Below are 45,317 nucleotides of genomic sequence, written 5' to 3' on the forward strand. Positions count from 1 at the left end.
GGTCATGACGAGCCGACTCGGCAGGGAATCGGGTCAGAACGAGCCGACTCGCGCGTCGTGGGGGTGGCTGATGTGATGCGTCGCACGCACTGGGTGACAGAATCGGACACATGGCCGATCGCAGCGCTCCCGACCAGCCCGCCAAGGGAAAGGTCCTCGTCGTCGATGATGATGCCTCGCTGAGCGAGATGCTGGCCATCGTGCTGAGACAGGAGGGTTTCGACTCGCAGCTGGTCGCCCGCGGTGACCTGGCGCTGCCTGCGTTCCACGACTACAAGCCCGACGTGGTGCTGCTGGACCTGATGCTTCCCGGCATGGATGGCATCGAGGTGTGCAAGCAGATCCGTAAGGAGTCGGGCGTGCCGATCGTCATGCTCACCGCGAAGGGCGACACCGTCGACGTGGTCGTCGGGCTGGAGTCGGGGGCCGACGACTACGTGGTGAAGCCGTTCAAGCCCAAGGAGCTGATCGCCAGGATCCGAGCCCGGGTCCGTAGGCACGGCGAGTCGCTGCCCGAGGTCCTCGAGATTGGAGACCTCACCATCGACGTCGCCGGCCACCAGGTGACCCGCGAGGGAGAGCAGATCCAGCTCACCCCGCTGGAGTTCGACCTGCTCGAGTGTCTGGCCCGCAAGCCCCACCAGGTCTTCTCCCGTGAGGTGCTGCTGGAGCAGGTGTGGGGCTACCGCCACGCCGCCGACACCCGGCTGGTCAACGTGCACGTCCAGCGACTTCGCTCCAAGGTCGAGCACGACCCGGAGAACCCCGAGATCGTCGTCACCGTGCGCGGCGTCGGCTACAAGGCAGGGCCCGTGTGACACTCCAGCAGGTCGCCCGTGCAACCGCCCGGACGCCCAAGAAGCTCCTGACCACCTGGCGCCGGTCGATCCAGACCCGTGTCGTGGTCTACACCGTGCTGCTCACCGCAGCCGCGGTCAGCCTGGTCGGGATGATCCTGCTCGACCAGATCGGCGACGAGCTCGTCCAGGACCGGGTCGCAGCGGCGAAGGCGGAGGCCTCCGAGGAGCTCTCCGCGGCCCGCTCCAGCATCGCGGAGACCTCGGGCGCCAACGGTGGCACCCCGCTGCAGCGCAACGACCTGGGTGACCCGATCATCCAGCGCAGCCTCTCCCGGGGCTACGGCGTGGTCATGGCCGGACCGGTGACGTCGACCTCCGGCCGGATCAGCGACGACGGGGTCGAGTGGACACCCGGTGTGGACGTACGCAGCGTCCCGCGGGCCCTGGAGGACCGGTTCCAGACGATCCGCGCCGAACCGGCCTGGACCTACACCCGGATCTCCTACGACGACGGCGAGCGGTCCTCGACCCCTGGCATCGTGATCGGGTCGCAGCTGGAGCTCCACGACGACACCTACAACATCTACTTCCTGTTCCCGATGGACCAGGAGCAGGAGACGCTCGGCGTGATCACCCGCGGGCTGCTGGCCGCCGGCGCGATCCTGATCCTGCTGATCGGCTTCGGCAGCTGGATCGTGACCCGCCATGTCGTCACGCCCATCCGGATCGCCCGCCGGACCGCGGAGCGGCTCGCCGCGGGCCGCCTCGAGGAGCGGATGGTCGTGCACGGCGAGGACGACCTCACCGGCCTGGCGATCTCGTTCAACCAGATGGCCAGCGGCCTGCAGAACCAGATCCGGCAGCTCGAGCACCTCTCCCGGGTCCAGCGACGGTTCAGCTCGGACGTCTCCCACGAGCTGCGTACGCCGCTGACCACCGTCCGCATGGCCAGCGACGTCCTCCACGAGGCCAGGGACAGGTTCGACGCGCCGACGGCCCGGGCGGCCGAGCTGCTGCAGACCGAGCTGGACCGGTTCGAGACGCTTCTGAGCGATTTGCTCGAGATCAGCCGCTTCGACGCCGGAGCCGCGGTGCTCGACCTCTACGACACCGACCTGACCGCGCTGGCCCAGGCCGTCGTGGAGGCGCACGAACCGCTGGCCGACAAGCGCGACATCGAGCTGAAGGTGGTCGCCCCGGACCACCCGTGCATCGCCCAGGTCGACCATCGCCGCGTCGAGCGGATCGTACGCAACCTGGTGGCCAACGCCACCGACCACGCGCTCGTGGGGCAGACCGTCACCATCCGGGTCGACAGCGACGAGCACGCAGCCGCGCTGACGGTGCGCGATCACGGTGTCGGGCTCGCCCCGGGGGAGACCGCCCTGGTCTTCAACCGGTTCTGGCGGGCCGACCCCGCCCGTGACCGCTCCAGCGGCGGCACCGGCCTCGGCCTGTCGATCTCGCTCGAGGACGCCCACCTCCACGGCGGCTGGCTGCAGGCCTGGGGTCGCCCGGACCAGGGGGCGCAGTTCCGGCTCACGCTCCCGCGCTACGCCGGGGCCGCGCTGCGACACAGCCCGCTCCCGCTGGTCCCTGCAGATGCCCGCGACACCCTGGAGGCATCGTGAGATCGTTCTTCGCCATCATCCTGACCGCGGTCGCGCTCCTCGCCTCGGCGTGCTCGAGCGTGCCCGACTCCGGTCCCGTGCAGCGCGTCGACCTGGCCGCCCCGGACGCTCAGGAGGAGGTCATCCCCTACAACCCAGGTGCCCCACGCGCGGGCGCGTCCCCGGGCGAGATCGTCGACGGCTTCCTGGACGCCATGAAGGCCACCCCGATGAGCACGGCCTATGCCCGCCGTTATCTCACCAAGGACGCGGCGATGAACTGGGCGCCGGCCGGCCGCACCCTGGTCTACGGCGAGCTCGGCAGCCACGTCGGCTCCTCGCCGCGGGTGTCGGTGGAGCTGGAGGACGCCGGCTGGCTCGACGAGCGTGGTGTGTGGCGCGGTGGGCTGGCCGCCTCGCAGGCGATCCTCGACTTCGAGCTCACCCGCACCGAGGGCGAGTGGCGGATCAGCTCGGCACCGGACGCCCTGGTCGTCGAGGAGGACTGGTTCCTGACCCACTTCGCGCGCAGCAACCTCTACTACGTCGAGCCGACCGGTCACACCCTGGTGCCGGAGCCGATCTTCGCTCCCAAGGGCACCTCCTACGCCACCACCCTTGTCTCCAGCCTGCTGAGCGGCCCGGGAGAGGAGGAGCAGGGCGTGATCCGCAGCGCGCTCCCGGCCGCGGCGGACGAGCCCCGCTCGGTCGACGTACGCGACGGGGTCGCCGAGGTCGACCTGGCCGGTGACCTGGGCGACCTCAGCTCCGAGGACCTCCAGCTCATGGGCGCCCAGCTGGCCTGGACCCTGCGCCAGGACGCCAGCGTGGAACGCATCCGGCTCACGATCGACGGCGAGCCGGTGGTGCTGCCGGGCTACGGGGAGACGTTCAGCGTGGACAGCGGCGGAGGCTACGGCCCCAACGGCACCTCGGCCAGGGTCGATCTCTATGCGCTGCGTGACGGCGCCCTGGTGACCAGCACCGGTGAGAACGGCGACCCGTGGGTGCCGGTCCTCGGCGGTTGGGCGGACTCGCACGGCGTGACCGACGTCGCCGTCGACGCCTCCAACTCGAGCGCTGCCGCGATCACCGCCGACCGCACCGGCGTCCTCGTCGGAAAGCTGGCCAGCGACGGAGAGGTCACCCAGGCTCCGGTGCGTGGCACCCGGTTGCTCAGGCCATCCTGGGACCTCGCCGGCCGGCTGTGGCTGGTCGACAAGGACTCGACCGGCGCCCGGGTGATGTACGTCGACGGCGACCGCCGCGTCCGCGTCGCCATCCCGGGGGTCACCGGTGAGAACGTGACCCGGTTCCTGGTCTCGCGCGACGGCACCCGATTCGTCGCGGTGATCGACGGCGTGTCCTCGGACCGGATCGTCGTCAGTCGGCTGCAGGCGAGCTCCAAGGGGCAGATCACCGCCGGGACGTCGGCGATCCTGCTACCGCATCCGGATTCGGCGACCATGCGGGTCACCGACATCGCCTGGACCTCGCCGACCACGATCGTCGCGGTGCAGCAGATCAGCTCGACCGCGCTCTTCCAGTCGGTCTCGCTCGACGGCGCGCCCAGCGGTGAGCGCTACACGCTCAGCGACCGGGTCACCGGCGTCGTCGGCTCCCCGGTCGCCTCGGCCCGCCTCTACGCCGTCTCCGGCACCACCCTGCTGGACCCGCTCGACCGGTTCGACCTCGGCATGCCGTCGAACATCTCCGACGTCACCTATCAAGGCTGACTCTCCACAGCGTCATCCACAGGTACGCAGCACCCGGTTGCCCCGTGGCAGCCTCCCTGGTCGACTCGCCCCATGAGCCTTCGAGCCGACCTCGCCGACGCCTGGCACGACCTGGTCGTCGGCGGTCGCTGCATCGGCTGCGAACGACCGGGCCGCCTGCTCTGCCGCGACTGCCACGCCGTGCTCCCCGACCGCGCCCGGTCGAGCCCACCGAGCCCGGCGCCGCCGGGCATCGTGCCGGCCTTCGCGGCGGGGCCCTACGAGGGCACCCTCAAGCAGCTCGTCATCGGGCTCAAGGAGCACCAGCTCCTCGGCCTGCGCCGGCCGCTGGCCGGGCTGCTCGCGCTCTCGGTCCTCGAGGCGATGGCGCAGACCGGCGCCGGTCCCACGATCCTGGTGCCGGTCCCGTCGCGACCGGCCTCGGTGCGGGAGCGCGGTCTGGACAGCACCGCGGCGATCACCCGCCGGGCAGCCGCGATGCTGAGGCAGCACGGGGTCGGCGTACGCCACCACCGGCTGCTGCGCACCAGACCAGGAGTCGCGGACCAGGCCGGCCTCGACTCGGGGCAGCGACGGGCCAACCTGGACGGGTCGATCAGCTGCCCGGCGTCCGGCATCCGGACACTTGCCAGGACCTTCCCGCGGGCGAGGTTCATCGTCTGCGACGACGTGATCACCACCGGCGCGACCGCGCGGGAGGCTCAACGAGCGCTGGAATCGGTCGGTCTGGAGGTGTCGGCGATCGCGACCGTCGCGGCCACCCAGCGTCGGTCTCGCGTTCAAATGTAGGAAACCGCCATGTAATTCTGTTGAAGGCCTTTCATGGTGAACATCGGCGAACTACCGTCACTACATGGAGTCCGCCTGGGTCCGTGGTTGCGTCGCAGAGAGGTCCGCATTGCGGGCATCCGAGCGGCAAGCCGATGCCAGTCGCAGGCGAAACGGTCCACGTAACCCTGGAGACAGGGGATCACGGTGCGGCTTAGAGATAAGTCCTGCCCCTGCCCTCCCGTCAGATACGGGAACCAGCAGGGAGAAGGTGGAGTGGCACCAAGCTGCTAAGCCTCTGCAGGCGGTTGTGGGGTCGAAGACCAGGTCGGCCGGGCGGACTCCGTACCCCGGAGGTCACATGCGCTGACCATCCGGGATTCCGCCAACCCCGAAACACCGGGAGGTACCCATGGAAGTTGTCGTCACGGCCCGCAATGCCGAGGTCTCAGACCGCTATCGCGCTCACGTAGCAGAGAAGCTCGCGAAGCTCGAGAAGCACGACCACCGCATCATCAGAATCAACGTGGAGGTCGACAACGAGCCCAACCCGCGCCAGCACAAGGGCGCCGTACACGTCGAGCTCACTGCGTACTCGAAGGGTCCGGTCATCCGGGCCGAGGCGTGTGCCGAGGACAAGATGGGGGCGCTGGACCTGGCTGTCGACAAGATGGCATCCCAGATGCGCCGCGCCGCTGACCGCCGCAGGGTCCACCGCGGCCGTCGTACGCCGGTTTCCGTGGGACAGGCGCTGGCGGGCATCGAGCCCGACGGCCTGGCCACGACGTCCGAGTCGGAGCAGTTCGAGGAGGAGGAGATCCGGGAGCACCAGGTCGGACCGATCACCGTGACGGGGGAGGGGCCCTTGGTGGTCCGGGAGAAGACGCACACCGCGGAGCCGATGACGCTCGACCAGGCCCTCTACGAGATGGAGCTGGTCGGCCACGACTTCTACCTCTACATCGACAAGGACTCGACGAGGCCCTCGGTCGTCTACCGCCGGAGGGGATACGACTACGGGGTGATCGCGCTCAACCGGGCAGACCTCGTCTGAAGGCTGCCCTGAAGGCAGCGCACAAGCACGTCGGCCGGGACTTTTCCATCCCTCAGATGGATGAGTCCCGGCCATTCCCTCATGTGTCATGGGATACGTGCCATGATGCATTCGTGTCATCTACATCTGGTGCCGATCGTGAGCCGGTCCGCGTCTTGGTTGTCGACGACCAGGAACTCTTCCGAAGGGGACTGGTCGCGCTGCTGGCGAGCGAGCCCGGGATCGAGGTCATCGGCGAGGCGACCAACGGCATCGAGGGCACCGAGCGAGCTGCGGCTTCGGCTCCCGACGTCGTGCTCCTCGACGTACGCATGCCCAAGCAGACCGGTCTGGAGGCGTGCGTCGCCATCAAGGAGGCCGTTCCCTCGGCCAACATCATCATGCTGACCGTCTCCGACGAGGAGGCCGACCTCTACGACGCGGTCAAGGCCGGCGCGATGGGCTACCTCCTCAAGGACTCCTCGATCGACCAGGTCGCCCAGGCGATCCGCGTGGTCGCCGACGGCCAGTCCCTGATCAGCCCGTCCATGGCGGTCAAGCTGATGGAGGAGTTCAAGCAGATGTCGCGGCCGGACCGCTCCCCGGTCCCCGGTCCCAAGCTCACCGATCGCGAGCTGGAGGTCCTCGGCCTGGTCGCCAAGGGCCTCAACAACCGCGAGATCGCCAAGCGGCTGTTCATCTCCGAGAACACCGTCAAGAACCACGTACGCAACATCCTGGAGAAGCTCCAGGCCCACTCGCGCATGGAGGCGGTCATGTACGCCGTGCGCCAGAAGCTCCTCAACGTCGACTGAGCTGCTAGGTTGGCGCCAGCGTCGCGTGCCGGTGACAGACCGTGTCAGGCATGGAGGCGCCGGACACGAAGGAGATCGACATGATGTTGTCGTCCCCTTCGCCCTCGCGTGACTGAGGGCGAGAAGACCAGGCTGATCGCCTGGGCAGATGAGATGCGGCGGGTCCACGACCGGCTGCGCACGGCACTGCGAGTGACGCAGGAGGCCAACGCCGCGGGAGATCCCGCCGAACCCGCGGCTCGCGAGCTGATGCTGTTCTGCCATGGGTTCTGTGCGGCCCTGACCGGCCACCACGAGGGTGAGGACCGCTCGCTGTTCCCCGCGATCGCCCGAGCCCATCCCGAGCTGCGCGAGACCATCCGCCAGCTCGAGCAGGACCACTCCATGATCGGGCATCTTCTCGGCGGCCTCCAGGCCGCCGTCGATCGGGCCGCCACCTCCGAGGACCTCCGCAAGCACCTCGACGGCATCTCGGCGATCATGGAGTCCCACTTCCGCTTCGAGGAGCGAAAGCTGTTGAGCGTGCTCCAGGCCCTCGAGCTGGACGCGGACGTGGGCGAGGTCTTCGGCCCGCTGTGACTCGGGATCGGGCGGCGGAGCCGGTTCCGGACGGGAGTTGTCCGGAACCGGCTCTAGAGTCGGACGCGTGCCCCGCTCTCAGACACTCAGCCGCTCCCAGGCCCGCCGGATCGCGCTGGCGGCGCAGGGCTTCGCCGACAAGCCCCACACCACGCCCACGATGCGTACGTTCCAGCGCACCCTGGAGCGCACCGGGGTCCTCCAGGTCGACTCGGTCAACGTCTTGCAGCGCGCGCACTACATGCCGCTCTACAGCCGGATGGGGGCGTACGACACCGGGCTCCTGCACCGTGCCAGCCGGGGCCGTCGGGACCGGCGGATGGTCGAGTACTGGGCTCACGTGCAGGCGTTCATGCCGGTCGAGCTGTGGCCGCACATGCAGTGGCGGATGGACCACTACCGTGCCCAGAAGGGCTCCAAGTGGTGGGGGAGCGTGCCGGACGGGATGAAGGAGAAGGTGCTGGCGCTCGTCGCCGAGCAGGGGTCGCTCACCGCTCGCGAGGCGGCCAAGGCACTCGACGACGCCGGCCCGCAGACCAAGGACCACTGGGGCTGGAACTGGTCCGACTCGCGCAAGACCCTCGACATCCTCTACATGTTCGGCGAGCTGGCGATCTCCCACCGCAACGACCAGTTCGAGGTCGCCTACGACCTGCCCGAGCGCGTCATCCCGCGGGTCCACCTGGACGCGCCGGCGCCGTCGAAGGAGGAGGCCCACCGCGAGCTCGTACGCCGCGCCGCGAGGTCCCACGGGGTCGGCACCGCCAAGGACATCGCCGACTACTTCCGGATGCGCGTGGACGACACGACGCGCGCACTGAACGAGCTCATCGACGCCGGCGAGGTGGAGCCGGTGGTGGTCGAGGGCATCCGCAAGCAGGCGTACCTCTTCGTAGGGTCGCGTCTGCCGCGCCGCATCGACGCCCGCGCCCTGCTGAGCCCGTTCGACCCGCTGGTCTGGGAGCGGGAGCGCACCGAGGCGCTGTTCGACTTCTTCTACCGGATCGAGATCTACACGCCGGCCCCGAAGCGGATCCACGGCTACTACGTGCTGCCGTTCCTCCTCGGCGAGCACATCGTCGGCCGGGTCGACCTCAAGGCCGACCGCAAGAGCGGGATCCTCCAGGTCAAGGGTGCCTTCGCCGAGCCGCACGCCCCGGTGGAGACGGCAGTGGAGCTGGCCGCGGAGCTCGAGCGGCTCGCCGGCTGGCTGGGCCTGGACGCCATCGCGGTCGACTCCAAGGGCGACTTGGCGCCGCTCCTTGCGCCGTTGGTGTGAGCAGGCGACCGGCAGGTGGGTAGAGTGACCGTGCTATCTGTCTGCCGCTAGTAGGAGCCCGCCACCGTGGCAATTCTCGACAAGATCCTTCGCCTCGGCGAGGGCAAGATCCTTCGCGAGCTCGAGGCCATCTCGAAGGCCGTCAACGCGATCGAGGACGAGTTCGTCGCGATGAGCGATGACGAGCTGCGCGGGATGACCGACGAGTTCAAGCAACGCCTGGAGAACGGCGAAGACCTCGACGACATCATGGCCGAGGCGTTCGCCACCGTCCGTGAGGTCACCAGGCGCGTTCTCGGCCAGCGTCACTACGACGTGCAGATCCAGGGCGGCGCGGCCCTCCACCTCGGCAACATCGCCGAGATGAAGACCGGTGAGGGCAAGACCCAGACGGCGGTGCTCCCGGCCTACCTCAACGCGCTGGCCGGCAAGGGCGTCCACGTCGTCACGGTCAACGACTACCTGGCCAGGTACCAGTCCGAGGTCATGGGCCGCATCTACGGCTTCCTCGGCCTCACCGTCGGCGTGATCCTGCCGCAGATGACCCCGGCCCAGCGCCGCGAGGCCTACAACTGCGACATCACCTACGGCACCAACAACGAGCTCGGCTTCGACTACCTGCGCGACAACATGGCCTCCTCGATGGCCGACCTGGTCCAGCGCGGACACTTCTTCGCGATCGTCGACGAGGTCGACTCGATCCTCATCGACGAGGCCCGTACGCCGCTGATCATCTCGGGCCCGACCGAGGACGACGTGAAGTGGTACGACGAGTTCGCCACGATCGCCAAGTCGCTGACCAAGGACGTCGACTACGAGGTCGACGAGAAGAAGCGCACCATCGCGGTTCTCGAGCGGGGCATCACCCGGGTCGAGGACCACCTCGGCATCGAGAACCTCTACGAGGCGGTCAACACGCCGCTGATCTCGTTCATGAACAACTCGATCAAGGCCAAGGAGCTCTTCCGCCGCGACAAGGAGTACGTCGTGGCCAACGACGAGGTCCTGATCGTCGACGAGCACACCGGTCGCATGCTCGCCGGCCGCCGCTACAACGACGGTCTGCACCAGGCGATCGAGGCCAAGGAGGGTGTGAAGGTCCGCGAGGAGTACCAGACCCTCGCGAGCATCACCCTGCAGAACTACTTCCGCCTCTACGAGAAGCTCTCCGGCATGACCGGTACGGCGATGACCGAGGAGTCGGAGTTCGACAAGATCTACAAGCTCGGCGTGGTCCCGATCCCGACCAACAAGCCGATGATCCGCAAGGACCAGCCCGACCTCGTCTACCGGACCGAGGTCGCCAAGTACGAGGCCGTCGCCGACGACCTCGTCGAGCGGCACAAGAAGGGCCAGCCGGTGCTGGTCGGCACCGTCTCGGTGGAGAAGTCCGAATACCTCGGCAACATCCTCAAGAAGCGCGGCGTCCCGCACACCGTCCTCAACGCGAAGTACCACGCCGACGAGGCGAAGATCGTCGCGATGGCCGGCCACAAGGGCGCGGTCACGGTGGCCACCAACATGGCCGGTCGAGGCACCGACATCATGCTCGGTGGCTCCGTCGACTTCCTCGCCGACCAGGAGCTCCGCAAGCAGGGCCTGGAGCCCACCGGCGAGACCGCCGAGGCCTACGAGAAGGCCTGGGCGCCGACGGTCGAGCGGCTCAAGGCGCAGGTCGCAGCCGAGCACGAGGAGGTCACCAAGCTGGGTGGTCTCTACGTCCTCGGCACCGAGCGCCACGAGTCCCGGCGTATCGACAACCAGCTGCGCGGTCGTTCCGGCCGTCAGGGTGACCCGGGCGAGTCCCGCTTCTACCTGTCGCTGGAGGACGACCTGATGCGCCTGTTCAAGGGCGAGTGGGTCGACCGCATCCTGACCACGCTGAAGATCCCTGACGACGTGCCGATCGAGGCCAAGTCGGTGACCAAGTCGATCGCCAACGCGCAGACCCAGGTCGAGGGCCAGAACTTCGAGTCCCGCAAGAACGTCCTCAAGTACGACGACGTCATGGACCGCCAGCGCAAGGTGATCTACGCCGAGCGCCGCGAGGTGCTCGAGGGCGCCGACCTCGAGGAGCAGATCCGCGGCTTCATCGACGACGTCGTCGAAGGCATGGTCACCGGGGCGACCCAGGAGTACGCCGAGGAGTGGGACCTCGACCAGCTGTGGACCGACCTCAAGCAGATCTGGCCGGTCTCGGTCGAGCCGAAGTACCTGATCACGAAGGCCGGCGGCAGCAAGGACGACCTCGACCGCCAGGATCTCATCGAGTTCCTCAAGAAGGACGCCCAGGAGGCCTACGACCGCCGCGAGGAGGAGATCGGCTCCGAGGGCATGCGCGAGGTCGAGCGCCAGGTCGTGCTCTCGGTGCTGGACCGCAAGTGGCGCGAGCACCTCTACGAGATGGACTACCTGCGCGAGGGCATCGGTCTGCGGGCCTACTCGCAGCGTGACCCGCTGGTGGAATACCAGCGCGAGGGCTTCGACATGTTCACCGCGATGATGGATGGCATCAAGGAGGCCGCGGTGGGCTACCTGTTCAACCTGGAGGTCCAGGTCGAGCAGGCGGAGCCGGAGTTCCACTACCACGCCGACGGCACCCGTCATGCCGGTCCGATGCACGAGGGCGCGCTCGCCGAGCCGCCGGTCGGCGTCGGGCAGACCGGTGGCCTCCAGGACATCTCCGCCGCTCTGAAGGCCGAGGCGGCCAAGGCTTCGGCCAGCGCCCCGCAGATCACCGCGAAGGGCCTGCAGAAGCCGTCCGCGCCCAAGCACCTGGCCTTCTCCGGTCCGGACGAGCAGGGTCAGGCCGAGGCGCAGGGTGCCACCGTCACCAACACCGACGACCCCTACGCCAAGGTCGGTCGCAACGAGCAGTGCCCCTGCGGCTCGGGCAAGAAGTTCAAGCAGTGCCACGGCCGCCCCGGCGGCCCGACCGGCCTCACCACCCGCGTGAACGGCTGAGGTTTCCTCGGTCGAGTTCTCGTGGAGCGCTGTACGTACCGGGTACGTACAGCGCTCCACGCGTCTCTCCGGGCTGGTTCCGGACTAGTCGTAGCCCCCGAAGTTGAGCACCGTGCAGATCCAGCTCTCGCCGTTGCGCTCGAAACGGACCGCGAGCGCCCGCAGGCCGGCGCCGAAGCGGATCGTGACGGTGGCCTCGACGATGTCGTCGGAGACCTCGTAGACGTGGCAGCGGTGGACGCGGGGGCGGACCGGCTGGTTACGGCCGGTGCCGGGGTCGTACGCGCCTGAGCGCGCCGTGAGGCTGGCGCGGTACCTCAGCTCCGCGTAGACCTCCTTGGTCGTCCAGCGGACCAGCTGGCTCGCGGGACGGTCGCCGCCGACGACCTCGGCGGCCTTCTGGGCGAACTGCGGGACCCAGCCGCGCAGATGGCCGTTGGCCGGGACGATAGGGATCGGGGGCGAGAGGTCGCCGTCCTCGGCCTCGTCCGCCGGATCGTCGCCCCGTGGACGAGGCGGGTCCAGGCGTGGCTGGAGCTCGAAGCCCAACGTTCCTTGGACGTCGGCCAGGGGCACTGCTTCATGCGGAGGCCGAGGCGGTCTCGGCTCCTCTCCGGGATCGGGTTCCCGAGACGGTAGAGCGCTCATAGGAGCAAACTCCTTTCTTCGCAGTCAACCACCTCTTACCCGAATTGCGCGGCTCTAAACCGGCGGTTAGGGGAATGGGTCTGCTGTGACGAAAGGAGACAGAAGTGACCAGGGCTGCGGAAGCCTAGGTCGCCTGATCGTCGTAGGGCGGCTTCTCGCCGGCCAGGAGGGGCTTGGGCGCCTTGGCGCGGGCCTCTTCCTCCTCGATGTCGGCAAGGGCTTCCTGGATCTGCCTGCTGACGATGCGACGTGGGTCGAGGTCGCGCAGCTCCAGATCCTGATAGGCGGGCCCGAGCTCTCCGCGCAGGTCGTCCCGCGCGTTGTTGGCCAGGTTGCGTACCTGGTGGAGGAGGCGGGCGATCTGCCGTGCCATGTCGGGGATCTTGTCCGGCCCGAAGACCAGGATCGCGATCACGACGATGACGGCGAGCTCCGCGAAGCCGATGCCGAACACGGAGGTGAACCTACAGGCTCAGAGCTTGGAGGTGGGAGTGAGCCCCAGTTGCATGCCCGCGAGCCCGCGTCCGCGGCCCGAGATCGTACGCGCCACCTCGACCAGCACCTTGGCGGACTCCGCCGTCGGGTCGGCCTCCACGATCGGCTTGCCCGCGTCGCCCGCCTCGCGCAGCGTCTGCTCCAGCGGCACCTGGCCGAGCAGCGGCACCTTCGAGCCGAAGCGCTGGGAGAGGGTGTCGGCGACCCGCTGGCCGCCCCCGGAGCCGAAGACCTCCATCTTGGAGCCGTCGGGCAGGACGAGCCAGGACATGTTCTCCACGACGCCGACGACGCGCTGGTGCATCATCTCGGCCATCGTGCCGGCCCGCTCGGCCACCTCGGCGGCGGCCTCCTGCGGGGTGGTGACCACGACGATCTCGGCGTTGGGCAGGTGCTGGCCGAGCGAGATCGCCACGTCACCGGTGCCCGGGGGGAGGTCGAGCAGCAGCGCGTCGAGGTCGCCCCAGTAGACGTCGGAGAGCATCTGGACCAGGGCCCGGTCGAGCATCGGTCCGCGCCAGGCGACGACCTGGTCGCGGCGCGGCTTGAGCATCCCGATGGAGATCACCGAGACGCCCGAGGCGGTCGGGACCGGCATGATCAGGTCGTCGACCTGAGTCGGCCGGGAGTCGGCCACGCCCAGCATCGCCGGCACCGAGTGGCCGTAGATGTCGGCGTCGACGATGCCGACCTTGAGGCCCTGCTGGGCGAGCGCGACGGCCAGGTTGACCGTGACCGACGACTTGCCGACACCGCCCTTGCCCGATGCGATCGCGAAGACCTTGGTCAGCGAGCCCGGCTGGGCGAAGGGGATCTCCCGCTGTGCCTGACCGCCGGTGAGCCCGTTGCGCATCTCGGTGCGCTGCTCGTTGGTCATCACGCCGAGCTCGAGGTCGACGCCGGTGACGCCGTCGACCTTCTCCAGCGCTGCGGTGGTGTCTCGGTTGATCGTGTCCTTGAGCGGACAGCCCGCGACGGTCAGGAGGACCTTGACGCTGACCACACCTGCGTCGTCGATCGATACGGAGTCGACCATCCCCAGCTCGGTGATGGGACGTTTGATCTCCGGGTCCTGAACGGTCGCCAGGGCTGCGTTGACACGGTCGAGAAGCGGGCTACTCACGGTATGAAAGCCTACGTCGTGCGTGGGGACTCTCCAGCATCGCCCGAAGTCTGGTCGATCAGACCACGGTGTCGATCGCGCTCGTCGAGCTCCTCGAGGAGCAGGCGGAGCTCGGAGCGGAGGTAGTCGCGGGTGGCCACCTCGCCGAGGGCCATCCGCAGCGACGCGGTCTCGCGGGCGAGGAACTCCATGTCTGCCTTCGACTGGGCGGCGATGCGGCGGTCCTGCTCGGCGAGGACGCGGTCACGGTCCTCCTGGCGGTTCTGCGCGAGCAGGATCAGTGGCGCGGCGTAGGAGGCCTGCAGGCTCAGCGCCAGGGTCAGGAAGATGAACGGGAACTCGTCGAAGCGCCACTCCAGAGGCGCGAGGGTGTTCCAGGCGACCCAGATGAGCACGACCATCGTCATCCACGCGATGAACCGGGCGGTGCCCATGTAACGCGCGAAGCCTTCTGCGAAGGAGCCGAACACGTCGTCGCGGAGGGTCGGCTTCTTGAAGAGCGGGCGACGAAGCTCGCGGGGGGTGTCGAGGCGGCCGCGAGCGGCGCGTGCGTCAGCCACGGCGCACCATGTCGGGCGTGATCACCTTGTTCGGACGAGTGTCGGGACGGGTGTCCGGACGAGGCTCGGTGGCCGACTCGTGCCGGGCGAGCTTCTCCCGCCAGTTCTCCGGGAGCAGGTGGTCGAGCAGGTCGTCGACCGTCACCGCGCCGGCCAGGTGGCCGTTCTCGTCGACGACAGGCGCCGCCACCAGGTTGTACGTCGCCAGGTGGGCCGCGACCTGCTCGGTGCTGTCCTCGGGGCGCAGCGGCTCCAGGGACTCGTCGAGGGCGCCCGCGACCAGCGTCGACGGTGGCTCGCGCAGCAGCCGCTGGATGTGGGCGATGCCGAGGAACTTGCCGGTCGGCGTCTCCAGAGGAGGACGGCAGACGTAGACCAGGGCCGCCTGGGCCGGGGTGAGGTCGGGGTTGCGTACCAGAGCGAGGGCGTCGGCGATCGTCGCGTCGGGGCCGACGATGACCGGCTCGGGGGTCATCATCGAGCCGGCGGTGTCCTCCTCGTAGGACATCAGTCGGAGGACGTCCTTGGCGTCCTCGGGCTGCATCAGCTCGAGCAGCAGGGTGGCGGTCTCCTCGGGCAGCTCGGCGATGAGGTCGGCGGCGTCGTCGGGCGACATCTCCTCGAGCACGTCTGCGGCACGTTCGGAGTCCAGGGCCCGCACGATGGCGACCTGGTCGTCCTCGGGGAGCTCCTCGAGGACCTCGGCGAGGCGCTCGTCGTCGAGGGCGGCGATGACCTGGCGCTGACGCTCCGGAGGCAGCTCGTGGATCATCGTCGCCGCGTCGGCCGGGCGCATCTCGTGGATCGCCTGGACCAGGTGGGTCGCGGCCTGGGTGGGGGAGCGGCGGGCGAGGCCCTCCACGTCGTCCCACTCGACCACATGGGTCTGGCCGCGGCGGCGCAGCCCCTTGGAGGGCTCCTGCACGGCGACCCTGGAGAGCAGCCAGTCGCGGTTGCGGGCCTGCTCCATGCCGACGTCGTAGACCGTCCCGGACACGCCGGTGGTGCGGATCGTGACCTGGCGGTCGAACATCTGGCCGATGACCAGGGTCTCGGTGGAACGCTGCTGGAAGCGGCGCATGTTGAGCAGGCCCGTGGTGTAGATCTGGCCGGCGTCGATGCTGGTCACCCGGGTCATCGGCACGAAGATGCGCCGTCGTCCGAACACCTCGACGACCAGGCCGAGCACGCGCGGCTGCCGGGCGTCGGATCTGACCGTGACCACGAGATCTCGCACCTTGCCGACCTGCTCACCGAGCGGGTCGAAGATCGGAAGGCCGACCAGGCGTGCCGCGTAGACGCGGTTGGGCGAGGTGCTCACGGACCCACGTTATGGCATAGCCCCCAGCAGATCGCCTCGGCGCTCACGCGGTGGCGCGGAACCTGAATTCGATGATCTATCCGAACTCGCGTCGGAGCGGAGCCGCAGATCTGGCTGAGGCCTGTGTTACAAAAGTTGTCTATGTGGCCAGCGTGATCGGTCGCCACTGCTGAGAGGGGCCCTGACGGATGCGTACACAACCTCATCCCGCGTCTGGCGGCGCTCGGGTGACCAGGGCCCTGCTCTCCGCGGGTCTCGTCGTCGCTCTCCTCGGCGGCGCGCTCGTCGCCGTGCGTGACTCGACCGCTCCGGCCCCGACAGAGCTGGAGACCGTCGCCTATTCGCCGACGCGCTATCGGATGGTGCAGGCGAACATCAAGGCCAGCATGGGCACGGCGAGATTCAAGCGGGACGTACGCACGGTCGTCGGCACCGCTCCCGACTTCATCACCTACAACGAGGTCAATCGCCGCCGGACCGCGGATCTCGAGCCGGGGCGCTACCGGGTGTGGCGCAAGGGCGGAGACTCCTACAGGTCGGCGACGGCGGTCGCCTGGGACAACGACAAGTGGTCCGCGGCCTCGAAGGGCATCCACCAGATCAGCAACAAGCGCGGCAAGCCCGCCGGTCAGCGGCTGCACTGGGGGATCAGGTACGCCAACTGGGTCACGCTCGAGAATCGGGCGAGCGGCCGCAACGTGTCGGTGGTCGCCGTGCACTTCGCGCCCAAGTCGAAGTACTACGGCGATCTGGTCCGTCCTTCTGCCCGCGCGCTGAACGTGCTCGTCAAGGCGCTCGCCCGACGCGGACCGGTGGTGGTCGGCGGCGATCTGAACGTGCAGTACGACGGCTCGCGCTACCCGCGCGACATCTTCGCCGAGCAGCACCTGGTCCCGACCTACGACGTCACCGAGCAGGCGCCGGTCACGCACCGCCGGGCATCGACCATCGACTACGTGCTGGCCCGTGGGATCGCGCGGTTCGCCACCGGCAACCAGCGGGCTTTCGGTCTCGAATCGGACCACAACGCGGTCCGGGTCGACTTCTCGCCGCTTCCGGTCACCTCGACGGAGGGGTCCGCCCGGGTCGGCTTCGGGCCGGGGGTCGTGGTCACCGACCCGGGACTGAGCGTCGCCGAGGAGCAGAGCGTGCTGCGTACGGTGCTGAAGTCGGTCAACAGCGCCAGGCGAGGCCAGGTCGTCCACCTGGCCACCCGTGCCCTGACCAACGCCAGGGTGGTTCGGGCGCTGAAGCGGGCCAAGTCCCGCGGGGTGCGGGTCCAGGTCGTCACCGCGGAGCGGACCACGACCGACGAGATGCGTTCGCTGCAGCGCGTCCTCGGCAAGAACGTGGGCAAGGGCAGCTGGGCCGTCCCGCGCCCGCGCGGCTACGACCGTGCCGGCCTGCGTGCGACCGTGCTGCTGATCAGCCGGACGGGTGCCACCCCGGCGTTCGCGTTCAGCTCCAGCACCCAGATGTCCGCCTTGGCCGGGACCGGGAAGCGGTCGGGCTACGTGAGCGTCAGCAAGACGTCGTACGACAAGCTCTTCAAGCCGTTCTTCTCGTCAGTCGGACGGCGAGTCTGAGCATCGTAGGATCGCGGTGTGGCGGGTGTCACCTGTCGCTGGTGGTTACTGATTGGTAACCTGCCGCAGTGACGTCAGCGTGGTCCAGACGGGTCTGAAAGACCTGCCCCCGACCACCGAGATTAGGAGTAGAGCATGGGTCGCCTTGCCGAGACCGAGGGTCTCACCGACATTCAGGAAGAGATCCTGAAGACCGTTCGTCAGTTCGTGGACGAGAAGGTCATCCCGGTGGCCCAGGAGCTGGAGCACGCCGATGAGTATCCGACCGAGATCGTGGAAGGGCTCAAGGAGCTGGGCATCTTCGGCCTGATGATCCCGGAGGAGTACGGCGGGCTGGGTGAGTCGCTGCTGACGTACGCGCTGTGCGTCGAGGAGATCGCGCGCGGCTGGATGTCCGTCTCGGGTGTGATCAACACGCACTTCATCGTGGCCTACATGCTGATGCAGCACGGCACCGAGGAGCAGAAGCAGAAGTACCTCCCGCGCATGGCGACCGGTGAGGTACGCGGCGCGTTCTCGATGTCCGAGCCGGGCCTCGGCTCCGACGTGTCCGCGGTGTCGACCAAGGCGACCAAGCAGGCCGACGGGTCTTATGAGATCACCGGCCAGAAGATGTGGCTGACCAACGGTGGCTCCTCCACGCTGGTCGCGGTGCTGACCAAGACCGACGAGGGCGCCGAGAGCGTCTACAAGAACATGACCACCTTCCTGGTGGAGAAGACCCCGGGCTTCGGCGAGACCGCCCAGGGCGTCACGGTGCCCGGCAAGATCGACAAGATGGGCTACAAGGGCATCGACACGACCGAGATGATCTTCGAGGGTCACAAGATCTCGGCCGACCAGATCCTCGGTGGCACCCCGGGCAAGGGCTTCTTCCAGATGATGGACGGCGTCGAGGTGGGCCGCGTCAACGTCGCCGCCCGCGCCTGCGGCCTGGCGATCCGTGGCTTCGAGCTCGGCATCGCCTACTCCCAGCAGCGTCAGACCTTCGGCAAGAAGATCGCCGAGCACCAGGCCATCCTGTTCCGCCTCGCGGAGATGGGCACCAAGGTCGAGGTCTCCCACAACATGATGGTCCGCGCCGCCCGGCTCAAGGACACCGGCAAGCGGATGGACGTCGAGGCAGGCATGGCCAAGATGATCGCCTCCGAGTACGCCAACGAGGTCGTGGAGGACTCCTTCCGGATCCACGGTGGCTACGGCTACTCCAAGGAGTACGAGATCGAGCGGCTCATGCGCGAGGTCAAGTTCATGCTCATCGGTGAGGGCACCAGCGACATCCAGAAGATGATCATCGGGCGCAGCCTCCTCAAGGACTACAAGTCCTGACCCGCGAGCTCGACGTCGCCGCGACGACCCTGCCGAAACCCATGGTCTCGGCAGGGTCGTTGTCGTAGGTTGGTCTTTACCCGAGCAACGACTCGGCAACGCCGATGGAGGGGCAGCGATGACCAACGACGATCTCAAGGCCAAGATGCGCGAGGCGCTGGAGAAGAAGAACAACCAGGACCACGCACACGCCGAGAGCGCCGGGGCGAAGGAGAAGGCGCACGGGTCCGAGGTCGTCGGCGGCGCGCCCAAGATGCACCGCCGCAAGGCCGGTGGCGGCGGCTCCTGAGTTCTGGCCCTAGACTGGGCCCAATTTCGTGCACCCGCTGGGGTATCGGGTCGGTCTGGTCGAGAGGTAATGAAGGTGGCGCGCCGGGTAGTGCTCCATGTCGGGGCGATGAAGTCGGGGACGACGTATCTGCAGGGTGCCCTGTACAAGAACAAGGCGCTCCTCGCCGAGCGCGGGTTCCTGGTCCCCGGCGCGCGCTGGCGCAACCAGATCGAGGCCGTCCTCGACGTGAAGGGCCGCCGGACCCACCCTCAAGGTGACTCGGTCGCCGGTGCCTGGGACCGCCTGGTCGACGAGGTCGACGAGTGGGACGGCACCGCGCTGATCTCGGTCGAGCTGCTCGCTCCGGCGACCCCGGAGACGGTCGAACGGGTGGCGACGAGCTTCAAGGGCGTGACGCCTGAGCTGGTCCTCTCCCTGCGCGACATCAACCGACAGATCCCGTCGATGTGGCAGGAGCTCATCCAGAACGGCATGGACTGGACCTGGGCGGAGTTCCTCACCGCGGTCAACAGGAGCCGGCCGGGCTCCTCCGAGCGCCGCCACTCCAAGCCCGGCAAGCGGTTCTGGTCCGAGCAGGACATGGTCGCCATCGCCCGGCGCTGGGGCCAGGCCGGCCCGCTTCACCTGGTCACCGTGCCGCCTCCGGGCAGCCCGGCGACGCTGCTGCTGGAGCGTTTCGGGGCGGCGATGGGCTTCGACCCCGAGGGCATGAAGAGCCCGCCACCGAGGAACACCTCCCTCGGCGCCGCGACCGTCGAGGTCCTGCGGTGCCTCAACGCCGAGCTGGACCGGCGCGGGCTGGCCTACCCGGCTGCGATGGGCCTGCGCAAGCACGTCCTCGGCAAGCGCCTGATGCCGGCGCTCACGGTCGACGACCCGCGCATCGGCCTCGAGCCGCCGCGCTGGACGCAGGCGTTCACCCGCGACCAGGCCGCGGAGCTCCGCGGTCTGGACGCCACCATCCACGGGGATCTCGACGACCTGGCCCCGGTGGACGTACGCGGGACCGACCCGCGCAAGGTCACCGACACGCAGGTCCGAGACGCCGCCGTGGCTTCGTACGCGGCGCTGCGTGCGGATCTCGACAAGAAGCTCGCCGACCCGACCATTCCTGGTGAGGCCATCGACCCGGGGGAGGGCCGCAAGGCCCCGGCGCGCGCCGTCTCCGCCCTGGCCGACCTCGTCGAGTGGTCCGTCCGGCGAGAGGAGCTGGTCCGTACGTAGGGCCTCAACACATCGGGGGAATTCTTTGTCAAGCAGCTGGAGCCTGCGCCGTCGACGCAGGCTCGCCGAGGAGGCGGGCGACACCACGGTCGCGACGCCGCGGATCGCGGTGCTCACGATCGCCCGCGACGAGGGCGAGATGCTCGCCCGCTGGGTCGACCACTACGGCCGTGCGGCGGGCCACGAGAACCTGATCGTCTTCGACGACGGCTCGACCGACGGTTCCACCGACGACCTGGCGTGCACGGTCCAGCGCCTGCCCGGCTTCCGGAAGGGCAGCTTCGAGGTCGGCCGGATGAGCCTGGCCAGCGGGGTCGCCCAGGGCCTCCTGGGCGTCTACGACGTGGTCATCTTCACCGATGTCGACGAGTTCCTGGTCCCCGACCCGGCGAGGTACGCCGACCTGTCGGACTACCTCTCCAGGCGGCCCGAGCGGGTGATCGCTCCGTTCGCCCTCAACGTCGTCCACCACACCGCGGTCGAGGGACCGCTGGTCAACGGCAAGCCGATCCTCGGCCAGCGGGCGTACGCCCAGTTCGCGCCGTTGATGTGCAAACCCTCGGTCAAGCGGGTGCCGGCTGCCTGGACGTCCGCCTCCCACGGGATCAGGGCGCCGTTCGTGCCCGACCCGGGCCTGTTCATGGTCCACATGAAGTTCGCCGACGTGGATCTGCTCCGGCGACAGGCCGACCGTCGCAACGAGCTCGCCAAGTCGGTGGGCCGCGGCAAGGGCAGCTCGTGGGGGCGCTCCGGCGACGACCTGGCGGATCTGCTGACCGCGGCGACCGCGTCGGTGGGAGCCGACGTCGAGGAGTTCGACCCGGCCTCGGTGCTGCCGGCCAGGCTCGTCCGCGAGGGGAACGGGGTGCACCGAGCCGTCGGCGCGGGTCACATCGACAACCTCCGTAACCAGCGTCTGCTACGCATCCCGGAACGCCTCCACGGGATGGTCTGAGCTAGGTTACCCTCCGGTAATCAACGCTTCGCCAGACTCACCGACGAGAGGCCGCAGATGAGCAAGACGAACCCCGGCAACTTCTTCGAGGACTTCCAGGTCGGCCAGGTCATCGAGCACGCGACGCCGCGCACGGTGACCGAGGGCGACCGGGCTGCGTACGGGTCGCTCTACCCGACCCGCTTCGCGGTGCCGTCGAGCGCTGCTTTCGCGGCCTCCGTTGGCCTGGGCGTGCACCCGGTGGAGGAGCTGATCGGCTTCCACATCGCCTTCGGCAAGACCGTCCCGGACGTCTCGCTCAACGCGGTCGCCAACCTCGGCTACGCAGAGTGCCGCTTCCACCAGCCGGTGGTGCCGGGCGACACGCTCTCGACGAAGTCCGAGGTCATCGGCCTCAAGCAGAACTCCAACGGCAAGTCCGGCGTGGTCTACGTGCGTTCCACCGCCACCAACCAGCGCGGCGAGGTCGCCATCGACTGGGCGCGCTGGGTGATGGTGCACAAGCGTGACCAGTCCGTCGAGGCGCCGGAGACCGTGATCCCGGAGCTGGCCGCGGCGGTGGACCCGAAGAACCTGATCGTGCCGAAGGGCCTGGACTTCTCCGGCTACGACTTCACCGCGGCCGGTGAGCCCCACCGGCTCGGCGACTACGAGGTCGGGGAGAAGATCGACCACGTCGACGGTGTGACGCTGACCGCCTCCGAGCACCAGCAGGCCACCCGGCTGTGGCAGAACACCGCGAAGGTGCACTTCAACGTCGAGGCCCGGCCCGACGGCCGCAACCTCGTCTACGGCGGCCACATCATCTCGCTGGCCCGGGCGCTGTCGTTCAACGGCCTCGCCAACGCCCAGCTCATCGCCGCGATCAACGCCGGTGCGCACACCTCCCCGGCCTTCGCGGGGGACACCGTCTACGCCTGGTCGGAGGTGCTCGACCGGGTCGAGACGGACGCCCCGGGCGTCGGCGCGCTGCGGCTGCGGCTGGTCGCCACCAAGGGGCGCGACGAGTCGATGACCCTGCGCGGCGAGGACGGCAAGTACGCCCCCGGTGTGCTGCTCGACCTCGACTACTGGGCGCTCATCCCTGTGTAAGGAGCACGTCATGGCAGGTAAGAAAGCACTTTTCGTCTCCGGCTCCGCCCAGGGGATCGGCAAGGCGATCGTGGAGAAGTTCGCGACCGAGGGCTGGTTCGTCGGCGTCTACGACATCGACGTCGACCTGGCCCGTGACGTCGCCGCGATCCTCGGCTCCGACAACGCCATCGGAGGTGCTCTCGACGTCACCGACCCGGCCTCCTGGAAGGCGGCGTTCGAGGAGTTCGCCACCGCCGCCGGGGGTCGGCTCGACCTGCTGGTCAACAACGCCGGCATCCTGCGCGCCGGTCGCCTGACCGACGTCGACCTGGCCCAGCACCACCAGACCATCGAGATCAACGTCAACGGCGTGATCAACGGCTGCCACACGGCCTACCCCTACCTCCGGGCCACGCCGGGCTCGGGCGTCATCAACGTGTGCAGCGCGAGCGCGATCTACGGCCAGCCGGAGATCGCCTCCTACAGCGCGTCGAAGTACGCCGTGCGGGGCCTCACCGAGGCGCTGGAGCTGGAGTGGCGCAAGGAGGGCATCCGGGTCCAGGCGGTCTGGCCGCTGTGGGTGAGGACCGCGCTGCTCGAGGGCAACGTCGCCTCCTCCCACGAGACCCTGGGCATCCGGCTCACCGTCGAGGACGTCGCCGACCAGGTCTGGGAGATGGCCCAGCCGCGCAAGGGCCTGTTCCGGCTGCCCAAGGTGCACACCACCGTCGGCCTCCCGGCCAGGGCGCTCTCGACCGCCGCCGACCTCGCCCCCAACGTGTTCGTCCGCGAGGTCAACCGGCTCATCACTCGGGCCTGACCCAGCGCCGGAGCGGCGATCACCAATAATGCTGCTCATGGCCCTCTACCTCGTCAGGCACGGCACCACCGAGTGGTCCCTCAACGGCCGGCACACCTCCCGCACCGACCTTCCCCTCCTCCCGGAGGGGGAGGATGCCGCCAAGCTGCTCGCGTCACGGCTCCAGGACCAGAAGTACGCCGCGGTCCTGACCTCCCCGCGACAGCGGGCGCTGCGTACGGCTGAGCTCGCGGGCTTCCCCGACGCCGACGTCACCGACGACCTGGTCGAGTGGGACTACGGCGACTACGAGGGCATCACCACCGACGAGATCCACCGCACCGTTCCCGGCTGGAGCCTGTGGACCGCGGCGACGCCCGGGGGAGAGGCAGCAGCCTCTGTCCAGGAGCGGCTGGGCCGGGTCGTGACCGCCGCCCGCGAGCGTGATGGCGACACCCTGGTCTTCTCCCACGGTCACGCGCTGTGCGCGCTCGCGGCGGTGTGGCTGGGGCTCCCGGTCAGCGACGGGCGGTTCTTCCGGCTCGACACCGCGACCATCTCGATGCTGGACGCCCACCACGGGCAGCCCGTCGTCAAGCAGTGGAACACCTAGCCGGCCGACGGGTCCGCTGAGAACCCAGCGGCCGACGCTCGACCTGATGCTTGACCAGACGGATGGCACGGGTCACCGTTGTGGGGTGGCACTTGCGGTTGGCTGTCCACGCTGCGCGACGCCGGTGGCGAGCATCGGCGCCGGCGGCACCCGGTCCTGCCCCGAGCACGGCGTGGTGACGCCGCTGTGGCGCACGGACGTGGCCTCCTACGAGGATCTGGTGCAGGTCCTCGCGCTGGCCGGTGACGTACCCACCTACGTGCCCTGGCCGGTCGAGTCCGGCTGGTCGATCGCGGACCTCGCCGTGGTCGGTGACGAGGGCAAGGGGGCGGCGACCCTGGTCACGGTGACCGGTGTGACCCCTGACGACGGCCAGGTGGAGATGACCGTGGTCACCGAGGAGGCCGGTGTCGGGCTGGGCGCGCGCTGTGCGCGCACCGAGGGACCGGATCCGGGCATCGATGCCTGCACCGGGCCGCCCACGACGCGGGTCCGCGTCGCCGGGCAGCTGGTGCCGCTGTGGCCGATCACCCAGTGGACCAACGGCGCTGAGGAGTGGGAGCGGTCCGTGGTGGTCGGCGAGGCCGCCGGCCGCTGGCTGTGGCTGGTCTTCCGGCCGGCCACGGCGATGCTGACGCTCCAGGACGGCTGGCACCTGCGTCAGGTCGGCGACCTGGGCGTGCAGATGGTCGAGCTGCCCTTCGGTGGGCACGGTGGATCCTGGTGGAACTCCCCCTAGGATGTGCAGGTGCGCATCGACCTCCACACTCACTCCCGCGTGAGTGACGGGACCGATTCGCCCACCGAGCTCATCCAGGCGGCGAAGGCCGCGGGGCTCGATGTCGTCGCGATCACCGACCACGACACCGCCGCCAGCTGGGACGAGGCGGCCGCCGCGGCCACCGAGTCCGGGATCGAGCTGGTGCGTGGCATGGAGATCAGCGCCAACCACGCCGGGCACGGTGTCCACCTGCTGGCCTATCTTCCCGACCGGACCTATCCGCCGCTGGTCGAGGAGCTCGCCCGCGTGCTCGCCGGCCGCGACGGGCGCCTGCCGCTGATGCTGGACCGGCTGGCCAGCCTCGGCATCGAGGTGTCTCTCGAGGACGTCGCTGCGGTCTCCGGCGATGCCGCCGCCTCGGGGCGCCCGCACCTCGCCGACGCGCTCGTCGCCAAGGGCTACGTGCTCAGTCGTGACGAGGCCTTCAACCGCTATCTCGGGGCCGGCAAACCTGCGTACGTCAATCGCTACGCGGCCCCGCTCGAGCCGATGATCCGCACCGTCGCAGCCGCCGGTGGGGTCACCGTGATCGCCCATCCGTGGGGTCGGTCCGGACGTGAGCAACCCGACGAGGCGGCCCTGTCCGCACTGGTCGACGCGGGCCTGTCCGGGCTGGAGGTCGACCACCAGGATCACAGCCCGGAGACCCGCGAGAAGCTGCGCGTGATCGCCCGCAACCTCGACCTCGTGGTGACCGGATCCAGCGATTACCACGGCACCGGGAAGGTGGGTCACCATCTGGGAGTGAACACCACTGCACCGGCCGAGTACGAGCGGCTCCTGGAGCGGGCCGCCGCAGCCTCGGCAGCCTCCGGACGCACCACCCCAGAGGTCGTACGGTGACCGAGATCTTCGTCTCCACGTTCGTGACGCTCTTCGTGATCATGGACCCCGTCGGCACGATCCCGATCTTCCTGTCGCTGACCGCGGGACAGTCACCGGGCAAGCAGCGCCGCGCGGCACTGCTCGCGGTCGCGGTCTCGTTCCTGGTGATCACGATCTTCGCGCTCTTCGGGCAGGCGATCCTGCACTTCCTGCACATCTCCCTGGAGGCGCTGCAGTGCGCCGGTGGCCTGCTCCTGCTGCTGGTCGCCCTCGAGCTGCTCACCGACAACTTCGACGACCCCGTCGCAGCCGCCGGAGCCAACGTGGCCATGGTGCCGCTCGGCACCCCGCTCCTGGCCGGGCCGGGCGCGATCGTCGCCACCATGGTCTTCACCCAGGAGGTCGACTCCGTCGGGAGCGCCGTCGGGCTCGGCCTCGGCCTCGTCGTCGTCCACATCGCACTCCTGATCGCGATGGTCTTCTCCATCCCGATCCTGAAGGTCCTCAAGGAGTCCGGCGTCCTGCTCATCACCAGGATCGCCGGTCTGCTCCTGTCCGCCATCGCCGTCCAGATGGTCGCCGACGCGGTCACGACGTTCATCGCGAACGCCTGAGGCCGGATCAGCCGAACCACCTGCCGAGCCGGCTACTTCCGGCCGAGCGACTGGAACTTCTGGAGTACGCCGGAGGGGACCGCCCGCGCGACGGTGGCCAGCGCCTTGTAGCGCTTGCTCGGGATCGAGAAGGTCTTGTCGTCCTCGTAGTCGTCGAGGGCCTCGCGGACCAGGTCGTCGACGTCGAGCCACATCCATGCCGGAGCGGAGTCGTAGCCGGAGCCGAGACGCTCGTGGAACTCGGTCTTGGTGAACCCGGGCAGCAGGGCCATCACCTTGATGCCCTTGCCGGCGTACTCGTTGTGGGCCCACTCGGTGAACGAGTTGATCCACGCCTTGGCGGCGGAGTAGGTGCCGCGGGGAAGGTAGGAGGCGACGGAGCCGACGTTGATGATGCCGCCGTGGCCGCGGACGACCTGGGCGCCGAGCGCGGCGTGGGACAGGCGTAGCGGGGCGATGACGAGCACCTCGGCCATCGCGGTCTCCTCGTCGGCGGTGTTGTCGAGGAACCGGTGCTTGAGGCCGTGACCGGCGTTGTTGACGAGCAGGTCGACCGGATGGTCGAGGTCGGCCAGCCGGGCCTCGACCGTGGCCAGGTCGGCGCTGTCGGTCAGGTCGGCGCGGAGCACCTCGACATCGACGCCGTGGGCTTCGGTGAGGTCCTTGGCGACGCCGTTGAGCCGCTCCTCGTCACGGGCGACGAGCACGAGGTGGTGACCTCGCGCGGCGAGCTGCTGGGCGAAGGCGAGTCCGATGCCGGCGGTCGCGCCGGTGATCAGGGCGGTGGGGTTCGACATGGGGCAATCCTGCCACCATCGGGGTGGGGGAGACGGGCGTCGGGCCGCCGGTTCGCCGAGGAATCGCGGTTTCTGTCTGTCGTGTGACAGTTGACTTGCGGTCGTACGAGTTTGGATGATGTTCGACGTGGAACTGGCATGCGGACTCGGGCGCGTGATGGAGCAGTGAGCAGCGGTGGGCGACATCGCATGATGTCGCGGCCCCTCAGGCGCATCAAGATGCTCTTCGCGGCGTCCTTGCTGACCTCGGCCGGCCTCTACGGCGGCATCGAGATCGTCGCCGAGCCCGAGGCCGAGGCCGACGGGCGGACCAGTGTGGCCGACAACGGCATGAAGATGGGTCTCGACGACGAGGCGCGCACCCCGGTCTGGCCGCACGACGCCCAGCGTGAGGCGGGGATCAACCGCCACGTCGACGCGCGGATGGCAGCCCAGGAGAAGGTGCTTCCGGCCGACTCCGGCCGGGGTCGCCGGGCGGTCTTCTCGATCAGCCGCCAGCGGGTCTGGATCGTGTCCGCGGCGGGCAAGGTGCGGCGTACCTATCCGGTCTCGGGCAGTGTCTACGACAACCTCGAGCCCGGCGCCTACAAGGTCTTCTCGCGCTCCAAGAACGCGAGGGGGATCGACGACTCGGGCACGATGCAGTGGTTCGTACGCTTCGCCACAGGCCCCAGGGCCGCGATCGGCTTCCACGACATCCCGGTGGACAAGGGCAAGCGCGTGCAGACCCGCGCCCAGCTCGGCACACCGCTGTCGCACGGGTGCATCCGTCAGGCCGAGCCGGACGCGAAGGCGATGTGGCGCTTCGCGCGGCTCGGCACCAAGGTGATCGTGACGCCGTAGGCGCGACGGCTCAGGCGTCGGCCTTCGGCGCGGAGCTGCCGCCCGAGCCCGACGAGCGGCGGCGACGACGGCGACGGGGAGCGGAGCCCTCGGCGCCGGCCTCGCCCTCGGCGGGCTTCGCCGAGCCGGTGGCCTCGGCGGCCGGAGCGGCGGTCTTCTCGACCACCTGGCCACCGCGGGAGCGGGTGCGCTGGCGGTTTCGGTTGCGGGGAGCGCGCTCGCGCTTCTCACCGTCCGAGCCGGCGTCCTTGTCCTTCGGCTTCGCGGGCGCTGCGGCCTTGATCCGGCCCTTGGTGCCCTTCGGGATGCCCATGTCGTGGAGGAAGTGCTCCGAGGAGGAGTAGGTCTCCTGCGGCTCGTCGAAGGGGAGGTCGAGCGCCTTGTTGATCATCTTCCACTTGTGGAGGTCGGCCCAGTCGACGAACGTGACCGCGACACCGGAGGCCCCGGCGCGGCCGGTGCGGCCGATGCGGTGGACATAGGTCTTCTCGTCGTCGGGGGTCGTGTAGTTGACCACGTGGGAGACGCCGGTGACGTCGATGCCGCGCGCGGCGACGTCGGTGGCCACCAGGACCTCGACCTTGCCGTCACGGAACTTCTGCATCACCCGCTCGCGGGCGGCCTGCTGCATGTCACCGTGCAGGGGAGAGGCCGGGAAGCCGCGCTCGGCGAGGTCGTCGGCGACGCGCTGGGCCTGCCGCTTGGTGCGGGCGAAGACGACTACCTTGTCGTGGTCCTCGCACTGCAGCAGACGGCCGATCATCTCGGGCTTGTCGAGGTCGTGGGCCTGGTAGACGAACTGCGCGGTGGCAGGCACCGTCTCCCGCTCGCTGGCGGACTCGGCCCGGATGTTCATCGGGTGGCGCATGTAGGAGCGCGCCAGCGCCACGATCGCACCCGGCATGGTGGCCGAGAAGAGCAGCGTCTGGCGGGTTTCCGGGGTGAGCGTGACCAGCTTCTCCACGTCGGGCAGGAACCCGAGGTCGAGCATCTCGTCGGCCTCGTCGAGGACCAGCGCGTGCACGTGGGAGAGGTCGAGGACCTTCCGGTTGGCCAGGTCGATCAGGCGCCCCGGGGTGCCGACGACGATGTCGACGCCCTTCTCCAGGGCCTCGATCTGGGGCTCGTAGCCGGCGCCACCGTAGACGGTCAGCACGCGGAGGCCGCGGTCCTCGGAGATCATCGAGATCTCGGCCGAGACCTGCATGGCGAGCTCGCGGGTCGGCGCCACGATCAGTGCCTGCGGCTTGCCCTGCGGAAGGTCGATGTAGTCGCGGTCCTTGGGGGACACACTGCGCTGGACGACCGGGATGCCGAAGGCCAGCGTCTTGCCGGAGCCCGTGCGGGCCTGCCCGATCAGGTCGGTGCCCTGAAGGGCGACCGAGAGCGTCATCTCCTGGATGGCGAACGGGGTGGTGATGCCTTTGCGCTCGAGCGGAGCGCAGATCTCGGGATGAACCCCGAGGTCCTTGAACGTTGTCATGATTTCGTCGCTACTCGCTTGTCTCATCGAATGCGGCGAGCGACTCACGGGTGTCTCGAGCTTGCCAAGCGAGTGCCACGCCGCGCACATACGGGAACCAGACCACTGCGATATCGAGTTGGATATCTGCAGCGCTGGGTCGGTCAAAAGGCATTCTATCGGTAGGGTTCTCCCGTGGTTGCATCGTCAGAGTTCACGGGTCCTCAGAATCCCTTCGATGATCCTGTTTACAAGGCTGCCGTCATCGACCTGCTGGGTGCGGTCGCCTACGGCGAGGTCTCGGCCGTCGAGCGACTGACCGACGACGCGAAGATGGCCCCCTCGTTGGAGGACAAGACGGCCCTGCTCGCGATGGCTGCTGCGCAGCACGCCAAGATCCAGCCGGTCCTGGACCGGCTCGGGGAGCTCGGGGTCGACCCGTACGTGGCGATGGAGCCGCTGCGTGAGGGGTTCGACGAGTTCCACCGCCACACGAAGCCTGCCGACTGGTGGGAGTCCCTGGTCAAGGCGTACGTCGGTGACGGGCTCGCGAACGACTTCTACCGCGAGGTCGCCAGGTATCTGGACGAGGAGACCCACAAGCTCGTGGTCACCACTCTCGAGGACGCCGGCCGGTCCGACTTCGTCGTGGACCGGGTGCGGGCCGGCATCGAGGCCGACCACCTCATCGGCGGGCGGCTCGCGCTGTGGGGCCGCCGCCTGATGGGCGAGGCGATCATCCAGGCGCAGCAGGTCGCGGCCACCCGTGAGGGGCTCAGCGAGCTGATCACCGGCGGTCACCTCCCGGGCCTCGACCTCGGCACCATCGGCGAGATGCTCACCCGCCTGACCCAGCGCCACGTCGAGCGCATGGGCAAGCTCGGGCTCGAGCACTGAGGTTCCTTGAGCCCTGACATCCTCTGGACCGGCTGGTCGGCCGCGCAGATCGCGCCCGAAGCCGGTGTCTGGGTGTCTCCCGAGGTCAGTCCCGGGTTCTCCTTCGACGAGCTGGTCGCCTCCTGGAACGTGGTGACGCCGCCCGGGAGCTGGGTGGAGGTCGCCGCTCAGGTGGTCGCCGAGTCGGGGGAGCGCAGCGGCTGGCTGGTGCTGGCCCGCTGGTCCTCGGACGCCGCGTTCACGTCCACGTCGGTCGCGGGTCAGGAGGATCCGGTCGCGGTCGTGGCCGACGACACCGTCCTGGGCCGGGACGGGCGTGGGTTCACCGCGTTCTCGTTGCGGCTGAGCCTGCACGGTCCCGCCGGGAGCCTGCCGCGGGCCAGCCTGGTCGGGGCGATGGTCTCGGCGGATGCCAGGGGGTCTCGGCCGGCGCCGGGCGCGGTGGCTCGCGGGGCGGTCGTGGATGGCGTACCGGTTTACTCGCAACAGCTCCACCGCGACCGCTATCCGCACTGGGACGGTGGCGGCCAGTCCTGGTGCAGCGCCGCGTCGACGGCGATGATCGCCGACTTCTGGGGTGCCGGCCCCACATCCGCAGAGACTGCCTGGGTCGACTACGACACCCCCGACCCGCAGGTTCCGTTCACCGTGCGAGAGGTCTACGACGAGTCCTTCGGCGGCGCCGGCAACTGGGCCTTCAACACCGCCTATGCGGGCTCCCGCGGCCTGGTCGCGTACGTCACCAGGCTGCGTTCCTTCGCCGAGGCCGCCCGGTTCGTCGAGGCCGGGATCCCGCTGGTGCTGGCCGTCTCGCACCAGGAGGGCGAGCTGACCGGCGCCGGGTACGTCACCAACGGCCATCTGCTCGTGCTGACCGGTTTCGGGGACGACGGCCACCCCGTCGTCCACGACCCCGCCTCCCACAAGATCGCCAGCGATGAAGCGGTGCGGACGACGTACGACCTCGGCGAGCTCGACCGTGCCTGGGCCCGTTCCGGGCGGATCGTCTACGTCATCCGGCCGCCTGACGTGGCGCCGCCGGAACCGCCGGTGCAGCGCAACTGGTGATCGAGTTCGAGGCCCTGCCCGCGTATACGCAGAAGCGGCCCCACCCCACAAGGGGCGGGACCGCTTCGAGATGACCTGGGCCAGGCTCAGGCCTTGGACTTCCCGGTGACTCCGGAGGCGATGACCACCAGTACGGCGGCGGTTACGACCTGCCAGACGTGACGCCACCAGTCAACGCCGTTGGTCGCGTTGTCCCAGGTGGCCTCGTGACCGTCGAACGGCGGGTTGTTCTGGCCGAAGATGAACCAGTAGATGAAGCTGCCGATCAGCATGCCGCCGATGCCGCAGACGATCGTGAGCCAGAACGGGATGTTGTCCTTGTCTCCCGGCGCCAGCCACTTGCCGAGCAGACCGACGATCACGCCACCAATGAGGGTGACGAGGATAAACCCGATGACGTCCATGCCATGTCCCTTTCAGGTTGTGAGAGGGCGCTGAACAGCGCCGATCCCTCGATAGTGCACCTGTTGAGACGGCTTTGCACGGGCAACATGGCCCAAACCAGGAAGTTCTCCGCCGGAATCAGGGTCATCCCGGAGTGATTCAGCCGGCGAAACCGACCTTGCCGACCTTGGCCGGGCCGATCTCGACGTAGGCGAGCTTCTCGGTCGGGACGATGACCTTGCGGCCCTTGCTGTCGGTCAAAGCGAGCACAGCGCCGCCGCCGAGGGCGTCGGCGATGAGCTTCTCCACCGACTCGCTGGACTCCTCGGTCTCTACGACGAGCTCACGGGCGGCCTGCTGGACGCCGATCTTGACCTCCACGGGTCCTCCTTGCGATGAATTGAACGATGCTCAGGAATCCTCTCACAGCACGCCTGAAGGGCCCCGTCGTTGCGCTCTCAGCGGAACCAGGAATCTCCCGCCCGCACTCACTCGCACCCGATGAGCGCTTCAGCGCTCCGCGAATTGCGAAGCAATCGCCAACTAATCCGTCTTCGGGTAGCCGCCGATGCCGCGCCAGGCTAGGCCGGCGACGAGGCGGGCGGCGTCGGCCTGGGAGAGCTCGCCGTTGTTGTGGAGCCAGTAGCGGGCGCTGACCTGGATCTGGCCGACGAGGCCCACCGCGAGCAGATGCGAGGCGGTCGGGGCGAAGCCGGTGTCCTCCGCGATGACCTCCGCGATCACCTCGGCGCACTCGTTGGTGACCCGGTCGACCTGCTCGCGCACGGCGGGGTCGTTGGTCAGGTCGGACTCGAAGACGAGCCGGAAGGCACCGGACTCGGAGGCCACGTAGTCGTAGAAGACCTCGACGGTGCGAGCCACGCGCTCCTTGTTCTCGTCGGTCGACGCCAGGGCCTCCCGGCAGCGATCGATGATCTCGTTCGCGGACTTCTCCAGCAGCGCCAGGTAGAGGTCGAGCTTGCCGGGGAAGTGCTGGTAGAGAACGGGCTTCGAGACCCCGGCTCTCTCCGCGATGTCGTCCATCGCAGCAGCGTGGAAGCCGTAGGCGACGAAGACCTCGAGAGCGGAATCGAGAAGCTGGGCTCGTCGTTCCGTTCGGGGCAGTCGCGCCCCTCGCGGTCGAGTGGGGTCGAGCTCGGATTGGTGCGTGGTCACCCCAGCAGCCTACCCGCTGGTACTCGGATCGCGGGACGCGTCGTTGCCTCGCCCACGGATGAGGGAACATGGAGAAGTGCCTGCGGTGTTCAAGCAGGCATACGTACGTCCTAACTGAGGAGCCGTTGTGTCCCTAGCCCCGCTCGTGGAGCCCGCTGACGAGCTGACGATCGACGAGGTGCGCCGCTACAGCCGCCACCTCATCATCCCCGATGTCGGCATGGACGGGCAGAAGCGCCTGAAGAACGCCAAGGTGCTGGTCATCGGCGCCGGCGGTCTCGGCTCGCCCGCCCTGCTCTACCTGGCCGCGGCCGGCGTCGGCACCCTCGGCATCGTCGAGTTCGACGAGGTCGACGAGTCCAACCTGCAGCGCCAGATCATCCACAAGCAGTCGACCGTGGGTCAGCCGAAGGCCGACTCGGCCGCGGCGGCGATCCGCGAGGTGAACCCGTACGTCGAGATCGTGCTGCACGACGTGCGGCTCGACAACGACAACGTGCGCGAGATCTTCACCGGCTACGACCTCATTGTCGACGGCACCGACAACTTCGCGACCCGCTACATGGTCAACGACGCGGCCTACTTCCTGGGGATCCCCTACGTCTGGGGCTCGATCTACCGCTTCGACGGCCAGGCCTCGGTGTTCGCGCCGACGCTGACCGACGACGCTCCCTGCTACCGCTGCCTCTACCCCGAGCCGCCGCCCCCGGGCATGGTCCCCTCCTGCGCCGAGGGCGGCGTGCTGGGCGTGCTCTGCGCGAGCATCGGCTCGATCCAGGTCAACGAGGCCATCAAGATGCTGACCGGCATGGGTGAGCCGCTCGTCGGCAAGCTGATGATCTACGACGCACTCGAGATGGAGTACCGCAAGCTGAAGGTCCGCAAGGACCCCAACTGCGCGCTGTGCGGCGAGAACCCGACGGTCACCGACCTGATCGACTACGACGCCTTCTGCGGTGCGCTCTCGACCGAGGCGGCCGACGCCGCGGCCGGCTCGACCATCTCGGTCACCCAGCTCTCCGAGATGATCAAGGAGCGCGAGGAGGGCAGCCGCGACTTCGTGCTCGTCGACGTGCGCGAGCCCAACGAGTACGAGATCAACAAGATCCCGGGCGCGGTCCTGATCCCCAAGGGCGAGTTCCTCAACGGCAACGCGATCCCGCAGGTGGCCGAGCTCACCGGTGACGGTGCCAAGCCGCTCGTGTTCCACTGCAAGAGCGGCGTACGCAGTGCCGAGGTGCTCGCGATCGCCAAGGGCGCCGGCTACGCGGACGCGGTCCACGTGGGCGGTGGCGTGGTGGCGTGGGTCAACCAGATCGACCCGTCGCAGCCTTCCTACTGATCAGTCGCTCATCAACGAAGGCGCTTACTGAACTGTTGGCCAGCGGTGGCCCCTCTGGGGCTGCCGCTGGCTTTCTTTGAGCGTGGCGAAACCGATAGTTTTGCGATCGCAGCTGCGGGGGGCGGAGTTGCATCAATGCCCGAACCTCGGAGGATTCGACGTTGTCCACACGCGCTCGTCTCAGCGCGACGCTCGCCGGTGCCACCCTGGCCGGCGGACTGTTTCTCGGTGCCCCTGCCCACGCGAGCGACCAGACCCCGGAGCCGGCCTCCGGCGCGGCGGTCGGCTCTGCGATCGACCCGGAGAGGCTGGAGTCGAACGTCGCGGACCCGACCCGCGGCGTACCGCCGTCCTATGTCTTCGCCGGCGTCGGTGCGCTGTTGATGGGGGCGGGTGCCGGAATGGCCGTACGTCGCAAACGAGCTGAGGCTGTGGCACCCTCGGCCGAGTGAGCAACGGTCAACCCAGCCTGAGGACCTTCGTCGGCGAGATCTTCCTCGTCGTCCTCGTGGTCGCGGTCGGCGTGCTCGGCTACGCCGCGTACGACTACTACACCAAGATCGACGAGGCGCAGAAGAGCAACGCGACCCCGCCGGCGACGACGTCCTCGATCCCGGCCGAGGCGCTCGCCGAGGTGCCGAAGAAGAAGGGCAAGGTACGCGGCGTCTCCATCCCTTCGCTCAACGTGCATGCCGACGTGGTGCCGCTGGCGATGGACGGGGGCACGCTGACGCCGCCCGCCGACGCCTCGCTCATGGGGTGGTGGAAGGGCGGCGCCAAGCCGGGAGCGGACGAGGGCTCCGTGCTGATCGTCGGCCACACCCTGCACAACGGTGGCGGCATCCTCGACCGGCTGGGCGAGGTGAACGAGGGCGACGAGATCGTCGTGCGCACCAAGAGCGACGAGTTCAGCTACACCGTCCGGTCGGTGCGCGACCTCTCCAAGGAGCAGGTCGCCAAACGCAGCTCGAAGCTCTTCGACCCCGACGGCGAGGCGAGGCTGGTCGTGGTGACCTGCGACGACTGGGACGGCACCTCGTTCCAGGGCAACACCGTGGTGGTCGCGGTTCCGCAAGGGTGAGCCGCCGGGTTCGGACGCCCGGAAACCCCGGGTGGTGTAAACGGGTCGTAACCTCAGGCCACCACACCTCGTTGTTCTGTGAGTCACATCACCTACGAACAGAGGCCCCCACATGCTCCGCACCCGTCGCTCCGTACGCCGCGCCGCAGCAATCGCCGCCGGCACTCTGACCGCCGCGCTCGCCCCGGCCCTGGTCCCGAGCCCGGCGCACGCCTGGGCTCCGGCCGACTCGGCCACGATCACCCCGGGCGTGATGATGTACACCGATGGCGCCCAGTGCACCGCCAACTTCGTCTTCACCGACTCCGCGTCCAACGTCTACGTCGGCTACGCCGCCCACTGCGCCGGTCTCGGCGAGGCCACCGACACCAACGGCTGCGACGCCAAGTCGCTCCCGCTGGGCACCACGGTGACCTTCAACGAGGGCGGATCGCTGCTGAGCGAGGGCACCGTCCTGGGTAAGGGGAAGCTGGCGTACTCCTCCTGGCTGACCATGCAGAAGCTCGGCACCAAGGACGAGGACGCCTGCGCCTACAACGACTTCGCCCTGGTCAAGGTGGACGCCGCCGACGCCGGCAAGGTCAACCCGAGCGTCCCGATCTGGGGCGGCCCGACCGGCATCGACACCGACGGCACCGCGGCTGGCGACAAGGTCTACTCCTACGGGAACTCCTCGCTGCGCGCCGACGTGGACCTGCTCTCGCCGAAGGTCGGCCTCTCGCTCGGTGACGACGTCAACGGCACCCGCTGGTCGCACCCGCTCTACAACCTCACCCCGGGCATCCCCGGTGACTCCGGCTCGGGTTTCCTGAACGCCGACGGCCAGGCGGTGGGCACGCTGTCGACCCTGGGCCTGGCTCCGCTCGCGGGCTCCAACAACATCGGCGACATGGACCTCGAGCTGGAGTTCGCCCAGGCGAACTCGGGCATCTCCGGTCTGCGCCTGGTCAACGGCACCGAGCCGTTCAGCCCCATCCTGTGACAGCACTGCTGGTCGAGCCGTGAGGCCGCCTGCGGCCACCCGCTCGCTAGCGCTCGCGGGGCTCGACCAGCGAAAGTAGCGACATGAGTGATCGGGAGGCGTACGTGGAGGCCGTTCTGCGTCTTGTCGAGCAGATCCCACGCGGGCAGGCGACTACGTACGGCGCGATCGCCGATGCCCTCTTCGACGAGTTCGGAGGCGGGCCTCGGCAGGTCGGCTCGGTGATGGCGCGCGAGGGCGCGGGAATGCCGTGGTGGCGGGTGGTGCGGGCCGATGGCTCGCTCCCCGCCTCCCACGGAGAGGAGGCCCGGCAGGCCTATCTCGAGGAGGGCACCCCGCGGCGTACGTCGGGCGCGGTGGACCTGCGCGAGGCGCTGTGGCTTCCACCTCAGAGTCCGGGCTGAGCGGGCGCTCGCGCCTGCGCGAACCTAGGATGGCGGCGTGATGTATCGCGTCCTCCACGCCGTCGTGCCACCCCTCCTTCGCGCGGTCTGGCGCCCGACGGTGACCGGGGGCGAGAACGTCCCTCGTGCCGGCGGGGTGATCCTCGCCAGCAACCACCTCAGCTTCGCCGACTCCATCGTGATCCCGTCGGTCTCTCCCCGGCCGGTGCACTTCCTGGCCAAGTCCGACTACTTCACCGGCACCGGGATCAAGGGCGCCGCCCAGCGGGCCTGGTTCGAGGGCATGGGGATGCTGCCGGTGGACCGTGACGACCCGCAGGCCGCGCTCGGCTCGCTGGAGGTGGCGCTGGACGTCCTCGGCAAGGGCGAGGCGTTCGGGATCTACCCGGAGGGCACCCGCTCGCGCGACGGGCGGCTCTACCGGGGGCGTACGGGGGTGGCGCACCTGGCGCTGACCGCCGGCGTTCCCGTGGTGCCGGTGGGTCTGCGGGGGACCGCGGAGCTCCAGCCGGTGGGGTCGAGCCTTCCGCGGCTGGCGAAGGTCACGGTCGAGTTCGGGAAGCCGATCCAGGTGGCGGGCCGCTTCGACGGCGTACCTCTGGGCAAGGCCCGCCGGGTCATCACCGACGAGGTGATGGAGGCGATCGCCGCGCTGAGCGGCCAGGAGGTGGCCGGCGCCTACAACGAGCGACCGGCCGACGTCTGATCGGCCGACTGCCTGTTGCCTGCCTGTTGCGCCGCGGCGAGAAGGGGCGCATTCTGGAGGGTGGACCCCTAGCAGCCGAGGTGAGGCAGATGGCCACCACGACCGTGTTGCAGGACGAGCTGCGACACAAGCACGACGAGCTCGCTGGGCGCCTGGCCCACGCTCGCAGGATCATCGCCAGGCCGGAGCAGACCCGCCGGGGCTGCGCACCGATCGACCAGTTCAACGCCGGTACGTCTCGACACCTGCACGCGGTGGGCGAGGCGCTGCTTCCGGCGGTCTCGGCCCATTGCGAGGGCGGAGCGCGGCTGGTCCACGACTATCTCCCGGCGGCGAAGCACCTGGAGGTGCTGCTCTTCCACGTGAAGGCGCACGAGTACGGCTCCACCTGGGAGACCAACCGCGGGTGGCCGACACTGTGGGGCGAGGTCGAGGAGGCGCTCGGCGCCCAGGAGGAGAAGGAGGAGGAGCTGGTCTCGCACCTCGCCGAGGAGGCCTCCGACGACGTGCTCCTGCTCGTCGCCGAGCGCATCACCGCCGCCGAGCAGACGGCGCCCTCGCGCCCGCATCCCTACCTCCCGCACACCGGTCTGCCGGGAAAGGTCGCCCGCCGCCTGGCGCGTCCCGTCGACGCGATCTGGGACAAGGTCGAGGGCCGCTCGCTCGGCGGGCCGAAGCCGCCGCCGCACAGGGCACCGGGGCTGTTCGGGCAGTACCTGCTCGGTGATCCGCGCTTCCCCGACGAACCGGCCGACTCTGCTGACGAGACCCGGCACAATGAGCCGGGTGACCGCTGATCCCATCACCTCTGAGCTCGACCTTGCGCCGCACCCCGAGGGCGGGGCGTTCCGGCAGACCTGGGCCGCTGCCGAGACCGTGACCCTGCCCGACGGACGCGTGCGTCCCACCGCGACGCTGATCTACTTCCGCCTCCTCGCCGGGGAGTCGTCCGCCTGGCACCGCGTCACCTCCGACGAGATCTGGCTGGCGCACACCGGCGTGGTGTCGCTGCAGTACGGCGGCGCCGGCTCGACGCCGGTCGACGGCGAGACCGTGCTCGTCGGCGTGGACCTCGCCGCCGGTCAGGTGCCGCAGGCGGTCGTGCCGGCGGGGGTGTGGCAGCGTACGGTCCCCTCGGACGAGGATGCGCTCGTCTCCTGCGTGGTCTCGCCCGGCTTCGACTTCGACGACTTCGAGCTCGCCCCGGAGTAGGTCGGATGGAGTACGCCTTCGAAGGAGCTGTCATCGAATGGCGCGGGCCGGCGCCGTTCTACTACGTCCCCATGCCCGTCCAGGACGCCGAGGACCTCAAGGAGGACGCCAAGGGCCTGGAGTACTGGGGTCAGGTCGCCGTCACCGCCACCATCGGCACGACCACCTTCACCACCGCGCTCTTCCCCAAGGACGGCACCTATCTGCTGCCGTTGAAGGTCGTCGTACGGAAGGCGGAGGAGATCGACCTCGACGACGTCGTCGCCGTGCGGATGCGCCTGGGGCACGACGTCGGAGAAGCGGGGATCTGATCCAGTGCAGGATCAAGCGGAAGCGCTGCGCGAATCGCGAAGCAATCGCAGTCAACACTGTCGGTGGTTTCTGCTTGGGTAGTCCTGTGAGTGTCGCGTACCGCCTTGCCCCGCCGCCGAGCGCAGCCGCAGTGCCGGTGCTGGACGAGCACCAGCGGTCGGTCGTGGAGCATCCCGGCGGGCCACTGCTGGTGCTGGCCGGGCCCGGGACGGGCAAGACGACCACGCTGGTGGAGGCGGTGGTCGACCGGATCGAGAACCGCGGCGTACGTCCGGACCAGCTGCTGGCGCTGACCTTCTCGCGCAAGGCCGCCGAGCAGCTGCGCGACCGGGTGACCGCGCGGCTGGGGCGGACGCTGTCGGGGGCGGTCTCCTCGACGTTCCACTCCTTCGCCTACGGGCTGGTGCGGAGGTACGCGCCGGCCGAGCTCTACGCGGCCCCGCTGACGCTGCTCTCCGCCCCTGAGGCCGACGTGGTGCTGCAGGAGCTGCTGGCCGACAGCCCGGAGTCGGTGCGGTGGCCGGAGCGGTTCCGGATGGCGGTCGGCACCCGCGGGTTCGCGCGCGAGGTGCAGACCGTGATCGCCCGGGCGCGCGAGCGCGGGCTCGATCCCGACCAGCTGGTCGCGCTCGGGCGTGAGGAGGGGATCGAGGAGTTCGTCGCCGCCGGCTGGTTCCTGGAGCAGTATCTCGACGTGCTCGGCGCCCAGTCGGCCATCGACTACCCCGACCTGATCATGCGCGGAGTGATCGAGGCCGAGCGGCATGCGGCCGAGCTGCGGGCCGAGTTCGCGTGCGTCTTCGTGGACGAATACCAGGACACCGACCCGAGCCAGGTCGCGCTGCTGCAGGCGCTGGCGGGCGACGGCCGCGACCTGATCGCCGTCGGCGACCCGGACCAGTCGATCTACGGGTTCCGGGGGGCGGACGTCAACGGGATCCTCGACTTCCCGTCGCAGTTCCTGACCAGGGAGCGGCGGCACGCGCCGGTCGTGGCCCTGGGCACGACCCGCCGGTTCGGTTCGCGGCTGCTGCGGGCGTCGCGGTCGATCGCCGCGGGCATCTCCGTGCGCGGCTCGATCCCGGCCTCGGCCTACGACACCTTCCGCAACCCGCATCCGCTGGCGTCCGACCCGGGCCGCGCCGAGGTGCTCACCTTCGACACCGACCGCGCCGAGACCGAGCACATCGCCGACCTGCTCCGCCGGGCCCATCTCGAGGACGGCATCGACTGGTCGGACATGGCGGTCCTGGTGCGCTCGGGCCGCAGCTCGATCCCGCAGCTGCGCCGGTCGCTGACCGCCGCCGGGGTCCCGGTGGAGGTTGCCTCCGACGAGACTCCGCTGGTGCGCGAGCCCGCCGCCGCGGTGCTCCTGGACGCACTCGGGGTGGTCGTGGACGCCGACGTCGAGTCCGAGCTCGACGAGCGCTACGTACGCCCCGAGCGCTGCGAGGAGCTGCTCACCGGTCCGCTCGGCGGGCTCGACGCCACCGACGTCCGCGCGCTCATCCGCACGCTGCGGGCCCGCTTCCCGGACGTCGCCGCGCATGATCTCGTACGCCGCGCCGTGCTCGATCCCAGTTTCGCCGCTGGTCGAGCCGCGAGCGCCAGCGAGCGTGTCGAGACCAACACAGTCGAGTCGAGCGCCGAACGGGACCGTGTTGGTCTCGACGCGGATTCGTTCGCACCTCACGAATCCGGCTCGACCAGCGGGGGCGAGGAGCGGGTGCTGGGGCGCGTACGCCGGCTCGCGGCTCTTCTCGCCGATGCCCGGACGGCGCTGAAGGACGGGGCCGGGGCGGAGCAGGTGCTGTGGACGCTGTGGGACGGTGCCGAGTGGGGGCTGCGGCTGCGGGCGCAGGTCGAGTCGGGTGGTCCTGCCGCGCGTCTGGCCCACCGGGATCTGGACGCCGTCGTCGCGCTCTTCGACACCGCCGCCAAGATCGAGGGCCGTCAGGAGTTCACCTCGGTCGGGACCTTCCTGGCCACGCTCCGCGCCCAGGAGATCCCGGCCGACACCCTGGCCGACAAGGGTGTGCGGGGCTCGTCGGTGCGGCTGCTCACCGCCCACCGCTCCAAAGGCCTCGAATGGGGTCTCGTCGTGGTCGCCCACGTGCAGGAGGGCGCCTGGCCCGACCTGCGCCGTCGTGACTCGCTCCTCGGCCCCGACCGGATCGCACCGGCGCTGCCGGACGGACACCACGGCGGGCTGCTGCCGCCGCTGACCCGATCCGCCATGCTCGCCGAGGAGCGTCGGCTCTTCTACGTCGCCGCCACCCGGGCCCGGTCTCGGCTGATCGTGACCGCGGTGAAGTCGCCCGACGACGACGGCGACCAGCCCTCGCGGTTCATCAACGAGCTCGGCCTGCGCGAGGACCAGATCCGTCACCGGGTCGGCCGCCCGGCGCGCCCGCTCTCGCTCGCCGGCCTGATCGCCGAGCTGCGCCGCACCGCCGCCGACCCGGCTCAGCCCCTGGCGTTGCGCGAGGCCGCCGCAAGGAGGCTGCAGAAGCTGGCTGCCACCGAGGTGCGCGGCAAGCGGATCGCGCTCGCCGCGGATCCGGCGACCTGGTGGGGGCTGCGGGCACCGACGTACGCCTCGGCTCCGGTCCGTCCCGAGGACCGTCCGATCACGCTGAGCGCATCGGCGCTGGAGGCGATCCTGACCTGTCCCGCGCAGTGGTTCCTGGCCCGCGAGGCGGGTGGCGCGGTCACGGACTCCTCGAGCCAGGGGTTCGGCAAGGTGGTGCACGCCATCGCCGAGCAGCTTGCCCGCGGCGACCTGGAAGCGGCCACCGTCGAGGACCTGATGCCGTTCGTGGACGAGGTGTGGGGTCGCCTGGAGTTCCGTACGCCCTGGTCAGCCGCCCGCGAGCGCGAGGCGGTCCGGGATGTGCTGGCGCGGTTCCTGACCTGGCACCGGCGCCCCGGGGCGCGGACCGTGATCGGGTTCGAGGAGCAGCTGACCGCGAAGGTCTCGCTCCCCAGCGGGGAGACGGTGCGGCTGAACGGCTATGCGGACCGGCTGGAGCTCGACGAGAGCGGCCGGATCGTGGTGGTCGACCTGAAGACCGGGAAGTATCCGCCGACCGCGCAAGAGGTGAAGGAGCACGGCCAGCTCGGTCTCTACCAGCTGGCGGTGGAGCACGGAGCGGCCGCGTCACTGGCGCAGGGCGCGACCTCCGGGGGAGCGGAGCTGATCCAGCTGCGTCACGCCGCGGGTTCGGGGAGCGAGCTGCCGAAGGTGCAGGTGCAGGCACCGGAGCCGCCCGAGATCATCAACCAGCTGGAGAAGGCGGTGGCGACGGTGCGCGCCGAGGAGTTCGTGGCCAGGCCCGGCAAGCAGTGCGACCGGTGTCAGTTCGTCGCGCTCTGCCCGGCGCAGACCTCGGGATCGGTGCTGTCGTGAACCCGATGAAGGTGGAGACCCCTGAAGAGCTCGCCAAGCTGATGGGCCACGACTGGCTCTACAGCGAGGAGCAGTTCCGCGCGATCACCGCTCCGCTGGAGCCGGCCGTGGTGATCGCCGGCGCCGGGTCCGGAAAGACCGCGGTGATGGCCGCCCGAGTCGTGTGGTTGGTCGCCACCGGGCGCGTACTTCCGGGGGAGGTGCTCGGTCTGACCTTCACCACGAAGGCGACCGCAGAGCTGGCGACCCGGATCCGGGAGTCGTTGCAGAAGGCCGGCCTGTGGCCCGAGCGTCACGAGGGTCCGCCACGGCCCGGTGAGGAGGGCGAGGAGGAGCCGACCGAGCCGACGGTCGCGACCTACCACTCCTACGCCTCCGGCCTGCTCGCCGAGCACGGGCTGCGGATCGGTCACGAACCCGACACCCGGCTGATCGCCGACGCGACCCGCTACCAGCTCGCCGCCCGGGCCGTGGCCCGGCACACCCACCCGGTGGAGAAGCTCACCGACTACCCCAAGCTGGCCGTGCAGCAGCTGCTGGCGCTGGACGCCGAGCTCTCCGAGCACCTCGTCGACCCCGCCACTCTGCGTGCCTATGACCGCAACGAGCGGGCGCTGTTCGCGCTCGAGGTGGCGGATCTCAACGCCCAGCTCGCCGACGGCAAGCGGGTCAAGACCAAGCTGAGCAAGGTCGAGAAGGCGATCGACGCGATCGACAAGCGCTATGAGCTGCTCGACCTGGTCGACGGCTACCGGCGCCTCAAGGACCGGCTCGGGCTGATGGACTTCTCCGACCAGATCGCTCTGGCCGCGCGGCTGGCCGTGGAGACGCCCGAGGTCGGCGAGATCGAGCGCGGGAAGTTCAAGGTCGTGCTCCTCGACGAATACCAGGACACCTCGGTGGCCCAGGCCCAGATGCTCGCCCGCCTCTTCGGCGACGGACACCCGGTGACCGCCGTCGGCGACCCCAACCAGGCGATCTACGGCTGGCGCGGCGCCTCGGTGAGCAACATCTTGAAGTTCTCTCGGGACTTTCCTCCGGCTGGTGTCACGGGTGGGGTGGTCTCGACAAGCTCGACCACCGAATACTCCCTCACGGTCAACCGCCGTTCCGACGCGCGGATCCTCGACACCGCCAACCATCTGGCCGCCCAGCTCTACGAGGGCCGCGAGAAGGAGCGCCTGGTCGCCGCCGAGGGAGCGCGCGACGGTGAGGTGCGGGTGCATGTGCACGAGACGTACGACGACGAGCTGGTCTGGCTCGCGGACAAGGTGATCGAGGCTCATGAGGCGGTCGGCGAGTGGAAGGAGATCGGCGTCCTGACCAGGGACAACTCGCAGGCGGCCGCGGTCTTCGACGCGCTCACTGCTCGCGAGATCCCGGTCGAGATCGTCGGCCTGAAGGGGCTCCTGCGGCTGCCGGAGGTGGCCGAGGTCGTCGCCACAATGGAGCTGCTCCACGACGTCACCGCCAACGCCGCGCTGCTCACGCTGCTCGCCGGCCCGCGGTGGGCGATCGGGCCCCGCGACCTGGCCATCCTGGGCCGCAGATCGCGCGATCTGGCCGGGGTCGTCGGCGGCGCGGAGGAGTTCGCCGACATCGAGCGGCAGCTGGAGGCAGCGGTCGAGGGCACCGACCCCACCGAGATCCCCTCGCTCAACGACGCGCTGGAGGACCCCGGCGACGCCGCCGACTACGACTACTCCCCGCAGGCACGGGAGCGGTTCAAGCTCCTCTCCGACGAGCTCCGCGGTCTCCGGCGAGCGGTCAACGAGCCGCTCCTCGACCTGGTCCGGCGGATCATCGACGTCACCGGCATCGACGTCGAGCTGGCCGCATCGGTCTCCCCGGCGGCGTCGGCCCGCCGCGACAACCTCGATCTCTTCGTGCAGGCGGTCGCCGAGTTCGAGGGACTCGACGGCCAGGTCTCCCTCGCCGCGCTGCTGGCCTACCTGGAGGCGGAGGACGAATACGGCCAGGGCCTCGACGTCGCCACGCCCTCGGAGGCCGACTCGGTCAAGCTGCTCACCGTTCACCGTGCGAAGGGGCTCGAATGGGACGTCGTCTTCCTGGTCGGCGTCACCCACAAGAAGTTCCCCACCGGCCAGACGCGCTCCTCGTGGCTGACCGTCCCCTCGGTCATGCCCGCCGCACTCCGTGGAGACCGCGACGACCTGCCGCAGCTCCACGGTCACGATGCCGACTCGATCGACGAGCTCCTCGCCGAACGCAAGGAGCACGAACGGGTCGAGGAGCTCCGGTTGGCATACGTCGCCTGGACCCGCGCCCGCCACGTCCAGTTCGTCTCGTGCTGGCGCTGGTCGCCCTCGCTGAAGGAGGGGCGCGGGCCGTCGGTCTACGTGGAGAAGACCCGCGAGGCCCTGCTCCAGTGGGGTGCCAAGCCCGACCGCTGGGCGGAGGTCGTCCCCAAGAAAAGTGGCACAGCGGGTGAGGAGGAGAGCCCGTACGCCGCGCTGGAGGTCGACCTCCCCTGGCCGATCAACCACCACACCCCTGAGGTGGAGCGCCGCCTGGAGGCGGCCAGGCTGGTCCGGGAGGTGGGGCCGGGACCCGACGATCTCGACGACCTCACCCTGCTCGAGACGGTGAACCAGTGGGACGAGGAGATCGAGCGGCTGCTCACCGAGGCGGAGCGTGAGCGTGCCCCGGAGGTCGTCGTGCCGCTGCCGTCCTCGCTGTCGGCCACCGCCATGTCGAAGCTGCGCGACGACCCGATCGGCTTCGCCGCCGACCTGGTCCGCCCGATGCCGCGCAAACCGTCCTCGCAGGCCCGCTTCGGCACCCGGTTCCACGCCTGGGTCGAGGCCCGCTTCGGTCAGCAGGACCTCTTCGACCCCGACGACCTGCCCGGCCGCGCCGACCACGGCATCGAGGACGAGTCCGGACTCGAAGAGGTCATCGCCGCCTTCGAGCAGGGCCCGTTCGCCGACCGACCACCGTTCCGCGTCGAGGCCGCCTTCGCGATCGTCCTGGCCGGCCAGGTCGTACGCGGCCGGATCGACGCCGTCTACCAGGAGCCTGACGGGAGCTTCCTGATCGTCGACTGGAAGACCAACCAGGCTCAGAATGCCGACCCGCTCCAGCTGGCTCTCTATCGGCTTGGGTGGGCTGAGCTCATGGGGGTGCCGCTGTCGAAGGTTCGGGCGGCGTTCTACTACGTGCGGTCGGGGAGGTTGGTCGAGCCTTCTTCGCTTCCTGGGAGGGGGGAGTTGGAGCGTCTCTTGGACGGGGGGCGCTAGCGCCTTCTTCTTTCGGCGCGCATTGGCTGCTGTGTTTTCGGGGGACTGTTTGCCGCCGACCCGTTACGGGAGGGTGTTCTCAGCGGCGTCCGGAGTAAAGGACGGCCTTCGGCCGCCGGCTTCGCCGGCCGCATCGCGGTCCTTGACACCGGCCGTCGC

The 45,317-nt window shown here is 69.4% G+C and carries 44 protein-coding genes; 34 read left to right on the plus strand and 10 right to left on the minus strand.

Going from position 1 to position 45,317, the window contains the following annotated elements; genetic code table 11:
• Positions 1-110 precede the first annotated feature (110 nt).
• The 9 genes from mtrA to secA all read left to right on the plus strand — a co-directional run bounded on the left by mtrA (position 111) and on the right by secA (position 11,584).
• Positions 111-818, plus strand: coding sequence for an MtrAB system response regulator MtrA (gene mtrA / locus ACFVDI_RS21275; protein WP_328529050.1), 708 nt, complete (start codon positions 111-113; stop codon positions 816-818).
• Positions 815-2,431, plus strand: coding sequence for an MtrAB system histidine kinase MtrB (mtrB, locus tag ACFVDI_RS21280; RefSeq protein ID WP_378909761.1), 1,617 nt, complete (start codon positions 815-817; stop codon positions 2,429-2,431). Before mtrA ends, mtrB begins: the two co-directional genes overlap by 4 nt.
• Entirely contained in the window at positions 2,428-4,146 is a 1,719-nt protein-coding gene (locus ACFVDI_RS21285) for an LpqB family beta-propeller domain-containing protein (protein WP_378909764.1), read from the plus strand. Before mtrB ends, ACFVDI_RS21285 begins: the two co-directional genes overlap by 4 nt.
• Before the next feature lie 72 nt (positions 4,147-4,218).
• Positions 4,219-4,935 (plus strand): ComF family protein, encoded by a 717-nt coding sequence (locus tag ACFVDI_RS21290; protein ID WP_378909767.1) that lies wholly within the window; start codon positions 4,219-4,221, stop codon positions 4,933-4,935.
• A gap of 391 nt (positions 4,936-5,326) precedes the next feature.
• Complete coding sequence (gene hpf, locus ACFVDI_RS21295) at positions 5,327-5,968, plus strand: ribosome hibernation-promoting factor, HPF/YfiA family (protein WP_008364127.1); 642 nt, start codon at positions 5,327-5,329, stop codon at positions 5,966-5,968.
• Between the two features lie 113 nt (positions 5,969-6,081).
• A complete protein-coding gene (locus ACFVDI_RS21300; RefSeq protein WP_045547972.1) occupies positions 6,082-6,762 on the plus strand; it encodes a response regulator transcription factor in 681 nt (226 codons plus the stop codon).
• A gap of 108 nt (positions 6,763-6,870) precedes the next feature.
• The gene (locus ACFVDI_RS21305) at positions 6,871-7,341 is read left to right on the plus strand and encodes a hemerythrin domain-containing protein (RefSeq protein WP_378909772.1); all 471 of its coding nucleotides are present in this window, start codon (positions 6,871-6,873) and stop codon (positions 7,339-7,341) included.
• Positions 7,342-7,408: 67 nt separating this feature from the next.
• The gene (locus ACFVDI_RS21310; protein WP_378909777.1) at positions 7,409-8,620 is read left to right on the plus strand and encodes a winged helix-turn-helix domain-containing protein; all 1,212 of its coding nucleotides are present in this window, start codon (positions 7,409-7,411) and stop codon (positions 8,618-8,620) included.
• Positions 8,621-8,686: 66 nt separating this feature from the next.
• The gene (secA, locus tag ACFVDI_RS21315) at positions 8,687-11,584 is read left to right on the plus strand and encodes a preprotein translocase subunit SecA (protein WP_378909784.1); all 2,898 of its coding nucleotides are present in this window, start codon (positions 8,687-8,689) and stop codon (positions 11,582-11,584) included.
• Positions 11,585-11,668: 84 nt separating this feature from the next.
• Here secA and ACFVDI_RS21320 read toward each other — a convergent pair whose 3' ends face one another.
• From ACFVDI_RS21320 to ACFVDI_RS21340, 5 genes are all read right to left on the minus strand, one after another.
• The gene (locus ACFVDI_RS21320; protein ID WP_378909787.1) at positions 11,669-12,160 is read right to left on the minus strand and encodes an Rv3235 family protein; all 492 of its coding nucleotides are present in this window, start codon (positions 12,158-12,160) and stop codon (positions 11,669-11,671) included.
• Between the two features lie 196 nt (positions 12,161-12,356).
• Positions 12,357-12,686 (minus strand): sec-independent translocase, encoded by a 330-nt coding sequence (locus ACFVDI_RS21325; protein ID WP_008364136.1) that lies wholly within the window; start codon positions 12,684-12,686, stop codon positions 12,357-12,359.
• A gap of 18 nt (positions 12,687-12,704) precedes the next feature.
• Positions 12,705-13,850: an Mrp/NBP35 family ATP-binding protein gene (locus ACFVDI_RS21330; RefSeq protein ID WP_378909790.1), complete on the minus strand. Its 1,146-nt coding sequence runs from the start codon at positions 13,848-13,850 to the stop codon at positions 12,705-12,707.
• An 11-nt stretch (positions 13,851-13,861) separates the two neighbouring features.
• Positions 13,862-14,410, minus strand: a complete 549-nt coding sequence (locus tag ACFVDI_RS21335) for a DUF1003 domain-containing protein (RefSeq protein ID WP_378909793.1) — start codon at positions 14,408-14,410, stop codon at positions 13,862-13,864.
• Positions 14,403-15,731, minus strand: coding sequence for a magnesium transporter MgtE N-terminal domain-containing protein (locus ACFVDI_RS21340; protein ID WP_378909798.1), 1,329 nt, complete (start codon positions 15,729-15,731; stop codon positions 14,403-14,405). Before ACFVDI_RS21340 ends, ACFVDI_RS21335 begins: the two co-directional genes overlap by 8 nt.
• 227 nt (positions 15,732-15,958) lie before the next feature.
• Here ACFVDI_RS21340 and ACFVDI_RS21345 point away from each other — a divergent pair, with 227 nt between their 5' ends.
• From ACFVDI_RS21345 to ACFVDI_RS21395, 11 genes are all read left to right on the plus strand, one after another.
• Positions 15,959-17,317 (plus strand): endonuclease/exonuclease/phosphatase family protein, encoded by a 1,359-nt coding sequence (locus tag ACFVDI_RS21345; RefSeq protein ID WP_378909802.1) that lies wholly within the window; start codon positions 15,959-15,961, stop codon positions 17,315-17,317.
• A 135-nt stretch (positions 17,318-17,452) separates the two neighbouring features.
• Entirely contained in the window at positions 17,453-18,646 is a 1,194-nt protein-coding gene (locus ACFVDI_RS21350; RefSeq protein ID WP_378909804.1) for an acyl-CoA dehydrogenase family protein, read from the plus strand.
• Between the two features lie 118 nt (positions 18,647-18,764).
• Positions 18,765-18,935, plus strand: a complete 171-nt coding sequence (locus ACFVDI_RS21355; protein WP_008364156.1) for a DUF5302 domain-containing protein — start codon at positions 18,765-18,767, stop codon at positions 18,933-18,935.
• 75 nt (positions 18,936-19,010) lie between these two features.
• A complete protein-coding gene (locus tag ACFVDI_RS21360) occupies positions 19,011-20,162 on the plus strand; it encodes a hypothetical protein (protein ID WP_378909809.1) in 1,152 nt (383 codons plus the stop codon).
• A 25-nt stretch (positions 20,163-20,187) separates the two neighbouring features.
• On the plus strand, positions 20,188-21,117 hold the full coding sequence (locus ACFVDI_RS21365) for a glycosyltransferase family 2 protein (protein WP_378909812.1): 930 nt from the start codon (positions 20,188-20,190) through the stop codon (positions 21,115-21,117).
• A gap of 57 nt (positions 21,118-21,174) precedes the next feature.
• Positions 21,175-22,209, plus strand: coding sequence for a MaoC family dehydratase (locus tag ACFVDI_RS21370; protein WP_378909815.1), 1,035 nt, complete (start codon positions 21,175-21,177; stop codon positions 22,207-22,209).
• Between the two features lie 10 nt (positions 22,210-22,219).
• Positions 22,220-23,011, plus strand: a complete 792-nt coding sequence (locus ACFVDI_RS21375) for an SDR family oxidoreductase (RefSeq protein ID WP_378909818.1) — start codon at positions 22,220-22,222, stop codon at positions 23,009-23,011.
• 37 nt (positions 23,012-23,048) lie between these two features.
• Positions 23,049-23,603 (plus strand): histidine phosphatase family protein, encoded by a 555-nt coding sequence (locus tag ACFVDI_RS21380; protein ID WP_378909821.1) that lies wholly within the window; start codon positions 23,049-23,051, stop codon positions 23,601-23,603.
• Between the two features lie 85 nt (positions 23,604-23,688).
• Positions 23,689-24,342 carry a DUF6758 family protein gene (locus tag ACFVDI_RS21385; RefSeq protein WP_378909824.1) on the plus strand — a complete coding sequence of 218 codons (654 nt, stop codon included), beginning with the start codon at positions 23,689-23,691 and terminating at the stop codon, positions 24,340-24,342.
• A 9-nt stretch (positions 24,343-24,351) separates the two neighbouring features.
• A complete protein-coding gene (locus tag ACFVDI_RS21390; protein ID WP_378909826.1) occupies positions 24,352-25,227 on the plus strand; it encodes a PHP domain-containing protein in 876 nt (291 codons plus the stop codon).
• The gene (locus ACFVDI_RS21395; protein ID WP_378909828.1) at positions 25,224-25,823 is read left to right on the plus strand and encodes a MarC family protein; all 600 of its coding nucleotides are present in this window, start codon (positions 25,224-25,226) and stop codon (positions 25,821-25,823) included. Before ACFVDI_RS21390 ends, ACFVDI_RS21395 begins: the two co-directional genes overlap by 4 nt.
• A 32-nt stretch (positions 25,824-25,855) precedes the next feature.
• Here ACFVDI_RS21395 and ACFVDI_RS21400 read toward each other — a convergent pair whose 3' ends face one another.
• Entirely contained in the window at positions 25,856-26,620 is a 765-nt protein-coding gene (locus ACFVDI_RS21400; protein WP_378909830.1) for an SDR family NAD(P)-dependent oxidoreductase, read from the minus strand.
• 189 nt (positions 26,621-26,809) lie between these two features.
• Here ACFVDI_RS21400 and ACFVDI_RS21405 point away from each other — a divergent pair, with 189 nt between their 5' ends.
• Positions 26,810-27,463, plus strand: a complete 654-nt coding sequence (locus tag ACFVDI_RS21405; protein WP_378909833.1) for a L,D-transpeptidase — start codon at positions 26,810-26,812, stop codon at positions 27,461-27,463.
• 10 nt (positions 27,464-27,473) lie between these two features.
• Here ACFVDI_RS21405 and ACFVDI_RS21410 read toward each other — a convergent pair whose 3' ends face one another.
• On the minus strand, positions 27,474-29,036 hold the full coding sequence (locus tag ACFVDI_RS21410) for a DEAD/DEAH box helicase (protein ID WP_378909835.1): 1,563 nt from the start codon (positions 29,034-29,036) through the stop codon (positions 27,474-27,476).
• An 84-nt stretch (positions 29,037-29,120) separates the two neighbouring features.
• Here ACFVDI_RS21410 and ACFVDI_RS21415 point away from each other — a divergent pair, with 84 nt between their 5' ends.
• Positions 29,121-29,822, plus strand: coding sequence for a ferritin-like fold-containing protein (locus ACFVDI_RS21415; RefSeq protein WP_378909838.1), 702 nt, complete (start codon positions 29,121-29,123; stop codon positions 29,820-29,822).
• 6 nt (positions 29,823-29,828) lie between these two features.
• Positions 29,829-30,890: a C39 family peptidase gene (locus tag ACFVDI_RS21420; protein ID WP_378909840.1), complete on the plus strand. Its 1,062-nt coding sequence runs from the start codon at positions 29,829-29,831 to the stop codon at positions 30,888-30,890.
• 86 nt (positions 30,891-30,976) lie between these two features.
• On the opposite strand, the gene ACFVDI_RS21425 is transcribed toward ACFVDI_RS21420, so the two are convergent.
• From ACFVDI_RS21425 to ACFVDI_RS21435, 3 genes are all read right to left on the minus strand, one after another.
• Positions 30,977-31,294, minus strand: a complete 318-nt coding sequence (locus ACFVDI_RS21425; RefSeq protein ID WP_378909842.1) for a hypothetical protein — start codon at positions 31,292-31,294, stop codon at positions 30,977-30,979.
• 139 nt (positions 31,295-31,433) lie between these two features.
• Positions 31,434-31,655: a DUF3107 domain-containing protein gene (locus ACFVDI_RS21430; protein ID WP_008364177.1), complete on the minus strand. Its 222-nt coding sequence runs from the start codon at positions 31,653-31,655 to the stop codon at positions 31,434-31,436.
• Between the two features lie 162 nt (positions 31,656-31,817).
• A complete protein-coding gene (locus tag ACFVDI_RS21435) occupies positions 31,818-32,450 on the minus strand; it encodes a TetR/AcrR family transcriptional regulator (RefSeq protein WP_328529078.1) in 633 nt (210 codons plus the stop codon).
• A 127-nt stretch (positions 32,451-32,577) separates the two neighbouring features.
• Here ACFVDI_RS21435 and moeZ point away from each other — a divergent pair, with 127 nt between their 5' ends.
• The 11 genes from moeZ (at position 32,578) to ACFVDI_RS21490 (ending at position 45,158) form a co-directional block, all read left to right on the plus strand.
• On the plus strand, positions 32,578-33,792 hold the full coding sequence (gene moeZ, locus ACFVDI_RS21440; protein ID WP_378909845.1) for an adenylyltransferase/sulfurtransferase MoeZ: 1,215 nt from the start codon (positions 32,578-32,580) through the stop codon (positions 33,790-33,792).
• Positions 33,793-33,953: 161 nt separating this feature from the next.
• Entirely contained in the window at positions 33,954-34,244 is a 291-nt protein-coding gene (locus tag ACFVDI_RS21445; RefSeq protein WP_328529080.1) for a hypothetical protein, read from the plus strand.
• Positions 34,241-34,873, plus strand: a complete 633-nt coding sequence (locus ACFVDI_RS21450; RefSeq protein ID WP_378909849.1) for a class F sortase — start codon at positions 34,241-34,243, stop codon at positions 34,871-34,873. The genes ACFVDI_RS21445 and ACFVDI_RS21450 overlap by 4 nt, the downstream gene beginning before the upstream one ends.
• Before the next feature lie 112 nt (positions 34,874-34,985).
• Entirely contained in the window at positions 34,986-35,855 is an 870-nt protein-coding gene (locus ACFVDI_RS21455; protein WP_378909851.1) for a hypothetical protein, read from the plus strand.
• Positions 35,856-35,938: 83 nt separating this feature from the next.
• Entirely contained in the window at positions 35,939-36,259 is a 321-nt protein-coding gene (locus tag ACFVDI_RS21460) for an MGMT family protein (protein ID WP_378909854.1), read from the plus strand.
• Positions 36,260-36,299: 40 nt separating this feature from the next.
• The gene (locus ACFVDI_RS21465; RefSeq protein ID WP_378909874.1) at positions 36,300-36,965 is read left to right on the plus strand and encodes a lysophospholipid acyltransferase family protein; all 666 of its coding nucleotides are present in this window, start codon (positions 36,300-36,302) and stop codon (positions 36,963-36,965) included.
• Positions 36,966-37,054: 89 nt separating this feature from the next.
• Positions 37,055-37,762, plus strand: a complete 708-nt coding sequence (locus ACFVDI_RS21470) for a hypothetical protein (RefSeq protein ID WP_378909856.1) — start codon at positions 37,055-37,057, stop codon at positions 37,760-37,762.
• The gene (locus ACFVDI_RS21475) at positions 37,743-38,177 is read left to right on the plus strand and encodes a cupin domain-containing protein (RefSeq protein ID WP_378909860.1); all 435 of its coding nucleotides are present in this window, start codon (positions 37,743-37,745) and stop codon (positions 38,175-38,177) included. The genes ACFVDI_RS21470 and ACFVDI_RS21475 overlap by 20 nt, the downstream gene beginning before the upstream one ends.
• A gap of 5 nt (positions 38,178-38,182) precedes the next feature.
• Entirely contained in the window at positions 38,183-38,488 is a 306-nt protein-coding gene (locus ACFVDI_RS21480; protein ID WP_378909863.1) for a DUF1905 domain-containing protein, read from the plus strand.
• An 86-nt stretch (positions 38,489-38,574) separates the two neighbouring features.
• On the plus strand, positions 38,575-41,898 hold the full coding sequence (locus ACFVDI_RS21485; protein ID WP_378909865.1) for an ATP-dependent helicase: 3,324 nt from the start codon (positions 38,575-38,577) through the stop codon (positions 41,896-41,898).
• Positions 41,844-45,158: a UvrD-helicase domain-containing protein gene (locus ACFVDI_RS21490; protein WP_378909871.1), complete on the plus strand. Its 3,315-nt coding sequence runs from the start codon at positions 41,844-41,846 to the stop codon at positions 45,156-45,158. The genes ACFVDI_RS21485 and ACFVDI_RS21490 overlap by 55 nt, the downstream gene beginning before the upstream one ends.
• Positions 45,159-45,317: the final 159 nt, after the last annotated feature.

It is taken from the genome of Nocardioides sp. NPDC057767, assembly GCF_042798275.1.
Taxonomy (GTDB): domain Bacteria; phylum Actinomycetota; class Actinomycetes; order Propionibacteriales; family Nocardioidaceae; genus Nocardioides.

Excerpts from the sequence above, each read along its gene's own strand:
- mtrA (WP_328529050.1), top strand. The coding sequence starts at position 111 with ATGGCCGATCGCAGCGCTCCCGACCAGCCCGCCAAGGGAAAGGTCCTC.
- ACFVDI_RS21290 (WP_378909767.1), top strand. The coding sequence starts at position 4,219 with ATGAGCCTTCGAGCCGACCTCGCCGACGCCTGGCACGACCTGGTCGTC.
- hpf (WP_008364127.1), top strand. The coding sequence starts at position 5,327 with ATGGAAGTTGTCGTCACGGCCCGCAATGCCGAGGTCTCAGACCGCTAT.
- ACFVDI_RS21350 (WP_378909804.1), top strand. The coding sequence starts at position 17,453 with ATGGGTCGCCTTGCCGAGACCGAGGGTCTCACCGACATTCAGGAAGAG.
- ACFVDI_RS21355 (WP_008364156.1), top strand. The coding sequence starts at position 18,765 with ATGACCAACGACGATCTCAAGGCCAAGATGCGCGAGGCGCTGGAGAAG.
- ACFVDI_RS21370 (WP_378909815.1), top strand. The coding sequence starts at position 21,175 with ATGAGCAAGACGAACCCCGGCAACTTCTTCGAGGACTTCCAGGTCGGC.
- ACFVDI_RS21375 (WP_378909818.1), top strand. The coding sequence starts at position 22,220 with ATGGCAGGTAAGAAAGCACTTTTCGTCTCCGGCTCCGCCCAGGGGATC.
- ACFVDI_RS21380 (WP_378909821.1), top strand. The coding sequence starts at position 23,049 with ATGGCCCTCTACCTCGTCAGGCACGGCACCACCGAGTGGTCCCTCAAC.
- ACFVDI_RS21400 (WP_378909830.1), bottom strand. The coding sequence starts at position 26,620 with ATGTCGAACCCCACCGCCCTGATCACCGGCGCGACCGCCGGCATCGGA.
- ACFVDI_RS21405 (WP_378909833.1), top strand. The coding sequence starts at position 26,810 with ATGATGTCGCGGCCCCTCAGGCGCATCAAGATGCTCTTCGCGGCGTCC.
- ACFVDI_RS21410 (WP_378909835.1), bottom strand. The coding sequence starts at position 29,036 with ATGTGCGCGGCGTGGCACTCGCTTGGCAAGCTCGAGACACCCGTGAGT.
- ACFVDI_RS21425 (WP_378909842.1), bottom strand. The coding sequence starts at position 31,294 with ATGGACGTCATCGGGTTTATCCTCGTCACCCTCATTGGTGGCGTGATC.
- ACFVDI_RS21455 (WP_378909851.1), top strand. The coding sequence starts at position 34,986 with ATGCTCCGCACCCGTCGCTCCGTACGCCGCGCCGCAGCAATCGCCGCC.
- ACFVDI_RS21460 (WP_378909854.1), top strand. The coding sequence starts at position 35,939 with ATGAGTGATCGGGAGGCGTACGTGGAGGCCGTTCTGCGTCTTGTCGAG.
- ACFVDI_RS21465 (WP_378909874.1), top strand. The coding sequence starts at position 36,300 with ATGTATCGCGTCCTCCACGCCGTCGTGCCACCCCTCCTTCGCGCGGTC.
- ACFVDI_RS21470 (WP_378909856.1), top strand. The coding sequence starts at position 37,055 with ATGGCCACCACGACCGTGTTGCAGGACGAGCTGCGACACAAGCACGAC.
- ACFVDI_RS21475 (WP_378909860.1), top strand. The coding sequence starts at position 37,743 with ATGAGCCGGGTGACCGCTGATCCCATCACCTCTGAGCTCGACCTTGCG.
- ACFVDI_RS21480 (WP_378909863.1), top strand. The coding sequence starts at position 38,183 with ATGGAGTACGCCTTCGAAGGAGCTGTCATCGAATGGCGCGGGCCGGCG.